59 protein-coding genes and 1 tRNA gene (2 of these 60 cut by a window edge) are annotated in these 54711 nt (G+C 64.6%); 34 read left to right on the top strand and 26 right to left on the bottom strand.

Annotation, left to right across the window (positions count from 1 at the left end; translation table 11 throughout):
- Together PSV26_RS06055 and PSV26_RS06050 are read left to right on the top strand one after the other, a co-directional pair.
- Nucleotides 1–525, top strand: partial view of a DMT family transporter gene (locus PSV26_RS06055; RefSeq protein WP_300568826.1) — the 3' portion only. Its footprint begins 357 nt before the window's first position; 525 of the gene's 882 nt are visible here — the last part of the coding sequence; its start codon lies off the left edge, out of view; its stop codon occupies nt 523–525.
- 212 nt (nt 526–737) lie between these two features.
- Nucleotides 738–813: transfer RNA gene (locus PSV26_RS06050), tRNA-Arg, on the top strand.
- Between the two features lie 19 nt (nt 814–832).
- Here the strand turns inward: PSV26_RS06050 and PSV26_RS06045 are convergent.
- From PSV26_RS06045 to PSV26_RS06020, 6 genes are read right to left on the bottom strand one after another with little or no spacing between them, the layout of a single operon-like run.
- Nucleotides 833–4804, bottom strand: a complete 3972-nt coding sequence (locus PSV26_RS06045) for a translocation/assembly module TamB domain-containing protein (protein ID WP_300568823.1) — start codon at nt 4802–4804, stop codon at nt 833–835.
- Between the two features lie 5 nt (nt 4805–4809).
- Nucleotides 4810–6792 (bottom strand): BamA/TamA family outer membrane protein, encoded by a 1983-nt coding sequence (locus PSV26_RS06040; RefSeq protein WP_300568820.1) that lies wholly within the window; start codon nt 6790–6792, stop codon nt 4810–4812.
- Between the two features lie 9 nt (nt 6793–6801).
- Nucleotides 6802–8019, bottom strand: coding sequence for a VWA domain-containing protein (locus PSV26_RS06035; RefSeq protein ID WP_300514208.1), 1218 nt, complete (start codon nt 8017–8019; stop codon nt 6802–6804).
- Nucleotides 8020–8032: 13 nt separating this feature from the next.
- Nucleotides 8033–8638, bottom strand: coding sequence for a GNAT family N-acetyltransferase (locus PSV26_RS06030; protein WP_300568817.1), 606 nt, complete (start codon nt 8636–8638; stop codon nt 8033–8035).
- A complete protein-coding gene (locus PSV26_RS06025) occupies nt 8635–8874 on the bottom strand; it encodes a hypothetical protein (RefSeq protein WP_300514202.1) in 240 nt (79 codons plus the stop codon). Before PSV26_RS06025 ends, PSV26_RS06030 begins: the two co-directional genes overlap by 4 nt.
- Before the next feature lie 8 nt (nt 8875–8882).
- Entirely contained in the window at nt 8883–9725 is an 843-nt protein-coding gene (locus PSV26_RS06020) for a MoxR family ATPase (RefSeq protein WP_077593805.1), read from the bottom strand.
- A gap of 135 nt (nt 9726–9860) precedes the next feature.
- On the opposite strand from PSV26_RS06020, the gene PSV26_RS06015 reads away from it, so the two are divergent.
- Nucleotides 9861–10526 (top strand): c-type cytochrome, encoded by a 666-nt coding sequence (locus tag PSV26_RS06015; protein WP_300568814.1) that lies wholly within the window; start codon nt 9861–9863, stop codon nt 10524–10526.
- Between the two features lie 159 nt (nt 10527–10685).
- Here the strand turns inward: PSV26_RS06015 and PSV26_RS06010 are convergent, their stop codons facing one another.
- The gene (locus PSV26_RS06010) at nt 10686–11120 is read right to left on the bottom strand and encodes a DUF1841 family protein (protein ID WP_300514196.1); all 435 of its coding nucleotides are present in this window, start codon (nt 11118–11120) and stop codon (nt 10686–10688) included.
- Between the two features lie 178 nt (nt 11121–11298).
- Here PSV26_RS06010 and PSV26_RS06005 point away from each other — a divergent pair, with 178 nt between their 5' ends.
- Nucleotides 11299–11520, top strand: a complete 222-nt coding sequence (locus PSV26_RS06005) for a hypothetical protein (RefSeq protein ID WP_300514193.1) — start codon at nt 11299–11301, stop codon at nt 11518–11520.
- Nucleotides 11521–11545: 25 nt separating this feature from the next.
- Here PSV26_RS06005 and PSV26_RS06000 read toward each other — a convergent pair whose 3' ends face one another.
- Nucleotides 11546–12361: an IclR family transcriptional regulator gene (locus PSV26_RS06000; protein WP_300568810.1), complete on the bottom strand. Its 816-nt coding sequence runs from the start codon at nt 12359–12361 to the stop codon at nt 11546–11548.
- A 93-nt stretch (nt 12362–12454) separates the two neighbouring features.
- Here PSV26_RS06000 and PSV26_RS05995 point away from each other — a divergent pair, with 93 nt between their 5' ends.
- The 4 genes from PSV26_RS05995 to PSV26_RS05980 all read left to right on the top strand — a co-directional run bounded on the left by PSV26_RS05995 (nt 12455) and on the right by PSV26_RS05980 (nt 15837).
- Nucleotides 12455–13171: a 3-oxoacid CoA-transferase subunit A gene (locus PSV26_RS05995; RefSeq protein ID WP_300568807.1), complete on the top strand. Its 717-nt coding sequence runs from the start codon at nt 12455–12457 to the stop codon at nt 13169–13171.
- A 1-nt stretch (nt 13172) separates the two neighbouring features.
- Nucleotides 13173–13814 (top strand): 3-oxoacid CoA-transferase subunit B, encoded by a 642-nt coding sequence (locus PSV26_RS05990; RefSeq protein ID WP_300568804.1) that lies wholly within the window; start codon nt 13173–13175, stop codon nt 13812–13814.
- Nucleotides 13815–13882: 68 nt separating this feature from the next.
- Complete coding sequence (gene pcaF, locus PSV26_RS05985; RefSeq protein WP_300568801.1) at nt 13883–15088, top strand: 3-oxoadipyl-CoA thiolase; 1206 nt, start codon at nt 13883–13885, stop codon at nt 15086–15088.
- 140 nt (nt 15089–15228) lie between these two features.
- Nucleotides 15229–15837, top strand: a complete 609-nt coding sequence (locus tag PSV26_RS05980; protein ID WP_300568798.1) for a hypothetical protein — start codon at nt 15229–15231, stop codon at nt 15835–15837.
- A gap of 93 nt (nt 15838–15930) precedes the next feature.
- Here PSV26_RS05980 and PSV26_RS05975 read toward each other — a convergent pair whose 3' ends face one another.
- Together PSV26_RS05975 and PSV26_RS05970 are read right to left on the bottom strand one after the other, a co-directional pair.
- Nucleotides 15931–17601 (bottom strand): FAD-dependent oxidoreductase, encoded by a 1671-nt coding sequence (locus PSV26_RS05975; protein ID WP_300568795.1) that lies wholly within the window; start codon nt 17599–17601, stop codon nt 15931–15933.
- Nucleotides 17602–17604: 3 nt separating this feature from the next.
- Nucleotides 17605–17805, bottom strand: coding sequence for a hypothetical protein (locus PSV26_RS05970; RefSeq protein ID WP_300568793.1), 201 nt, complete (start codon nt 17803–17805; stop codon nt 17605–17607).
- A gap of 242 nt (nt 17806–18047) precedes the next feature.
- On the opposite strand from PSV26_RS05970, the gene PSV26_RS05965 reads away from it, so the two are divergent.
- Nucleotides 18048–18923, top strand: a complete 876-nt coding sequence (locus tag PSV26_RS05965; RefSeq protein WP_300568791.1) for an intradiol ring-cleavage dioxygenase — start codon at nt 18048–18050, stop codon at nt 18921–18923.
- 361 nt (nt 18924–19284) lie between these two features.
- On the opposite strand, the gene PSV26_RS05960 is transcribed toward PSV26_RS05965, so the two are convergent.
- Together PSV26_RS05960 and yghU are read right to left on the bottom strand one after the other, a co-directional pair.
- Nucleotides 19285–19917, bottom strand: a complete 633-nt coding sequence (locus PSV26_RS05960; RefSeq protein WP_300568788.1) for a glutathione S-transferase — start codon at nt 19915–19917, stop codon at nt 19285–19287.
- Complete coding sequence (yghU, locus tag PSV26_RS05955; RefSeq protein ID WP_300568785.1) at nt 19914–20783, bottom strand: glutathione-dependent disulfide-bond oxidoreductase; 870 nt, start codon at nt 20781–20783, stop codon at nt 19914–19916. Before yghU ends, PSV26_RS05960 begins: the two co-directional genes overlap by 4 nt.
- A 264-nt stretch (nt 20784–21047) precedes the next feature.
- Between yghU and PSV26_RS05950 the strand changes: the two genes are divergently transcribed.
- From PSV26_RS05950 to PSV26_RS05930, 5 genes are all read left to right on the top strand, one after another.
- On the top strand, nt 21048–21803 hold the full coding sequence (locus tag PSV26_RS05950) for a sulfite exporter TauE/SafE family protein (RefSeq protein ID WP_300514168.1): 756 nt from the start codon (nt 21048–21050) through the stop codon (nt 21801–21803).
- 147 nt (nt 21804–21950) lie between these two features.
- Entirely contained in the window at nt 21951–22838 is an 888-nt protein-coding gene (locus PSV26_RS05945) for an adenylate/guanylate cyclase domain-containing protein (RefSeq protein WP_300514165.1), read from the top strand.
- 76 nt (nt 22839–22914) lie between these two features.
- Nucleotides 22915–24828 (top strand): serine/threonine-protein kinase, encoded by a 1914-nt coding sequence (locus tag PSV26_RS05940; protein WP_300568782.1) that lies wholly within the window; start codon nt 22915–22917, stop codon nt 24826–24828.
- Nucleotides 24829–25078: 250 nt separating this feature from the next.
- Nucleotides 25079–25696, top strand: a complete 618-nt coding sequence (locus tag PSV26_RS05935) for a ParA family protein (protein ID WP_293595462.1) — start codon at nt 25079–25081, stop codon at nt 25694–25696.
- 76 nt (nt 25697–25772) lie between these two features.
- Nucleotides 25773–26228 carry a MaoC family dehydratase gene (locus tag PSV26_RS05930; protein ID WP_300568780.1) on the top strand — a complete coding sequence of 152 codons (456 nt, stop codon included), beginning with the start codon at nt 25773–25775 and terminating at the stop codon, nt 26226–26228.
- Nucleotides 26229–26329: 101 nt separating this feature from the next.
- On the opposite strand, the gene PSV26_RS05925 is transcribed toward PSV26_RS05930, so the two are convergent.
- A complete protein-coding gene (locus tag PSV26_RS05925; protein ID WP_300514157.1) occupies nt 26330–26614 on the bottom strand; it encodes a DUF4148 domain-containing protein in 285 nt (94 codons plus the stop codon).
- Between the two features lie 203 nt (nt 26615–26817).
- Here PSV26_RS05925 and PSV26_RS05920 point away from each other — a divergent pair, with 203 nt between their 5' ends.
- The gene (locus PSV26_RS05920) at nt 26818–27747 is read left to right on the top strand and encodes a LysR family transcriptional regulator (protein ID WP_300568777.1); all 930 of its coding nucleotides are present in this window, start codon (nt 26818–26820) and stop codon (nt 27745–27747) included.
- Here PSV26_RS05920 and PSV26_RS05915 read toward each other — a convergent pair.
- Entirely contained in the window at nt 27734–28045 is a 312-nt protein-coding gene (locus PSV26_RS05915; RefSeq protein WP_300514155.1) for a hypothetical protein, read from the bottom strand. The genes PSV26_RS05920 and PSV26_RS05915 overlap by 14 nt on opposite strands.
- A 280-nt stretch (nt 28046–28325) precedes the next feature.
- A complete protein-coding gene (locus PSV26_RS05910) occupies nt 28326–28619 on the bottom strand; it encodes a DUF4148 domain-containing protein (protein ID WP_300568774.1) in 294 nt (97 codons plus the stop codon).
- A gap of 213 nt (nt 28620–28832) precedes the next feature.
- On the opposite strand from PSV26_RS05910, the gene PSV26_RS05905 reads away from it, so the two are divergent.
- Entirely contained in the window at nt 28833–29795 is a 963-nt protein-coding gene (locus PSV26_RS05905) for a LysR family transcriptional regulator (protein WP_300514152.1), read from the top strand.
- Here the strand turns inward: PSV26_RS05905 and trmL are convergent.
- A complete protein-coding gene (gene trmL / locus PSV26_RS05900) occupies nt 29792–30271 on the bottom strand; it encodes a tRNA (uridine(34)/cytosine(34)/5-carboxymethylaminomethyluridine(34)-2'-O)-methyltransferase TrmL (RefSeq protein ID WP_300514150.1) in 480 nt (159 codons plus the stop codon). The genes PSV26_RS05905 and trmL overlap by 4 nt on opposite strands.
- Nucleotides 30272–30426: 155 nt before the next feature.
- Nucleotides 30427–31155, bottom strand: coding sequence for a ComF family protein (locus tag PSV26_RS05895; RefSeq protein WP_300568771.1), 729 nt, complete (start codon nt 31153–31155; stop codon nt 30427–30429).
- 52 nt (nt 31156–31207) lie between these two features.
- Between PSV26_RS05895 and PSV26_RS05890 the strand changes: the two genes are divergently transcribed.
- The 8 genes from PSV26_RS05890 (at nt 31208) to PSV26_RS05855 (ending at nt 37748) form a co-directional block, all read left to right on the top strand.
- Nucleotides 31208–32104, top strand: a complete 897-nt coding sequence (locus PSV26_RS05890; RefSeq protein WP_300568768.1) for a methyltransferase domain-containing protein — start codon at nt 31208–31210, stop codon at nt 32102–32104.
- 149 nt (nt 32105–32253) lie between these two features.
- Entirely contained in the window at nt 32254–32751 is a 498-nt protein-coding gene (locus PSV26_RS05885) for a DUF2244 domain-containing protein (RefSeq protein ID WP_300569088.1), read from the top strand.
- Between the two features lie 149 nt (nt 32752–32900).
- Nucleotides 32901–34085 (top strand): cytochrome c oxidase subunit II, encoded by a 1185-nt coding sequence (gene coxB, locus PSV26_RS05880; RefSeq protein ID WP_300569085.1) that lies wholly within the window; start codon nt 32901–32903, stop codon nt 34083–34085.
- Between the two features lie 110 nt (nt 34086–34195).
- A complete protein-coding gene (gene ctaD / locus PSV26_RS05875; protein ID WP_300514144.1) occupies nt 34196–35830 on the top strand; it encodes a cytochrome c oxidase subunit I in 1635 nt (544 codons plus the stop codon).
- A gap of 27 nt (nt 35831–35857) precedes the next feature.
- A complete protein-coding gene (locus PSV26_RS05870) occupies nt 35858–35971 on the top strand; it encodes a cytochrome oxidase small assembly protein (protein ID WP_217992604.1) in 114 nt (37 codons plus the stop codon).
- 3 nt (nt 35972–35974) lie between these two features.
- Nucleotides 35975–36589, top strand: coding sequence for a cytochrome c oxidase assembly protein (locus PSV26_RS05865; protein ID WP_300514139.1), 615 nt, complete (start codon nt 35975–35977; stop codon nt 36587–36589).
- On the top strand, nt 36586–36795 hold the full coding sequence (locus PSV26_RS05860; RefSeq protein WP_300568765.1) for a DUF2970 domain-containing protein: 210 nt from the start codon (nt 36586–36588) through the stop codon (nt 36793–36795). Before PSV26_RS05865 ends, PSV26_RS05860 begins: the two co-directional genes overlap by 4 nt.
- A gap of 71 nt (nt 36796–36866) precedes the next feature.
- Nucleotides 36867–37748, top strand: a complete 882-nt coding sequence (locus PSV26_RS05855) for a cytochrome c oxidase subunit 3 (protein ID WP_300514135.1) — start codon at nt 36867–36869, stop codon at nt 37746–37748.
- Nucleotides 37749–37851: 103 nt separating this feature from the next.
- Here PSV26_RS05855 and PSV26_RS05850 read toward each other — a convergent pair whose 3' ends face one another.
- Nucleotides 37852–38073, bottom strand: a complete 222-nt coding sequence (locus PSV26_RS05850) for a twin transmembrane helix small protein (protein WP_300514133.1) — start codon at nt 38071–38073, stop codon at nt 37852–37854.
- Between the two features lie 18 nt (nt 38074–38091).
- Here PSV26_RS05850 and PSV26_RS05845 point away from each other — a divergent pair, with 18 nt between their 5' ends.
- The 5 genes from PSV26_RS05845 (at nt 38092) to PSV26_RS05825 (ending at nt 42424) form a co-directional block, all read left to right on the top strand.
- Complete coding sequence (locus PSV26_RS05845; protein ID WP_300568763.1) at nt 38092–38838, top strand: SURF1 family protein; 747 nt, start codon at nt 38092–38094, stop codon at nt 38836–38838.
- Nucleotides 38839–38945: 107 nt separating this feature from the next.
- A complete protein-coding gene (locus PSV26_RS05840) occupies nt 38946–39575 on the top strand; it encodes a hypothetical protein (protein ID WP_300569082.1) in 630 nt (209 codons plus the stop codon).
- Nucleotides 39576–39714: 139 nt separating this feature from the next.
- The gene (locus PSV26_RS05835) at nt 39715–40875 is read left to right on the top strand and encodes a heme A synthase (protein ID WP_300568760.1); all 1161 of its coding nucleotides are present in this window, start codon (nt 39715–39717) and stop codon (nt 40873–40875) included.
- Nucleotides 40872–41795 (top strand): heme o synthase, encoded by a 924-nt coding sequence (gene cyoE, locus PSV26_RS05830; RefSeq protein ID WP_300514125.1) that lies wholly within the window; start codon nt 40872–40874, stop codon nt 41793–41795. The genes PSV26_RS05835 and cyoE overlap by 4 nt, the downstream gene beginning before the upstream one ends.
- Nucleotides 41796–41797: 2 nt before the next feature.
- Nucleotides 41798–42424: an SCO family protein gene (locus PSV26_RS05825; protein WP_300569079.1), complete on the top strand. Its 627-nt coding sequence runs from the start codon at nt 41798–41800 to the stop codon at nt 42422–42424.
- A gap of 114 nt (nt 42425–42538) precedes the next feature.
- Here PSV26_RS05825 and rpoH read toward each other — a convergent pair whose 3' ends face one another.
- The 5 genes from rpoH to ftsY all read right to left on the bottom strand — a co-directional run bounded on the left by rpoH (nt 42539) and on the right by ftsY (nt 47060).
- Nucleotides 42539–43483 (bottom strand): RNA polymerase sigma factor RpoH, encoded by a 945-nt coding sequence (gene rpoH, locus PSV26_RS05820; protein ID WP_300514123.1) that lies wholly within the window; start codon nt 43481–43483, stop codon nt 42539–42541.
- A gap of 429 nt (nt 43484–43912) precedes the next feature.
- Entirely contained in the window at nt 43913–44209 is a 297-nt protein-coding gene (locus PSV26_RS05815; RefSeq protein ID WP_300514121.1) for a hypothetical protein, read from the bottom strand.
- An 80-nt stretch (nt 44210–44289) separates the two neighbouring features.
- The gene (locus PSV26_RS05810; RefSeq protein WP_300568757.1) at nt 44290–44760 is read right to left on the bottom strand and encodes an Mpo1-like protein; all 471 of its coding nucleotides are present in this window, start codon (nt 44758–44760) and stop codon (nt 44290–44292) included.
- Nucleotides 44761–44842: 82 nt separating this feature from the next.
- Nucleotides 44843–45859 carry an Ldh family oxidoreductase gene (locus PSV26_RS05805; RefSeq protein WP_300568754.1) on the bottom strand — a complete coding sequence of 339 codons (1017 nt, stop codon included), beginning with the start codon at nt 45857–45859 and terminating at the stop codon, nt 44843–44845.
- A 70-nt stretch (nt 45860–45929) separates the two neighbouring features.
- Entirely contained in the window at nt 45930–47060 is a 1131-nt protein-coding gene (ftsY, locus tag PSV26_RS05800; protein ID WP_300514115.1) for a signal recognition particle-docking protein FtsY, read from the bottom strand.
- Between the two features lie 28 nt (nt 47061–47088).
- Between ftsY and PSV26_RS05795 the strand changes: the two genes are divergently transcribed.
- The 5 genes from PSV26_RS05795 (at nt 47089) to PSV26_RS05775 (ending at nt 51465) form a co-directional block, all read left to right on the top strand.
- Entirely contained in the window at nt 47089–48555 is a 1467-nt protein-coding gene (locus tag PSV26_RS05795) for a pitrilysin family protein (protein WP_300568751.1), read from the top strand.
- A gap of 125 nt (nt 48556–48680) precedes the next feature.
- Nucleotides 48681–49964 carry a pitrilysin family protein gene (locus PSV26_RS05790; RefSeq protein ID WP_300569076.1) on the top strand — a complete coding sequence of 428 codons (1284 nt, stop codon included), beginning with the start codon at nt 48681–48683 and terminating at the stop codon, nt 49962–49964.
- Entirely contained in the window at nt 49961–50623 is a 663-nt protein-coding gene (gene rsmD / locus PSV26_RS05785; RefSeq protein WP_300568748.1) for a 16S rRNA (guanine(966)-N(2))-methyltransferase RsmD, read from the top strand. Before PSV26_RS05790 ends, rsmD begins: the two co-directional genes overlap by 4 nt.
- A 54-nt stretch (nt 50624–50677) precedes the next feature.
- Entirely contained in the window at nt 50678–51181 is a 504-nt protein-coding gene (coaD, locus tag PSV26_RS05780) for a pantetheine-phosphate adenylyltransferase (protein WP_300568745.1), read from the top strand.
- Between the two features lie 2 nt (nt 51182–51183).
- Nucleotides 51184–51465 (top strand): YfhL family 4Fe-4S dicluster ferredoxin, encoded by a 282-nt coding sequence (locus tag PSV26_RS05775; protein ID WP_300514105.1) that lies wholly within the window; start codon nt 51184–51186, stop codon nt 51463–51465.
- Between the two features lie 594 nt (nt 51466–52059).
- Here the strand turns inward: PSV26_RS05775 and pth are convergent.
- The 3 genes from pth to PSV26_RS05760 all read right to left on the bottom strand — a co-directional run.
- Complete coding sequence (gene pth / locus PSV26_RS05770; RefSeq protein WP_300514103.1) at nt 52060–52686, bottom strand: aminoacyl-tRNA hydrolase; 627 nt, start codon at nt 52684–52686, stop codon at nt 52060–52062.
- Nucleotides 52687–52832: 146 nt separating this feature from the next.
- Nucleotides 52833–53531 (bottom strand): 50S ribosomal protein L25/general stress protein Ctc, encoded by a 699-nt coding sequence (locus PSV26_RS05765; RefSeq protein WP_300514101.1) that lies wholly within the window; start codon nt 53529–53531, stop codon nt 52833–52835.
- Nucleotides 53532–53768: 237 nt separating this feature from the next.
- A protein-coding gene (locus PSV26_RS05760) for a ribose-phosphate pyrophosphokinase (protein ID WP_300514099.1) crosses the window boundary here: on the bottom strand, nt 53769–54711 show its 3' portion. It continues 32 nt past the right edge of the window; only the last 943 of its 975 coding nucleotides appear in the window; its start codon lies off the right edge, out of view; it ends in the stop codon at nt 53769–53771.

The following is a 54711-nucleotide window of genomic DNA, read 5'->3' as shown; positions in this document are numbered from 1 at the left end:
TTTGTCTGGGTGGCGCTGGCTTTGCTGGGCCTGGGCATGTTGCTGCCCTTGGGCATCAACAGCAGCCCGCTGGACCCGGGGGGTGTGCTGTACGCACTGGCGGCGGCCGTGTTGTGGGCGATGTACATCATCTTTGGCAAGCGCATCGGTCACCTGCATGCGGGGCATTCTGTCTCGCTGGGGCTGACGGTGGCGGCGCTGGTGGTGGTGCCGGTCGGGGTGGTGTATGCGGGTGCGGCGCTGCTGTCGCCACAGGTGCTGCTGATTGGCGTGGGTGTAGCCGCCATCTCCAGCGCCATCCCGATTTCCCTGGAGATGATGGCGCTCAAGCGCCTGCCCAAAGAGGCTTTCGGCATCATGATCAGCATGGAGCCAGCGGTGGCGGCCGTGCTGGCCATCGGCCTGCTGGACGAACACCTTAGCCATGGTCAGTGGCTGGCGATTGGCTGCATTGTGGCGGCGTCCATGGGCAGCGCATTGACGGCGCGGCAGGGCGCTCAAGCGCCGGAATCGGTCGCCACCTGAGTCCCGGGCCGCCCGCCGGTTGTTTTGACGCTTCGCGCCTGATATATGCATCAAATTGGTATTTGGCCCAATAATTACGCACGTAGACAGCTATCAAAACAATAGCGGTTTGGGGTCGTTTATTAACTTGATGGGTACGTCAGTGCGGCCTGGCCGCGGGTTCGGGGCTCTGGGCGTCCAGGCGCCCGCCCGCCTTGTTAAACTACACGCTTGCCTTTGTAGCTCAGTGGATAGAGCGATCCCCTCCTAAGGGATAGGTCGCAGGTCCGATTCCTGCCAAGGGCACCATCTTCCCGTCATCACGGTCCTAGTCAAACGGCACCGTGTAGATCAGGTCCACCGCGCTTTGCTGACCGGCTTCGGCCCGGATGGTGAAGCGCTGCGACAAATCGTAAAACAGGTACAAGGTGCCGAGTGCGCCTGACAGGCTGCGTTCGTAGGCCGCATAGAAGTTGCGCGAAAAGCGTTTGCCCAAGGTGACTGCGCCTTCGGCAGCGCTGCCGTCGGTGTTGCTCGATGCGCCGCGAAACGACAGCTCGTCCAGCCCCAGCGAGGCCGCCAGCCCGCCGGACATGCCGCCGGTCTTGCTGCCCAGCAGCGCAATCGCCGCCTGCTGCAGCAGCGCGGCTTCGGCGCCGCCGCTGGCCGAGGCACGGCCCACCACCAGCCAGGACAGCTTCTCCGCGTCGGACAGCTCGGGCTGCGCGTACAGGCGCACGCGCGGCAGCAGCGCCGTGCCGGTGATCTGTACCCCCACGCGCTGCGTGAGGTTGGGGCGTATCGCCAGGATGTCCAGCGTCGGGTTGTCGATGGCGCCGGTAAACCGCAGTTGCCCCTGCTCGACATCCAGGCGCTGGCCGTAGGCGCGGTATTGCCCGCCCACGGTGCGCACCGTGCCGTTCAGGCGCGCGCTGCCCAGGGATTCACCGCTGAGCGCGAGTGCGCCCTGCACGCGGGTGTCCAGCCCCTTGCCGCGGATGCGGAAGTCCTGGCCCAGGTCGATCTGCACCGCCAGGCTCAGGCTGCGGCCGTCCTGGCCGGCCGGTGCGGCTGCGGGCGCATGGGCCTCGGCCGGCGCTTTTTTGCCGGCGGCCGCGCCGCTGCTGCTGCGCACCACCACGTCGTCGCCGAGCTGCGGCGTGCTTTCATCGGGCAACAGGATGCGCGCCTGGTCGATCAGCAATTTGCCGGTCAGCGTCGCCGCCTTGCCGACCAGGCTGGCCCGCAGGTCGCCCGACACGGTGAGCTCCCGGTCGGTGCGCAGGCTGGCGCGCAGGCGTTCCAGTTTGGCGTCCAGCCGCACCTCGGGCTTGCCATTGATCCAGCCGGCTTCGCCCTGCGCGCGCAGCAGACCGCCCGTGCCCTGGCCGCCGGCGCCCTGCAGGGTGAACTCGCTGATGCGCATGCGGGTGCCGTCCAGCGTGGCGCGCAGCGTGCCCTTGCCGAACTCGATGCCGTCCACCACCGAGCGCAGTGCGAGGTCGTCGGCCTGCAAGGTGCCGGCCAGTTGCGGCGCGGCGCGGTTGCCGCTGAGGGCCACATTGGCGGCCAGCGAGCCGCGCAGCCGCCAGCCCGGTGGCGCCAGAACCGACCACACGCCGATGCGCGGCAGTTGCGCGCGCAGACGGCCGTTCAGCGGCGCGTCGGCCGGCCAGCCCCAACCGGAACCGCTTTTAGCCAGCCGCGTGGTGAGCTGGCCGTCGGCGTTGCCGGCGCGCTCGCTGTCCCAGCGCAGGCCCAGGGTGAGGGCGTCGCCGTTGCTTTCCAGTGTCAGGCGCGCCTCCTTCACTCCGGCGGCGACCCGTGTGGCGCTGCCTTGCGCGGTTTCGGCCTGCACCATGATGTCGCCGCGGCTGCGCGCCAGGCTGGCCTTCAGGCGCAGGGTGTTACCCAGCGCCGCGTCCCACTGGCCGTCGAACACCAGGTCACCGGCCAGGCCAGCGCCCGCCAGTTGCGGGCCGGCGACAAGCTCCAGCCAGGCCAGCGGCAAACCGGTGAGTGTGCCGGCGGTAAGCAACTCGCCGGCGCGCCAGCGCACCGGCTGCCAGGCCAGGGTGGCTTGTGGAGGGGGGCCGGCTGCAGCCGACCGTGCGGGGGCGCTCAGCAGGGCCTGGCCGGCGCCGGCTTCCAGCGCGCTGCCGGCCGATGTTGGCGTCCACTTCAGCGGCACCGCCTTTTGGGTGGCCAGGCGCCAGGCGCCGGCGCCCAGGGCCGGGTCTTCGACCGACAGCTGCAGTTGCTGCACCAGGGCCTGCCACGGCGCGGTGGTCCATGCGGCAAAGCTGGCCGGGGCCGGGCCGCTGCGGCTACCGCTGGCGGCCAGTTGCAGGGCGTAGCGGCGCTGCTGTTGTTCCAGCCGGCCCTGGAGCTTGAGCTCGGCCTGGCTCAGGCGGCCGGACAGCGTGGCCTGGACAGCGCGGAACTGCAGCACGCCGGCAGGGGCTGCGGCGCTTGTGGTGGTGGAGGTGTTGGCAGGGGTAGCGCTGCTGCGCCAGTCCAGCGCGGGCAGGCTCAGACTGGCCTGCAGCGCCGGGTCGCGCCAGCCGCCTTGCCAGCCGAGCTGGAGTTCGGCGCTGCCGCTGGCCGAGGCCTGTTGCAGGGCGGCCGGTGCGCCGGGCAGGCGCTGCAGCCAGCGCAGGGCCTGGGCCGCGTCGCGGCCGCGCAGGCTGAGCTTGCCGGCGCCGCGCGTGGCCTGCAGTTCACCCTGTACCTGGGCGGCCAGGCCGGGCGCGGTCAGCTCCAGCCGGCCCTTGCCGCTGCGGGCGGCGGGCTGCACTTGCAGCGCGCCGGCCAGTTCGGCGTCGTCGGTGCGCAGCCGCAGTTTGGACAGCGTCAGTGTGTCGCCCGCCCAGCGGCCGGTGGCGCTTGCATCGCGCAGGCGCAAGGCGGCCCATGGGCTGTTGGCGGAACGGGCAGAACGGACGGAACGGGCGGGCGGGGCGGCGGTTTTGCCGCTGGCTGCAACGGCGGCATCAAATTCGATGGCGCCCGCCTGCCCCTTGACGTCGGCGCGCCCGTCCACCGGCAGTGCCGCCAGTTGGGTGTGCAGCGCGGCGGGGTTGATGTTTTTCAGCGTGGCCTGCACCTGCCAGTCCTGCGCGCCGGCAGCAGCAGGCGCCGAGGGTGTTGTGGGGGAGGCGGTGGCAGGCGCCGCCTGCGACCACTGGCCGCTGGCCGTGATCTCGCCGCCGGCCAGCCGGGCCTGCAGGCTGCGCACCATGGCCACGCCGCCGCGCCACTCGCCCTCGGCCTGCAGCTTGTCCAGAGGCAGGCGCTGCTGGTCCCAGGGGCCGGGCAGGCTGTTCTTGACGTCGGTCTGCAGCTGCCAGGCGTCGCTGCGGCGGCTGTCGGGCCGCACGCTGAGGCTGCCGCTGAGCCCGGTCTGCGGTGCGCCCGGCCAGAGGCTGGCGAGGTCGAGTGCGACAAAGCTGGCATCGGCCTGCGGCAGGGGCTGCGCGGCCCAGGGCGTGATGCGCGCGGTGGCGCTGGCCTGCGGCGTGGTGCCGGGGCGGGCGGGTGTACCGACCTGCTGGAGTGCGCCGCTGGCCTGCAAGTCAGCCAGCGGGCCTTGGGCGGTGGCCTGAAACGCCAGTGGCACGTGGGCCGCGCTGCCGGGCACGGCGACTTCCAGCACGCCCGACATGGCAGCGTCCAGCGTCAGTGCGCCGGTGGCCAGCAGACTGGCGCGGCCGCTGTAACGCCCGTCGGCGATGAGTGCATTCGCCAGCTCGACCCGGTGGTGCACGCCATCAAAGGCATAACGCGCGCGAATGGCTTTGGCTTCCAGCGCGGGCGGGCCCAGCCACACCAGTTGGTCGATGGCCAGTTCCTCCAGCGTGAGGCGAAAGGGCAGCGCCACCGAGGCCGGCGGAGCGGCGGCGGCTTCAGCCGGCGGGCGCTGGTCGTCCACCGTCAGGCTGGCTGCGGCGAGGCGCTCGAGCCGGAGGGTGCCGGTCAGCAGCGACAGCGGGTGCCAGCGCAGCTGGACATCGCTGGCGACGAGTTGCAGGCGCTCTTGCTGCCAGCGCAATGTCTGCACTTGGCCGCCGGCGCGCAGCGAGCCGCTCACGCCTTCGGCGCTGAGCGGCTGCGAGACGGCGGCCCAGCGCATTGCGCTGGCCAGCGAGCCTTCGGTGCCCGACCACACCCAGAGGCCCGCCAGGGCCAGCAGCAGCGCCAGCACCAGGGCGCCGCATGTCGCGGCCAGCGCCTTACGCCAGCGGCGCCGTGGCGGTGGTGCCGCGCTTGCGGGGGCGTTGCGGGGAGCGGTGTCGGGCATGAGCATCAGAAAACAAAACCCACACTCATGTGCAGCCGCAGTTTTTTGGGGGTCAGGCCATAGGCCAGGTCAATCTGCAGCGGACCGATCGGGCTGCGCCAGCGCACGCCGGTGCCGACACCGACCCTGGCCTTCAGCTCTTTCGGCGTTTCGGCGACCGAGCCGGCGTCGACAAACAGCGTGTGTTCCCATTCGGTGGGCAGGCCGTTGCGCCGTATCGGCCGTTGCCACTCCACGCTGCCGACGGCCAGGTAGCGGCCCGGCGCGGTCACGCCGCTGGCGCGCTCGACACCGATGTCGCGGTAGCCGTAACCGCGTACGGTGTTGTCGCCGCCCGTGCGAAAAAGCTGTGTGGCGGGAATGCGTGCCGAATTCGCAGCCACCACCGCGCCGGCTTCGGCGCGCAGGGCGAGCCGGCCACTGGTCAGCGACTTCACGCCCAGCCAGCGCCCGGTGGTTCGCAGGAAAGGCTTGCGTTCATTGCCCAGCGTCACGCCGCCGCCGAGCTCAAAGCCCACCCCGTAACCCTTGCTGGGAAAAGGCAGGCTGTCGAAATAGCGGCCGGTCCAGACGTAGTTGGCGCTCAGGGCCGAGCCGTCGCCGACGTCGCTGTCGGTCAGGGCGGTCGCCCGTTTGGTCTGCACGCTGGCGCGGTCGTACTGCAGGTAGAGGTTGCGGTCGATGCGGTCGCCGGCCTGCGAGCGGCCAAAACGCAGGCGCTGCGCGCGGGTGACCAGCTCGTCGTCGTCCAGGCGTTCGACCCGGCCGAGCGCGCCCCAGCGCCAGCCGCCGTCATCGGGGATGGCGGTCCATTCGGTCTGCGCAAACGGTGACTTGCGTTCGAGCTGCAGCTTGGTGACCGCACGCCAGCCGATGCCGGGCACGCGGTGGTGGGTGTGTTCCACCGACGCGCGCGGCCCGCTGTCGGTGGTGATGCCCACGCCCAGCACCACTTTCTGCAGTGCGGCCTCGCGCACCTGCACCTGCACCGGCGCGGCCGCCGGGTCGCTGTCGGGGTCGACAAAAATGGCGGCCGAATCAAAGTAACCGCTGGCAGCCAGGCGCTGCTGGGCTTCGACCAGCCGGTTCTGGTCGTACACCGCGCCGGGCGGCAGGCGCGCCAGCCGCGGCACCAGCAGCGGGTCGTAGCGCTGCATGCCGCTGACCTGCATGGGACCCAGCCGGTACAGCGGTCCGGAATCCAGCCGCAGCGACAGGTTTGCGCTCTGGGTGGCGGGGTCGATGTCGGCCAGGCTGTCGGCCAGCCGGCCTGCCGGGTAGCGCCTGGCCACCAAGCCGCGCAGGGCCTGGGTTTTGGCGCTGTCCCAGTTGTCCTGGGTGAAGCGCTGGCCGGCGGGCAGCCGCCAGTCGCTGCGGATTTCCTCGCGCTGCGCCACTGCGTCGGTGTCGGGCGAGGTGGCGATGTCGCCGGTGAAATCGATGGCCACGTCCTGGACGCGGGTGAGTTCGCCGGGCGTCACGGCAATCGCAATGATGGGGTGCTGCGCGGCGGCCCCTTCCTGCGTGATGCGGATCTCGGGGCTGAAGTAACCGAGCGTGCCCACCAGGTTGCGCACATTGCGCTCGGCCAGCACGATCAGACGGGCCAGCTCGGCATCGTCGAGGTCGGTCACTGCGCGGTAGCGCTGCAGTTCGAGGTGGCGCTCGAGCAGCTCACGCACGCCGTCGGGCGCGCGTACCTGGATGTCGAAGGCGGTGACCTCGGTCTGCGCCTGCGTCGGCCCGACCGAGCCTGCCGGGGTGGGCGGCGGGGCCACGCTGGCAGGCGGGGCGGCGGGGGCGGGTGCGGTTTGCGTCACGCCCGACGCGGGCGAGGTGTTGACTTCCATCGGCGGTGCCGATGGCACGGCCGCAGCCGGCTGCGCTGCGGCGGCCGTGGCCAGGACAAGGAGAAGCGAGGCGAGAGGCGCGGCGATCAGGAACCGGGCTGGCGCCCGGTACGTGCGGCAGAAACTGGGGTGGGGCACATGCCCAGTTTACTTGGACAGCAGGCGCATGGCCTCTTCAAGGCCTTTGATGGTGAGGGGGTACATGCGCTGGTTTACCAACTGCTGGATCACGCTGATGCTCTGGCGGTACTGCCAGACGCCTTGCGGCTCGGGGTTGATCCAGACGAATTTCGGGAAGGCGTTGGTCAGCCGCTGCATCCACTCGGCACCGGCTTCCTCGTTGTTGTATTCGACACTGCCACCCGGTTGTAATATTTCGTAAGGGCTCATGGTCGCGTCGCCCACAAAGATCAGCTTGTAGTCCTTGTTGTACTTGCGGATGATGTCCCAGGTGGCGAACTTCTCGCTGAAGCGGCGCCGGTTGTTCTTCCACATGAAGTCGTAGACGCAGTTGTGGAAGTAGTAGAACTCGATGTGCTTGAACTCGGTCTTGGTGGCCGAGAACAGCTCCTCGACGCGGCTGATGTGTTCGTCCATGGTGCCGCCCACGTCCATCAGCAGCAGCACCTTCACGTTGTTGTGGCGCTCGGGCACCATCTTGATGTCCAGCCAGCCGGCGTTGGCGGCGGTGGAGCGGATGGTGTCGTCGAGGTCGAGTTCCTCGACATGGCCCTCGCGCGCGAACTTGCGCAGGCGGCGCAGCGCGACCTTGATGTTGCGGGTGCCCAGTTCCTGCGTGTCGTCGTAGTCCTTGTAGGCGCGCTGGTCCCACACCTTCACCGCACTCTTGTTGCGGCTTTTCTCCTGGCCGATGCGTATGCCCTGCGGGTTGAAGCCGTTGGCGCCAAACGGCGAGGTGCCGCCCGTGCCTATCCACTTGCTGCCGCCTTCGTGGCGTTCCTTCTGTTCCTCGAAACGCTTTTTCAGCGTTTCCATGAGTTCGTCCCAGCCCATCTTCTCGATGGCGGCCTTTTCTTCAGGGCTCAGGTTGAGTTCGAGGTTTTTGCGCAACCACTCCAGCGGAATGTCTTTCGTGAAGTCGGCAATCATCTCCACACCCTTGAAGTAGGCCGCAAAAGCGCGGTCGAACTTGTCGTAGTGTTTTTCGTCCTTGACCAGCACGGTGCGGGCGAGGTAATAGAAGTCGTCGATTTTGTACGCGCCTTCCCCGATCTCGCCGTCCTCCCCCTGGCCGCTGTTGGGCCCGACCACGCCGGCCTGCAGGGCTTCCAGCAGCATCAGGTATTCCTTGACCGAAACCGGCAGCTTGGCCGAACGCAGGGTGTAGAAGAAGTCGATCAACATGGCAGGACTCCTTTCAGCCTTGAGGCGCGCGTGGTTTATCCAGCAGGTACATCAGCTGCGCCTTGACTTCCGGCCACTCGCCGGAGCGGAGGCTGTACATCACCGTGTCGCGAATCGTGCCGTCGCGCCGCAAGGCGTGGCCGCGGATCACGCCGTCTTTTTTGGCGCCCAGGCGTTCGATGGCGCGCTGCGAGGCGAAGTTGAAATTGTCGGTGCGCCAGCCGACAACGTTGCAACCCAGGGTTTCAAACGCGTGCGTGAGCATCAGCAGCTTGCAGGTGGTGTTGACGTGGGTGCGCTGGCAGCGCGCAGCGTACCAGGTGTAGCCGATCTCCACGCGTTTCACGGCCGGCAGGATGTCGTGGTAGCTGCTGCTGCCCAGCACCGTGCCGCTGGCGGCTTCGCGCACGGCGAAGGCGAAGCGATGGCCGGCCTCGCGGCCCTTGAGGGCGTCTTCGATGTAGGTGGTGGTCTGCTCCGGCTCCGGCACCGAGGTGACACGCAGCTTCCACAGTTCACCGTCGGCGGCCGCGGCGCGCAGGCCGGCTTCATGGTCGAGAGCCAGCGGCACCAGCTCCACACCACGCCCGGAAAGAATGACGGCTTGCACAAAACTCATGTGTCTTTGCCCTGTTTTTTTGCCTGCGCACGGCGCCAGCGCCGCGCGATCTGCAGGCCCAGACCGCCGCCCAGGCCGACCAGCACGATGCCGCCGATGGCGCTGTTGCCGTAACCCGCTGCAAAAATGTCCAGGCCGAAGAGCCGGCCCAGCCAGAAGCCGAGCAGGGCGCCGCCGACAAAACCGACGGCGTCGGACAGACCTTCGATCAGGAGATTGCGGTTGTCGCTTGCCATGGCCGGACCTAGCGGTTGTGGCGTTGCATGAACACCAGCTTTTCAAACAGGGTGACGTCCTGCTCGTTCTTGAGCAGCGCGCCCACCAGCGGCGGCACGGCGACCTTGTCTTCCTTGCTTTGCAGCGCTTCCAGCGGAATGTCTTCGGCCACCAGCAGCTTGAGCCAGTCCAGCAGTTCGCTGGTGGACGGCTTTTTCTTCAGGCCGGGCAGGTTGCGCACGTCGTAAAAGGTTTTCATGGCCGCGGCCAGCAGCTCCTTCTTGAGGCCGGGGAAGTGCACGTCGACGATGAGTTTCATCGTGTCGGCATCGGGGAACTTGATGTAGTGGAAGAAGCAGCGGCGCAAGAAGGCGTCGGGCAGTTCCTTTTCGTTGTTCGAGGTGATGAAGACCAGCGGCCGGTGTTTGGCCTTGATCAGCTCGCGCGTCTCGTAGCAGTAGAACTCCATGCGGTCGATCTCGCGCAGCAGGTCGTTCGGGAACTCAATGTCGGCCTTGTCGATCTCGTCGATCAGCAGCGCCACCGGTTCGTCGGCCGTGAAGGCCTGCCAGAGCACACCCTTGATGATGTAGTTGTGGATGTCCTTGACTTTCTCGTCGCCGAGCTGCGAGTCGCGCAGGCGCGACACCGCGTCGTATTCATACAGGCCCTGCTGCGCCTTGGTGGTGGACTTGATGTGCCACTGCAACAGCGGCAACTTCAGGGCTTCGGCCACTTCCTCGGCCAGCATGGTCTTGCCGGTGCCGGGCTCGCCCTTGACCAGCAGCGGCTTTTTCAGGGTGGCGGAGGCATTGACGGCGAGCATCAGGTCCTGGGTGGCGACGTAGTTTTTGGAGCCTTGGAATTTCATGGTGGGCAGGAGGTGTAAACAGGAAGAGGGGTGAATCTGCGGTGATCAAGCCGGGGCAGAACCGGGCCGCGGCGGTCGCAGATATAATCAGCGGTTGTTTTTTATAACAAATTCTCACCTGATTGTGCGCGCAAAATGACCAAGCTGTTCACCACCTTATTCGCCCTGGCTGTCTCGTTTGTGACGGTTTCCGCCCATTCCCAGGACATCAAGGGCGATGTCAAGGCCGGCGAAACCAAAAATGCCATGTGTATCGGCTGCCATGGCATCAAGGGTTACCAGGCCAGCTTTCCCGAGGTCTACAAGGTTCCCATGATTTCCGGACAGAGCGCCAAATACATCGATTCGGCCCTGCACGCCTACAAGAAGGGTGAGCGCAAACACCCCACGATGCGCGGCATCGCCGAGTCGCTGAACGACCAGGACATCGCCGACCTGGCAGCTTATTACTCCCAGCATGGCGTGACCGAAGGTGCAGCCGCCGCAGCGCGCACCGCCAAAACGCCAAGCCCCGCCGTTGCTGCCCTGCTCGGCAAGGCCAATTGCGCATCCTGCCACGGCGCCGACTTCAGCAAGCCGATCGACCCGTCTTATCCCAAGCTCGGCGGCCAGCATGCCGACTACCTGTTTGTGGCGCTCAAGGCCTACAAGGTCGAGAACAATCCCAAGGTCGGCCGCGGCAACGCCATCATGGCTGGCATGGCCAAGCAGTACACCAATGCAGAGCTCAAGCAGCTGGCCAACTACCTGGCATCGGTGGAAGGGGATCTGAAAACCATTCCGCAGAGCAAGTTCCGATAAACCGCTCCGCTCCACAAAAAAAGCCGCTGACCCAGCGGCTTTTTTTTGTGGGGTCGGTTACTCTTTTCAAGCAGGGGCCGCGGGTCCGGCTTCGCCGGCCCGCAGGCGCAGCGGCCCCCTCGGGGGGCAGCGCAGTACGCGAAGCGACAAGCGTGGGGGCTAATCTTTCGTGGCCTGGCGCTGCACACAGGCAAGGTAGGCGTCGCCGTCGGGCGGGCGCCCGGCGCGTTGGCTTTCCCAGACCATCTGGCCCAGGCAGTCCATGGCCTCGTGGTGGGCGTCGTGCAACGAATTGCGGCGCGCCGTCAGCAGCTCAACCGCCTGCCGGATGCCGCGCGGCTGATCAATCGAACACTGTTCGCTGATCGACAGGTGCATGGACAGGTGCAGGAAGGGGTTGGTCCTGCCGCCTTCCACGTCGTACATCTTCTCCATCGCTGCATCGGCGTCGGCAAAGTCGGCGTGGTACTCGGGGTGCTCATCCAGCCACTGACTTGCTATGATTTCAATAGCTTCCAGCGCTTGCCCGGAGCGGGCTTTGGCATAAACAGAGCAGAAAAAACGACGGACGTCGGCTTGCGAAGGCGTGAACATACGGCAAGCGTAGCATGGGCTCTGTTGCCGCTGGCGTTGTGGTGTTTTCCGGACGCCGGAATCGTCCATCGGCAATGTCCTACGGCCCCACAGGCCCTTATCGGCTAGATTAGCTTCATGGCAGCGTGATTCCGGCAAGCGCGCGCCGACATACCCATCATCCGGCGAGGAGAACTTCATGAATGCAGTCAGAATCACAGGCATTGTCCTGATCGTGCTGGGCCTGGCCGGCTTTTTCACCGGCGGTTTCAGCTTTACCAAGGACACCACCAAAGCCAACATTGGCCCGCTGGAACTGGTCGTCAAGGAAAAAGAGTCGATCAATGTGCCCCAGTGGCTCAGCATTGGCGCAATTGTCCTGGGCGCCGTGGTGCTGGTCATGGGTTCGCGCAAGTCCTGAGCGCCCCCGCGTTCGCTACATCCGCTCAGCTGCGTTGAACGCTGAGCGGACGTGAAATCGTTTGTGCAGCGGCCAGCAGGGCCGGCAACATGCTGTCCTGCATGGCCCGGGCACTGGTCCGGTTGGCCTGGCCGCTGATGTTCAGGGCTGCCACCGTCTTGCCCTGCCGGTCCTGAATCGGCGCAGCCATGGACACCAGGCCTTCTTCCAGTTCCTGATTCACCAGGCACCAGCCCTGCCTGCGCGTCTGCGCTATTTTCTGGCGCAGGGCGTCGAGGTCGGTCACCGTGTGGCGGGTGAGCGGCGCCAACTCCGAGGCTTCCAGGCAGGCCAGGGCTTCGCCTTCCGGCAAGCCGGCCAGCAGCACGCGGCCCATGGACGTGCAGTAAGCCGGCAGGCGCGAGCCGACGCCCAGCGTGATGCTCATGATCTTGTGGGTGGCCACCCGCATCACATACACAATGTCCGTGCCTTCCAGCACCGCGGCAGAACACGACTCCCCGACTTCCTCGGCCAAACCTTCCATCACCGGTTCGGCCAGGTTCCAGATCGGCATGGACGACAGGTAGGCAAAGCCCAGGTCCAGGATGCGCGGGGTCAGCGAAAAATGTTTGCCATCGCTGTTCACATAACCCAGGGTCTGCAGGGTCAGCAGGATGCGCCGCGCGCCGGCGCGCGTCAATCCGCTGCGCGCGGCCACTTCGCTCAGAGTCTGTCGGGGCGATTGGGCGCTGAAAGAACGGATGACCTCCAGCCCGCGCGCAAAGGACTGGACATAACTGTCGCCCGGCGCGGGGCCGGGCCGGCCATAGGGACCTGAAGGGGAGGCAGCAATTGCCATGGGTGCCAAAATCTCCTAAAATTCATTATACGAACATTTGTTCTATATAAGAACAAATATCAGACGGGTCTTTTTTCCGACGGAGACAGCTTCATGATCAACAAGACAGCCCGCTCGGTGGCTGAAGCGCTGGCCGGGGTCAGGGATGGTTCGACCGTGCTGATTGGCGGCTTCGGCACGGCCGGCATCCCCAACGAACTGATCGACGGGCTGATAGAGCAAGGCGCCAAAGACCTGACGGTCGTCAACAACAACGCCGGCAATGGTGAATCGGGACTGGCGGCCTTGCTCAGGATGGGCAGGGTACGCAAGATCATCTGCAGCTTTCCGCGCCAGACCGACAGTTACGTTTTTGACGAGTTGTACCGCGCCGGCAAACTCGAGCTGGAACTGGTGCCGCAGGGCAACCTGGCCGAGCGCCTGCGCGCGGCGGGCGCCGGCATAGGCGCGTTCTTTTCTCCCACCGGCTTCGGCACCGAGCTGGCAAAACATGCCGATGGTTCGCCCAAGGAAACCCGGGAAATCAACGGCCGGCACTACGTGCTGGAAATGCCGATTCACGGCGACGTGGCGCTGATCAAGGCCGAGCGCGGCGACCGCTGGGGCAACCTGGTGTATCGCAAGGCGGCGCGCAACTTCGGCCCGGTCATGGCGACGGCGGCCAGACACACGGTGGCGACCGTGCACCAGATCGTGGAGCTCGGCGCGCTCGACCCCGAGCACATCGTGACCCCCGGCATCTTTGTGCACAAGATCGTGAAAATTGACCGTGTCGCCACGCAGGCCGGCGGCTTCAAACAGGTGGCCTGACATGACTTACCAGAAACGCAGCAAAGAGCAGCTCGCCGCCCGCGTGGCGCGCGACATCCATGACGGTGCCTACGTGAACCTGGGCATAGGCATGCCGACGCAGGTGGCCAACCATCTGCCCGAAGGCATCGAGGTTTTCCTGCAGAGCGAGAACGGCATTCTGGGCATGGGCCCAGCGCCGGCCGAGGGTGAAGAGGACTTCGACCTGATCAATGCCGGCAAGCAGCCGGTAACCCTGCTCAAGGGCGGCGCGTATTTCCACCATGCCGACAGCTTCGCGATGATGCGCGGCGGCCACCTGGACATCTGCGTGCTCGGCGCCTTTCAGGTGTCAAGCACCGGCGACCTGGCCAACTGGAGCACCGGCGAGCCCGGCGCCATTCCGGCGGTGGGTGGCGCCATGGACCTGGCCATCGGTGCCAGGCAGACCTGGGTCATGATGGACCTGCTGACCAAACAAGGCGAGAGCAAGGTCGTCAAGACCTGCAGCTACCCGCTGACCGGCATAGCCTGCGTCAAGCGCATCTACTCTGACCTCGCCACTCTGGAATGCACGCCGCAAGGCCTGCGGCTGGTGGATAAAGTCGAGGGGTTGGCGCACGACGAACTGGAGAAGCTGGTCGGCCTTCCCATCGCGGTGTAAGGTCGCGAAAATTTCCGTTCGGGCCGCGCCTGTCCAGGCCCTTTGACAACCCATCCGAGAGAACCACCATGACCCCCCAAGCCTTCATCTGCGACGCCATCCGTACCCCCTTCGGCCGTTATGGCGGCGCGCTCAGCAGTGTGCGCACCGACGACCTGGCCGCCGTGCCGCTCAAGGCGCTGATGGCGCGCAACCCGAATGTCGACTGGCTGGCCGTGACCGACGTGATCTACGGTTGCGTCAACCAGGCCGGTGAAGACAACCGCAATGTGGCCCACATGGCCACGCTGCTGGCCGGTCTGCCGCTGGAGCTGCCCGGCGCCACCATCAACCGCCTCTGCGGTTCGGGCATGGACGCGGTCGGCACGGCGGCCCGGGCGATCAAGGCCGGCGAGGCCCGCATGATGATTGCCGGCGGCGTGGAAAGCATGAGCCGCGCGCCGTTTGTGATGGCCAAGGCCGAGACCGCCTTCAGCCGCGCCGCGCAGCTGTACGACACCACCATCGGCTGGCGCTTCGTCAACAAGCTGATGAAGGAAAAATACGGCACGGACGCCATGCCGGAAACCGCTGAAAACGTGGCGGCCGAGTACAAGATCAACCGCGAGGACCAGGACAAGATGGCGCTGGCTTCCCAGCTCAAGGCGGTGGCCGCGCAGAAGTCGGGTTTCTTTGATGCCGAGATCACGCCGGTCACCATTGCCCAGAAAAAAGGCGACCCGATCGTCGTCAGCAAGGACGAGCACCCGCGCGAAACCTCGCTCGAAGCGCTGGCCAAACTCAAGGGCGCGGTGCGGCCGGACGGCAGTGTGACGGCGGGCAACGCCTCGGGCGTCAACGACGGCGCCTGCGCGCTGCTGATCGCCAACGAAGAGGCCGCGAAGCAGAACGGCCTCACGCCACGCGCGCGCATCGTCGGCATGGCGACCGCCGGCGTGCCACCGCGCATCATGGGCATAGGCCCGGCACCTGCCACCGAAAAGGTGCTGGCACTGACCGGCCTGAGCCTGGCGCAGATGGACGTGATCGAACTCAACGAGGCCTTTGCTGCCCAGGGCCTGGCGGTGTTGCGCCTGCTGGGTCTGCAGGACGACGATGTGCGCGTCAACCCGAACGGCGGCGCGATTGCGCTGGGCCATCCGTTGGGCGCCTCGGGTGCGCGGCTGGTGACCACCGCGGTCAACCAGCTGCATCGCACCGGCGGTCGTTACGCCCTGTGCACCATGTGTATCGGCGTGGGGCAGGGCATTGCGGTGGTGCTGGAGCGGGTTTGAGCTGAACCGGACAAGGCCGGCGCCACTGTGCGCCCCGGCCGCAACGCTTCCTGGGTGAAGGGAAGGCGCGTTTCCAATGATTCGCCATTTTCGGACGGCGGTACTAGACTTGCGTTCTCTGAGGACAGAACCGTGTTGTCATGGAAATTCTTGTTCTGCTGCTGATGGTCACCGCCTTCGGCGCCTGGCAGCTCAAATCGGAAAACCGGACCAGGCGTGTTGCCTTGCTGGACGGCTTTCTCGGCCGCTACCAGCTGGACAAGCGTATGGAAAACCTGATCGAAGGCTACCTCAAGGCGCTGGAAGAGAAAGACCTGGAGGAGCAGACCCGGCTCTGGGCCACATTGGCCTTGTCCGAGCAGCAACTGTGTGAGCAGTTGCGGCGGTTTGCCGCCGATTTTTCGGCGGTGGACGAAGCCGAGGCCCGCGTCAGCAAGCTGCCGGCGTTTCTGCCCGAGACCGACCGGTTTTTCCCCGACAACACCTTCGACATGCGGCGCGCCCTGGTCGTTCATGCCGAGGGCATGGAGCGCGCTGCAAAAAATGCACAGCGGCGCTCGCCGAGTGACAAGGCCTACACCGTGTCAGCCGAACTGTTGTTGTTGCAGCACACCTGCCACTGGTACTGCCGCTCCAGGGCGGTCGCCTCGGCCCGCATGCTGGCCCGGCACCAGACGTCCTACCAGCAGCTGTTGGCGTCCGTGGACCCGGAGACACGCCAGGCCTACCTCGCGGTGATAGGCCGGTGAACCGGCGGTTCTGCCAGAATTTTCAATCGAATCGGGCTCGAGCCCTTGTTGGACGTGCGCAAGCAGCTATCAAATCAGGAGTAATCAGTGCTGTCAGAAGGTGCCGGCGTCATGTCCGGTGGCTTGCTTCAGCACCTGTAGGGCCTGCCGGCCATCGCTGCCGCGCCAGGCCACGATCTGGTCCGGGCGGATCAGGGCCAGCGGCGCTTCGTACAGCGCCAGCAGCGCCTCTGACGGTTGTTGCACCACCTTCAGGTCCAGGCCCAGCGCCGCCGCCGCATCCACAAAAGCGCGGGTGTCGGGTGCGTCCGGCCCCAAGGCCAGCAGCGTCCATTCGAAATTGAAACTGTCATACAGCGAGCGGCCGTCCTCCAGCCAGGCGTGCGGCGCGCGGCCGCCGGGGCTGGCGCTCGGCTGGTAGTTCCCGGCGTCGTCCGGCGGCGGTGTGCTGCCGTCCTTCACGATCAGGGGCGAGCCGTCGTAGCGCCCGCCGAAAGTCACGCCGGGGATGTTGAACTCCAGGCGCACGTGCTGGTTCAGGTAGCGGGCGGCGCGCTCGCGCTCGGCCTGGCCCTCGGCACCTTCCTGCTCCAGCAGGTCGGTGGCGCCGAAGCTGCCGACCGAATCGGCGAAACGCCGGGCATAAGCGGTGTTGCGTTCGGCCAGCGGCTGGCGCTCCGGTCCGTAACTGTCCAGCATCTGCGGCGGCGCCTGGCCGCGCACCACGGCGGCCAGTTTCCAGCCGAGGTTGACGGCGTCTTCGACCGCGGTGTTGTAGCCGAGGCCGCCGGTCGGCGTGAACAGGTGGGCCGCATCACCGCCAATGAAGACACGGCCGCGCTGGAAACTCTGCGCCACCAGCGAATGCCCGGCGGTCCAGGTGCCGACCGACATCACCTCGATGGCCAGATGCGCGCCCATGGCTTCGTCGACGATGCGCTGCGCATCATCGGCGGTCCAGGCGTCGGCGTCTTCGCCCTCATGCACGGCGGCGTGAAAGGCAAACTCCGACTGGCCGTCCACCGAGGCCATGAAGGCGCGGCGCTGGGGATTGACCGACACATACATCCAGGCGCGGGCGTGTGGGAAGACGGTGTAAAAATCCGGGGCGCGCAGGTAGACCGCAAACATCTTGCCGCCCATGAACTCGCGTCTGACACCGCTGGCGCCGTCCCAGGCGATGCCCAGCGTGCTGCGCACCAGGCTGCGGGGGCCGTCGGCGCCGACCAGGTACGCGGCCTGCACGTCCAGGGTTTCCCCGCCGACGGTGGTGCGCACCTGCGCCTGCACATGGCTGCCGCGGTCCTCGAAACTTTCAAGGCCCCAGCCGTAACGCACATCGACGCCGGGCAGAACTTCGGCGTGGCGGCGCAAGGTGGCTTCGACAAACTTCTGTGACACCCGGTGCGGCAACTCGGCCGCACTCCAGGAGCCGCCCATGGACTTGATGTTGTTCACCGCCTGCGCGGCGGTGGGCAGGTGCAGGCGGGCCAGCTCATGGCCGGTGTACCGCGTGAAGTAGGCAATGTCGGTCGGGTGGTCGGCCGGCAGGCCCTGGGCGCGGACCTCGCCCGCAAAACCGAGCCGGCGGAAATGCTCCATGGTGCGCGCCTGGGTCGCGTTGGCCTGCGGGTTGAAGGCGGTGCCGGGTTTCGGGTCCACCAGCAGGCAAGGTATGCCTCGGCGACCGAGCTCATTGGCCAGCATCAGGCCGCAGGGGCCGCCGCCGGCGATCAGGACATCGGTTTGAATCAATTTGTTCATGGATCAAGACACGCCAAAAAAACCAGTCCAGGTGCGCTCATCGTCCTGCATGGCGAAGTGTTCGGCGACGAAGTCGATGAAGCTACGCACCCTGGCGAACAGGGGTTTGCGGCTGGCGGCTTGGGGCAGGTCCAGCGCTCGGCGGCCCAGGCAGCCGGTTTCGGCCAGTTGCGAAAACAGTTCGATTTCCGTCCGGCGATGCAAGCCCAGTCTCCATTTGCCAGCCCTTGTGGTGGTCTGCATTGTGGGGCAGACTGCAGGGCGTTTCTTCCGCCGCGTGAAAAAGTCATTGTCGCCCACCGGCTTGTCCAAATTCTGCCCGCCTCCCAGATCTTTCGCTCCGAGAGCTCACCTGATGAAATACATGCAAGCCCACCTTCACCGTTGTTCGCCGACCCCCGATAGAACGCAGGCCCGCCCCAAGACGGCGTGGCGGAAAGCCTGACGTGCGAAACCTCAACCAGGACACGATCACCCAGGCGGTGCTTGCACGTTTGGCCGGCACGCCTGATGCGCGCTTGAAGGAACTGATGACCAGCCTGGTGCAGCATCTGCATGCCTTTGCCCGTGAAGTGAAGCTGACCGAGGAAGAGTGGCTGGCGGGCATTGAGTTTCTCACCGCCACTGGCCAGAAATGCGACGACAAGCGCCAGGAATTCATTTTGCTCAGTGACACGCTGGGTTTGTCGATGTTGACCGTGGCCATGAACAACGACAAGCCGCAGGGCTGCACCGAAGCCACGGTGTTTGGCCCTTTCCATGTTGAAGGCGCGCCGCATTACGAACACGGTGCCGATGTGGCCGACGGTGCAATGGGTGAGCCCTGTATCGTGCGGGGCAGGGTGTTGGGCCGGGACGGCGAGGCGGTGGCCGGCGCCGTGGTGGAGGTCTGGCAGGCCGACGCCCAGGGCAACTACGACGTGCAATACCCGGACCTGGACAGCCACCGGGCGCGCGGTGTGCTCACCTCCGGCACGGACGGCCACTTCCATTTCAAAACCATCGTGGCCGAGGCCTACCCCATTCCCGTCGACGGGCCGGTGGGTGAAATGCTGCGCGCCACCGGGCGCCACCCCTGGCGGCCGGCGCACCTGCATTTCATGATCACGGCGCCGGGGTATGAAAAGCTGGTCACGCACGTGTTCCGCAGCGGCGACCCGTACCTCGACTCGGACGCGGTGTTCGGCGTGCGCCAGTCGCTGGTGGCCGACTGGATCAAGCAACCCGACGGTGTTTACAGCCTCGACTTCGACTTTGTCCTCAACCCTGTTCAACCGCTTCAACCGCTTCAACCGCTTCAACCGCTTCCACCGGCCCCATAAAGCGCTCCACTTTTTCCTGATCGACAAGCCCGGCAGAAGCGGGCTGCGCCAGCGCATGCGGCCTCAAGACAAGGCTTGCCTGGCTGCCGTGGCAGACCGCACCGGCGGTCGCCATGCGTTATGCACCATGGGTATCGGCGTTGGGCAGGGCACGGCGCGGGTTCTGGAACGGGTAGGAAGAAGCCCAGGCCGCTCTGATTTTGATAGCTGGTGGCGCAATATCCACGGGCGCAGCAGCCACATTTCTATCAATACCCGGGCTTCAGCCCCCGTAAGTCGCCGGACGGGGGCGGGCACGAGACTTGGCCCATTCCCATCATCGGGTGGCCGGCCTGTCCTGGTTGGCAGGGGACGAGCACCCCTAGAGCGCCATGGACGGCCGCTGCGCCATGGCCGCACGCCAGCGCACGAGTTCCGGGTGCTGCTCGCCGGGCTTGACCTTGACGATGCGGGCAAAGTCCACCGCCACCACGGCGGTGATGTCGGCCACGCTGAACCGGTCTGCCGCAATGAACTCGCGCCCCTGTAGCCGTTCATTGAGCATGGCAAAGAACTGCTGGACCCGGAGCAGTCCGCGCTGCGCCAGTTCGGGAATCTGCGGGTAGTCCACCGGCCCGGGCAGGGCGCGGTTGGCCATGGCCGGAGAACTGTTGCGCAGGCACTCGGCGATGGCCGTCAGGCCTTCGAACTCGACGCGCCACTGCCAGCTGGCGATGTCGGCTTTTTCCAGCGCGGTGCTGCCCAGTAAAGGGGGCTGGGGGCAGTACGCTTCCAGCCAGGCGGCAATCGCGGCGTTGTCGGTGAGCACCGTTCTGTCGTCGATACGCAGCGCCGGCACGGTGCACTGTGGATTGATTTGGCGGTAGACCTCACCCATCTGCTCGTTGGTGCGCAGATCAATCTGCACCGTGTCGTGGGCCACGTTTTTTTCAGCCAGCAGGATGCGGGCGCGCCGCGGACTCGGAGCGGTGGCGCAGTCGTACAGGGTGATCATGGCGCCAGCTTGTCCTGGGTGCGGGTGTCAAAGTCGCTCGCGTCATGGCGCTCATGCAACTGGCTGGAGGGCTCACCCCACGTGCGGTTGACCATGCGGCCTCGCCTGGCTGCGGGGCGCCTGGCGATTTCGTCCGTCCAGCGCAGTACATGGGCATAGGTCTGCACCTGCAGGAACTCGCCCGCTTCGTACAGCTGGCCTTTGACCAGGGCGCCGTACCAGGGCCACACCGCCATGTCGGCAATGGTGTAGTCGTCGCCCGCCAGATAAGGCACCTCGGCCAGACGGCGGTCCAGCACGTCCAGCTGGCGCTTGACCTCCATCGCATATCGGTCGATGGCATATTCGATCTTGCTGGGCGCATAGGCATAGAAGTGGCCGAAGCCGCCGCCCAGAAAGGGCGCGCTGCCCATCAACCAGTTGAGCCACGACAGGCATTCGGCGCGCGGCGCTCCGCTGGCGGGTAAAAACGCGCCAAACTTCTCGGCCAGATACTGCAAAATCGCGCCCGACTCGAACACCCGCTGGGGGACAGAGCCGCTGTGGTCCACCAACACGGGAATCTTGGAGTTGGGGTTGGCCGCCACAAAGCCGCTGCCGAACTGCTCGCCCTCGTGGATGCGGATCAGCCAGGCGTCGTATTCCGCGCCGCCGTGGCCCAGGGCCAGCAACTCTTCCAGCATCACCGTGACCTTGATGCCATTGGGCGTGCCCAGCGAATACAGCTGCAAGGGGTGGCGGCCCACCGGCAGCTTCTTGTCGTGGGTGGGGCCGGCCACGGGCCGGTTGATGTTGGCGAAGCGGCCGCCGCTGGAGGGGGGCGGCGACCAGATTTTTGGGGGGGTGTAGGAGGCAGAGTCGTTCATGCGGGCCATATTGCCTGAGTTTGGATTTGTCTGCACAGCACCGCACCATGTAAAAACAATCGATCTTGCAAGGCGTCATTTTGTCAGCGCCGCCATGCCGCAAGCTGCTCCTGAAACAATAGCTGTTCTCGCTCGCCCGGCAAGGGCTGGGGCCTGATTTTGTGCATCAACACCAATGCCGCGCCAGTCTGTCAGATGGACAGCCCGGCGCCGCCCCCGTCCTTGCAGGCGTGATAATCATCAGCCTCCACCCCCTGCCAGCCCGTGCCCTTTCCATTCATCACCGACCCCTTTTTCTACGCTGTGGCGGTACCCGCCGTGCTGTTGCTGGGGGTCAGCAAAAGCGGATTCGGGGCGGGGTTCGGCTCGCTGGCCGTGCCCTTGATGGCGCTGGCGGTGACCGTGCCGCAGGCGGCGGCCATCCTGATGCCGGTGCTGCTGCTGATGGACCTGCTCGGCATGGCGGCTTTCCGCAAGGACTTCGACCTCAAACTGCTGAAGTTTCTGGTGCCTTGCGGCCTGATCGGCACACTGATAGGCGCGCTGTTGTTCAGCCTGCTCGACGGCAAGATGGTGGCCGGCATCGTGGGTTTTTTCACCCTGCTGTTTCTGGCGCAGCGCCTGCTGTTTCCGCCCCGGCCCGACAGCCCGCCGCCGCCGAAGTGGCTGGGTGCGCTGTTGACCGCGACCTCGGGTTTCACCAGTTTTGTGGCCCATGCCGGTGGCCCGCCCATCAGTGCCTACGTCATCCCCCTGCGCCTGAGCCCGCTCAAATTTACCGCCACGCTGGCGTTTTTCTTCTTTGTGATCAACCTCTCCAAGTGGATTCCCTATGCCTGGCTGGGTCTGCTGGACCTGCGCAACATGGCCACCTCGCTGGTCCTGCTGCCGCTGGCGCCCGTGGGCGTGTGGGCCGGTGTACGCATGGCCAGGCGCATCAGCCAGCTGCTGTTTTACCGGGTGCTGTACGGCGGCATGTTCCTCACCGGCTGCAAGTTGCTGTGGGACGGTTTGCGCTGACCGCGGGGCGCCACGGTAAAACGTCACACGCAGGAGCGGGTGATTTTCTGTAAAAATCGCCTGCATGAGAACAAAAGGTTACGTGTTGCCGCCTGACACCCTGTGCGTGCCGGCTTGTTCAACCTTCTGGTTTTCCAGAGAGTTTTCATGACGACCGTCGTTTTTGCCGATCTTGTCGGCAGCACCAGCATGTTCGAGCGGCTGGGGGACGAAACCGCCTCGCGCTTTGTGACGCAGCTGGTGGGCGCGCTGAGCCAGGTTTTTCAGCAGCACGGCGGCCGTGTCGTCAAGCTGCTTGGCGACGGGCTGTTTGTCGTGTTTCCGCAGGAGGGCGACGCGCTGGCCGCCTGCGTTGCCATCCAGAAACGCCTTCTCGACAAACCCATCCGGCCCGGCGGCAGTGGGGCGCCGGTGCAGATGCAGATGGGCCTGGAGTCTGGTGAGGTCATCGAGATCGACGGCGACTGTTTCGGCGATACCGTCAATTCGGCGGCGCGCCTGGCCGACCTGGCCGGCGCCGCGCAGATTCTCACCACGCACAATGTCTGGTCGGCCCTTGGACCGGTGCAGCGCGCCTCTTTGCGCAGCCTGGGTCCCATGCATCTGCGCGGCAAGGCGGAAGCGGGTCTGGTGTACCGGGTGGAATGGCAGAGCGGCCGGGATGACGATGCGACCATGATGGGCCGTGCGATGGTCGCCGACGCCGGGCCCCTGGTTCTCGAGCTGGTGGCTGGCGCGCAGGCTGTGCAGGTCAACGCCGGCAGCGCCAGGATGTCCATCGGCCGCGGCGCCGGTGCGTCACTCGCCCTGAACGATCCCCGGGTGTCCCGCATGCACGCCACGCTGGAGTGGCGCGGCGGGCAGTTCGTGCTCAGTGATGCCTCCAGTTATGGCACCTGGGTCTACTTCGGCAACCAGAACGAAGCCGTGGTTTTGCGCCGCACCGAGTGTTACCTGGTCGGCAGCGGCCAGATCAGCGCAGGGTGCGAACGCAAGGAAGGCAGCCCCTTGATCAGTTTTTCTATCCGGAGCTGACGCTCCGACCCTAGAATTGCTGTTTCCAAACGTATCCAGTGCCCTTCCCCCTTTTTCCCTTTTCCCCCTTCACCTCATGAGCCTGAACAAGCTGGGACGCTACGACATCATTCGCGTGCTGGGCAAAGGCGCGATGGGGCTGGTCTACGAGGCGCGCGATCCCAACCTGGATCGCCGCGTGGCGATCAAGACCATCAAGGTGGAAAACCTCTCGGAAGAGGCCGCCGCCGAGTACGAGGCGCGTTTTCGCACCGAGGCACATTCAGCCGCCCGCCTGCAGCACCCCCATATTGTCAGTGTGTATGACTCGGACCGCCATGGCGACATGGCCTTTCTGGTCATGGAGTTCATCCAGGGCGAAGACCTCAAGCACCATCTGGACGCGGGCCGGCGTTACTCGCTGGAGGAAACGCTGCGCATGGTCCGGGACCTGTTGTCTGCGCTGGACTACGCGCACCGGCAGAACATCGTGCATCGCGATGTCAAGCCTGCCAATCTGCTGATCGAGGCCGATGGCCGGGTCAAGCTCACCGATTTCGGGGTGGCCCGCATCCAGGACTCCAGCGAAGCCACACGCACCCAGGGAACCATGGTGGGCACCCTCAAGTACATGTCGCCCGAGCAGGTGCAGGGCCTGCCGATCGATGCGCGGGCCGACCTGTTTGCGGTGGGGGTGGTGCTGTACCAGCTGCTCACGGGCAAGCGGCCCTTCGACGGCGATACCGACTTTGCGATCATCCAGCAGATCGTGAACCACACGCCGGCGGCGCCCAGCAGCTTCAGCACGCTGTTGCCGGCCGCGATTGATGCGGTGATGGTGCGGGCACTGGCCAAAAAACGCGACCAACGGTTTGCGACGGCGCAGGAGTTTGCCACTGCGCTGCAGGAGGCCAGCGGCCAGGCAACGGATCCGACCATCGTGCCGCCCGTGAGCGCGTCTGGCGGGCGGGCAGGCACGGCCACCGACACCGGCCGCTCCCGCACGGGTGGCTCCACGGTCAAGCTCAACACGACCGGCACAGACACCGGCTCGACCGTGACGCAGGAGCTCGAGCTGGTCTACTGGAAGGACATCAAGGACTCCGAGGACCTGGAAGACCTGGAAGTGTTTCTGGACAAATTCCCTTCCGGCATCTACGCCGATCTGGCGCGCCGGCGCCTGCGAAAACTGGGGCACATGGTGGAGGCCGATGGCTCTGGCACCGGCACCGGGGCTTTTTCTGAAGAAGTCAGTGAATGGACGCGGCTGCAAGGGCTCAACGCCGGAGCGGTCCCGCCGCTGGCGCCGGACACTCCGCCCGACCCCGCAGACACGACCGCGGCCAAGCCGGACGCCGAAGAGCCCGAGGGACGCCGGGATATCGCAGCGGTGCCGCTTTCGGCTCCGGCTTCGGGCGATGCTGCTGCCGGCATGAGCCGGCCGCCGATGAGCGCAGCACCGGCGCCGGAGGAGGCAGGCACACCCCCGCCGCCGGTACCCCGCTCCCGGAAACCCCTGTTCGCGCTGGCCGGCGTGGTGGCGCTGGTGCTGGCCGGCGTGCTGTTCAAGGTCTTGTCCAGCCCGCCGGTGCCGGTGGTGGCGGCGCCGGCCGATGCGACCCCGGCTGCGACCGCTGCCGGTGCGGACCCGGTCAACCCCGCCCCCGCCGCGCGGGCTCCGGGATTGCCGCCTCCAGCGAAGGTGGAAGCAGAGCCGGCCTCCGTCACGCCGTCGGCCAAACGCGTCAGCCCGGTGCGCACGGACAAGCTGGCGCCATCGCGGCCCGCCGCGGGCCCGGAAAGCGCGGGCGCTGCAGTGACGGCGCCTGCTGCTGCTGCCCCGGCGCAGCCTTCCAGTCCGGCGCAGGCCTGTGAAGGCCGTGTGTTGCTTGGTTATCAGATCTGCATGAACGAACAATGCGCCAAACCGGCTTACAGCAGGCATCCGGTCTGCGTCGAACGGCGCGCGATGGAAAAGATGCGCCGGGACGCGCAGGACCAGCGCAATTGAGGCGCTTTCAGGAGGCGACCCTTTTGCCGAATGGTTGCGCCTGTCACCGTCACTATAAAAACAGGAGCTGCATGCGCCCGCCTGTCAAGGGATACAGAGGTATTTGACTGACATGGCGGGGTGACAGGCCGGGCATGGCCGCAGCCCTGGGCCAAAGCGGGCCGGCCCGCGGCCAGCCGCCGGCACCTCCCGCGGTTTGGCCAATGTGTTGCCAGCCGTTACCATAGGGCCAAAATTCCGGGAGATTCGCATGCCTGTGGTTGTGATTGCCAATCCGAAGGGCGGCGTCGGTAAAACGACGCTGTCGACCAATATTGCCGGTTACTTCGCCAGCCAGGGCCATGCGGTCATGCTGGGCGATGCAGACCGCCAGCAGTCGTCCCGGCTCTGGCTGGGCTTGCGGCCCCCCGCGGCGCGGCCGATCTCGACCTGGGATGTCAACGCCGACCTGATCGTCAAACCGCCCAAGGGCACGACCCACGTGGTGCTCGACACCCCCGCCGGCCTGCATGGCTGGCGCTTTAACGACGTGCTCAAGCTGGCCGACAAGGTGATCGTGCCGCTGCAGCCCAGCGTGTTTGATATTTTTGCCACCCGCAGTTTTCTGGACCAGCTCGCCGAACACCGCCACGCCGGCAAGATGCAGGTCGGCATCGTCGGCATGCGCGTCGATGCCCGCACGATAGCGGCTGACAAGCTGCGTGCTTTTGTCGAAGGCCTGGGCCTGCCGGTGCTCGGTTATGTGCGCGATACCCAGAACTACATCCATCTGGCGGCCCGCGGCCTGACCGTGTTCGATGTCGCCCCCGGGCGGGTGGAAAAAGACCTGCAGCAGTGGCAAGGCATCTGTCGTTGGCTGGACCAGTGACAGCGAGAGGGTTGGCGGGGCCCGCCATGTCGCTGGCTGGACAGGCCACCGCCGGGGCGGGCGGTAAAGTCCGGGGATGAAAACCTTCCAGACCCTCTCTGAACTGGCGGCGTGTGTCGGCCAGGAAGTCGCGATCAGCGACTGGCTGACCATCACGCAGGAGCAGGTCAACCTGTTTGCCCAGGCCACCGGCGACCACCAGTGGATCCATGTGGACCCGGAAAAAGCCAGGGAAGGCCCGTTCGGCGGGCCGATTGCGCATGGTTTCCTGACCCTGTCGCTGTTGCCGGTATTTTTTGAATCGTCCCTGGAAATCGTGCAGTCCCGCATGGGTGTCAATTACGGGCTCAACCGGGTGCGTTTCACTGCGCCGGTCCCGGTGGGCAGTCGCTTGCGCGCTCGTCTGAAACTGCTGGCCTGCGCGCCGGTTGACAATGACGGGCAGCAGATGACCTGGGAAGTGACGGTCGAGCGGGAGGGATCTGCCAGGCCGGTGTGTGTGGCCGAATCCCTGGTACGACGTTACCCGTGACGAGCCATCAGGCCTGAGCCATCTGAGCCACGCAAAAAAGCCCGCTGCAGTCAAGCAGCGGGCTTTTTTTCCGGGAGCGGCAGGCCTCCCGGGCGGCAGGTTTACATGTAGCCGATTTCGCCCTGCGGGATTTCCCCGTTACGCAATGCTGCGATGGCTTTGGCGCGCACGGCGCTGCGCTCGAGGCCGGAGTTGGTCACACCGACAAAGCCGGTGCTGCCATTGCTGATTTTTACCGGGTTGAGCGCTTCAGCCCGGACCTCGGCGACCGAGCGGGTCGAATTGAACTGGACGGCAAATTGAGAGCCGTCAGCCTCGTCGGCATGGGCGCCGAAGGCGGCAAGGGTGGAAAAAGCGGCGACAGCAAACAGGTGGGTGGTTTTCATGATGAATCCTTTCAGGGTTGGTACAGAGTTCCGGCCAAGGTGGGCATCATCATTCCCGTCTTGTCCAGTCTCGGTGAGTCGGTTTGTGCTCATCGATGGGTTGAACTGTAAACCTGTATCGGTCAGATTAAAACTACATAGTCATCAATTAACCATTTCAGTAATTGAAATAATACGGAACCAGGAATACAATCCGTTGCACTATGGATCGTTTCAGTTCAATGAAGGTGTTCCAGCGCGTGATCGACGAGGGTGGTTTCGCCTCAGCGGCGCGCTCCCTCGACATGTCGCCCGCTGGCGTCACGCGCATGATCGCGGCCCTGGAAGAACACCTGGGCGTACGTCTGCTCCAGCGCACGACACGCAAGCTGGCGCTCACTGATGCCGGTGAGGCTTACCTGCTGCGGGTTCGCAGCATCCTGCACGAGGTGGAAGACGCCGAGTCGGCGGCGGCTGAACACACGCGCGAATTGCAGGGCACCCTTCATGTGCTGGCAACACCGGTGCTGGCCTCGTATTTCCTGTCACCGCGCATTGCCACCTGGCAAGCGCGTCACCCCGCGGTGGTGCTGGATCTGCAGATCGACCCCTTCCCCCAGCCGCGTATCGAAGAGTTTGACGTGACCTTCCTGGTGGTGGACGAGGGCTTTGACGGCGACATCGTGGCCCGGCCGCTGGCCACGACCGACTGGATCGCCTGCGCGTCGCCCGGGTATCTCCAGCGTGCCGGAACGCCGGATACGCCAGACCAGTTGCGTGGCCACACCTACCTGAAATTCCAGTGGCCGCAGAACTCTGGCCACTATGGCCGGCAGACGCGCCTGCAACCGGCAGCCGGCGGTGAAGCCGTGGACGTGGACCTCAGGCCTTCCCTGCAAACCACGAGCTTTGACGTATTGCTGCGGGCCGCACTGGATGGCGCCGGCATCACCTTCCTGTCACGCATGTTGGTGGCATCGCATCTGGAGCGCGGCTCGCTTGTGCACCTTTTGCCGGAGTGGGTGTTTGGCCGCTTCACGATTTACGCCGCGCTGCCCACGCGCAAGTTCATGCCGTCGCGGACCCGGGCCTTCCTTGATTTCCTGGCAGAGTTTGCTCCGCAGGACGGGACGGGTCGTCCTAAATCGGGGTGAGCTGGGCCGCAGGCAGCCAGCCGCTGAAAGTGTGCAGCAAGGCGTTGATGCGCCTGGCGGCTTCCGCCTGGTCGCGTGTGCGCGAGATGCATTGGTACAGATCGCAGCGCAACAGCCAGAGATCGGCCGGGGTATCGGCGGTGTTGATCCTGAAAATGATGCGTTGAGCGTCAATGCTCGTGCAGTCATGCAGGGTCTGGTGCAGTTGATGCCGGATCTGCTCAATCGGCATCCGGACCGGAGTGTCGGGCGCACCGGCAACTGGCCGCATCGCGGCAAAAATGGAGGAAAGAGCCATGGGGACCTGTGGATTCCTGAGGTCGGGTAGACCGCAGGGGAGGGCGAGGGAAACGTTGGGGAGCCGGATCGCGGCCATCAAACGTAAGCGTGCTAACCGATTTTAGGGTCTACCCTGTGACGGGGTAGGCAGGCCGCCCTAACGTGCTGTGACATTTGCCGCACCGGTGGCGCAAGGGGCCGCAGGTGTACCGGGCGCATCCGGGAGGCAGAACGAAAAACCGCCCGGAGCGAGCCGCGGGCGGTTTTGAAGGCGGCCGCGGATCGGCCGGTCAGCTCAATTACATGTAGCTGGCTTCGCCGCGCGGGATCTGGCCCAGGCGGACCGCGTCAGCGGCTTGTGCACGCACCGTGGCGCGGTCGGTTGAAGACTGCACCGTGGCTGCCACGCGGGAACCGGCAGGCTCCTGGCTGTGGGTGGTCACTTTGGCGGCGGCTTCGGCGCGCACTTCGGCCACGGAGCGGGTCGAGTTGAACTGGACGGCAAATTGCGAACCGTCGGCCTCATCGGCGTGGGCGCCAAAAGAGGCAACAGTGGCAAGAGCGGCAACAGCGAAGAATTTGGATGCGTTCATGATGAAATTTCCTTGAGAGAGAGTGAATAAACATTTCCGGGCATGGCGGGCTTGTTGATCCCCGTCTGTCCAGCCTCGGTGAGTCGTTTATTGGTTGCGGCTCATCGATGCATGAACTGTACTGTTGCCGATAGCAAAGAAAAATAGCAAATCGATCAATTGCTAATTGCTGTTTATGGAACAATAAGGGCTTGAACTCCTGGTACTAACCCTATGGACCGACTTTTATCCATGCGCGCCTTCCAGCAAGTTGTGGACGACGGCGGCTTTGCCGCCGCCGCCCGAACGCTGGACATGTCCCCTGCCGTGATGACCCGCCTGATCACCGATCTGGAGCAGCATCTGGGCGCCCGCCTGCTGCAGCGCACCACCCGCAAGCTGTCGCTGACCGAGGCCGGGCAGTCTTACCTGCAGCGGGTGCGGCACATCCTCAACGACGTGGACCAGGCCGAGGCTTCCACCCGCCAGCAAACCGATGAGCTGGCCGGTCTGCTGCGTATTCACACCCAGCCCGTGATGGCGGTGCACATCATTGCGCCGCTGGTGGCCGAATTTCGCCGCCGTTATCCCAAGGTGGTGCTGGACATCACGGTGGACTCGCCGCTGGTCCCACCGATTGAGGATTACGACCTGACGATTCTGGGTGCCGGTCGGCTGTATGACGCCAACGTAGTGGCGCGTCCGGTGATTGTTTCCGAGGGCCTGCTGTGCGCGTCGCCACGCTACCTGCGCAGCGCCGGCACGCCACGCCAGCCGGAAGACCTGCAGAACCACGCACTGCTCAGGCTCAGTCAGGCGGGTATCCGCCAGCGCGAGTGGCAGTTGATCAACCCCGAGGAGGGGGACCGGGAGGTGGCCGTGGAGGTCAAACCCGTGATGATGGCCAACCACAGCGACACCTTGCTGCGCGCCACGCTGGACGGCACCGGCATCAGTGCCCAGCCGCTGGACCTGGTGGCCAACTACCTGCGCGACGGCCAGCTGCGGCGCGTGCTGGCGCCCTGGATCACCGGCCGCTTCACCCTGTACGCCGCCTTGCCCAGCCGCAAATACGTGCCGGCGCGGGCCCGTGTTTTCATGGAGTTCCTGATCGAACAGACCCGGCTGAAAGCCGCCGAAGCCGAACGCACCTGGCCTTCCCGGGGCGACAGCGAGGCGGGTGAGCCCGCCGCCTAGACAGGCGTGCCGGGCGTGGCGAAATGGTTTTGCCGCCAGGCTTCAAACACCGTGACGGCCACCGCGTTGGACAGGTTCAGGCTGCGCTGGCCTTCCTGCATCGGCAATTTGAGTTGCTGCGCCGGCGCAAACAGCTCGCGCAACTCGGGGGCCAGGCCGCGGGTTTCCGAGCCGAACACCAGCCAGTCGCCCGGCGTAAAAAGGGCATCGTGTACCCGTCTTGTGCCGCGCGTCGTGAGGGCAAACATTCTTTGCGGGTCGGGCTGCTCGGCGGCCAGAAAAGCGGGCCAGCCTGCATGCCGTTTGAGTTCAGCGTACTCGTGGTAGTCCAGCCCGGCGCGGCGCATGTGTTTGTCGTCCATCGAAAAACCCAGCGGCTCCACAAGATGCAGGCGGCAGCCGGTGTTGGCCGCCAGCCGGATCACATTGCCGGTGTTGGGGGGAATTTCGGGCTCGACCAGAACGATATTGAACATCGCCTGATTGTCGCTCTGGAGGGAGCGTGGGTCGCACTCTCCGAGGTGCTCTTCCTTCAAGCAATGGCTGCGGAACCGGTTTCGCCGGGCCGCAGGCGCAGCGGGCCCATCGGGCGGGCAGGGCGCTACACGCAGTGAGCAACCGTGGGCGCGCATCATTCCGTGCGCGCGACCACCAGCCCACTGACGCCGGCGGCGCCCGCGTCGCGCAGGGCCTGTGCGGCTGCAAACAGGGTTGCACCGCTGGTCATGACGTCATCGACCAGCAGCACCTGGCGGCCCCGCAGTTCAGCTGCCCGCAGCGGGTCGACCACAAAGGCGCCCCTGACGTTTTGCAGTCTCGCTTCGCGTTTGAGCTGGGACTGGGGCGGTGTGTTCCTGATACGCAGCAGCAGCCGTGCGTCGGGGCGGGCGCAGGTTCCACTTTGGCCTGCCAGTGCCTTCCCCAGTTCCCAGGACTGGTTGAAGCCGCGTGCCTGCAGCCGTTCGGGCGACAGGGGCATCGGAAGCAGCCAGTCGCCGGACTGCAGGACGGCCAGCAACGCGGCAAGGCCTGGTGTCCGCAGAAGTAGACCGGCAAAAACCTCAGCCCAGGCCGGGTCCTGGCCGAATTTGTACACAGCCATCAGGGTCGACCACGGATAGGCATAGGTCACGGCGGCAAAACACGCGTCCAGCGGTGGCGGCTTGCCTACGCAGGCGGCACATTGGGCCTGACCGCTGGCAAGGCGGATTGCACAGGTGCTGCAGCGCATCGCCGGCTGGCCAAAGCGCGCGACGCAGGCCGCGCAGATGCGGCGCGCCGGCCAGCTGTGGCACACCGCGCACTGGCTGGCCAGGTTCTGCAGGGTCAGGAAAGCCGGGGTGGGCAGGCGCAGCGACATCGTGTCAATATACTCGTCGCTCTGCCTTGTTGATCCCCTCCCTGTCCCTTTGATGCCCAACGACCGCCCACCCACCCTGGATCCCATCGCTGTTGCCCGCTGGCAGCGCGTGGCACCGGCGGCATCGCCCTGGCTGCATGAGGAGGTGGCGCAACGCATGCGGGACCGGCTGCAGTGGATCAAGCTCAAGCCGCAAGCCTGGGCACATTGGGGCGCGATGCGCGGGGGCATGCAGGCGCACCGGCAACTCGCCGACAGTTATCCGGATGCTGAGTGTTTTGTGGTCGAAGCCCAGACCCTGCAAGCGCAGGAAGCTATTAAAAATATAGCAAAACCATGGTGGAACCCGAAGCGCTGGGCAGCGCCGACGGTGCATTTTGAGGTCCCGCCGCCGGCCGGGGTGGATATGCTCTGGGCCAACATGGCGCTGCATGAGGCCGCCGATCCGCAGGACCTGCTGGCGCAATGGCATCGGGCGCTGAAGGTCGGGGGCTTTCTGATGTTTTCTTGCCTCGGGCCGGACAGCGCTCGCGAGCTGCGCGAGGTCTACCAGGCGATGGGTTGGCCGCCGGCGGGTCACGACCTGACCGACATGCACGACTGGGGCGACATGCTGGTGCAAACCGGTTTTGCCGAACCCGTCATGGACATGGAGCGCATCACGCTGACCTACGAGACACCGCAGCGCCTGTTGCAGGAATTGCGCGAGCTGGGTCGCAACTTTCATCCTCGGCGTTTTGCGGGCCTGCGCGGACGCGCCTGGAAGGCGCGCCTGCTGGATGCCCTCGAGCGTTTACCACGCCAGAGCGACGGCCGGCTGATGCTGACCTTCGAGGTCATTTATGGTCATGCGCTCAAGGCGCAGCCCAAAGTCAGGGTCAGCCCCATGAGTGCGGTATCGGTGCAGGACATGCGCGCCATGCTGCACGGCTCACGTGGTGTTTCCTGAGCTCTGCGGGACGGCCTGCAGAACACTCGGGATTGGCCTTTGTGGCGGCTTTTCGCAAAACAAACCCGGCTACAATCCATTCTCGGATTTTGGCTATCCTACAGAGCTGGCAGCCGGAAGTGTTTGATCAGCGTCAAAGTTGTTTCGTGTTGCACACCACCCCATCGTTTCGATTTGCCAGAGCACCCGGCCCTAGCGGTCAGGGGCAGCAGGCAGTCCAGTGGCTGCTCAAACGTAACTGCTCGGTGACGCCGGCGCAGTTGGTAGGGCTGTATGTCTCGCTGTGTGTCGTCTCGCTGGGCATTGCCGGATTTTTCTGGTCGCAGGGTGCCACCTTGGTCATGCCTTTCGCCTGGCTGGAGCTGGTGGTGGTGGGAGCGGCCTTTCGGGTTTATGCCCGCCACGCGACCGATGGTGAACGTATCGTCCTGCAGGGCGGTCAGCTGGTGGTGGAGCTCGAGAGTGCGGGGCGACTGGAGCGGGCGGAGTTCAACCGTGAGTGGGTTCGTGTCGAGCCCAAAAACGGAGATGGCTCGCTGATCGAAGTGTCGGGCCAGGGGCGTTCGGTCAGGGTGGGACGACATGTGCGTCCGGAGCTGCGGCCGGCATTGGCCCGGGAGATCCGTCACGCATTGCGTGGGTGTTGAGTCAAGCCGGGCGGCGACGCGGCAGGCCCGTGCTGTCCGGTGGGTGTCAGGGCTGTCTTTATAATCAGTCGGTAATTGAGGCATTAAAAGTGATCACGATGAACGTACGCACAACAACAGGGTCAGGCATGAAGCACGCAGTCGAAGTTTTGAAGTCCCTGTCCCTGCAAGCCGGCCGCAAGCTGGCTGCTGTCACGGCCCTGTCGGCTGCATGGATGAGCACAGCGGCCTACGCAGTCAACGACCTCCCCGGCGGGCCGGCCGTCAACCAGCTCAACCTGCACCCCGCTGTGACCAAAATCGCGGAAGAGCAGCACTGGCTGCACTGGTTCATGATGATCATCTGCCTGGTCATTTTCCTGGCCGTGTTCGGCGTGATGTTTTATTCGATCTGGAAGCATCGCAAGTCGGTCGGCCACAAGGCTGCCAACTTCCACGAGTCCGCCACGGTCGAGATCATCTGGACCATTGTTCCTTTCGTCATCGTGATCCTCATGGCGCTTCCGGCGACCAAGGTCCTGGTGGCGTCCAAGGACACGACGGGCGCCGACCTGACCATCAAGGCCACCGGCATGCAGTGGAAATGGGGCTACGACTACATCAAGGGCGAAGGCGAAGGCATCGGTTTCGTCTCGTCGCTGGACAGCACGCAGCGCGAAATGTCCAATAATGGCGGCCCGAAAAAAGGCGAAGCACCGGACGACTATCTGTTCAAGGTGGACAACCCGCTCGTGGTGCCTGTTGACCGGAAAATCCGCATCATCACGACGGCCAACGACGTGATCCACGCCTTCATGGTGCCAGCCTTTGGCATCAAGCAGGACGCCATTCCGGGCTTTGTGCGCGACACTTGGTTCCGTGCCGAAAAGACAGGCGATTTCTACGGCCAGTGCGCCGAGTTGTGCGGCAAGGAGCACGCTTACATGCCCATCCATGTGAAGGTTCTTTCTGCCGAGGACTACAGCAAATGGGTTGGCGTCAAGGTCAAGGAAGCTGCTGCCAAGGCCGATGATCCTGCGAAGGTCTGGGCGCTCCCCGAACTCAAGGCCCGTGGTGAAAAAGTCTATGCGGCCAATTGTGCGGCCTGCCATCAGGCCAACGGCAAGGGTGCGGGCCCGATCAAGCCGCTGGACGGCTCAGCCATCGTGCTCGATGCCGATCACGGTAAACAGATCCAGATTCTGCTCAATGGTGCTGTCGCCGGCGCGATGCCTTCCTGGAAAGCCCTGAGCGATACCGATCTGGCCGCCGTGGCCACCTACACCAAGAACAACTGGTCCAACCAGACCGGCCAGCTGGTGCAGCCTTCTGAAGTCCTGGCTGCGCGCAAGTAAGCTGCGCGGCATTTTGCAGAACCCATTTCCCAGCCGCCAGACCATCCCGTCGGCCGCAATGACAAAGTTATCAGGCCCACTGCCTGAATGAGCCACCAAAGGAAGCCAAGATGAGTGCAGTTCTAGACCATCACGATCACGCGCATGACGACCACGACCATGCCCCGACGGGCTGGCGTCGCTGGGTATTCGCGACCAATCACAAAGACATCGGAACGCTCTACCTGCTGTTCAGCTTCACGATGCTGATGTTTGGGGGGGTGCTGGCACTGGGCATACGTGCCGAGTTGTTCCAACCCGGCCTGCAACTGGTCAACCCCGAGCTGTTCAACCAGCTCACGACCATGCACGGGCTGATCATGGTGTTCGGCGCGATCATGCCGGCCTTTGTCGGTTTTGCGAACTGGATGATTCCTCTGCAGATCGGCGCAGCCGACATGGCGTTTGCCCGCATGAACAACTTCAGCTTCTGGCTGCTGATTCCTGCCGGCCTCATGATCGTGGGCTCCTTCTTCATGCCCGGTGGTGCTCCGGCGGGCGGCTGGACGTTGTATGCACCGCTGTCGCTTCAAATGGGCCCGTCCATGGATGCAGGTATTTTTGCGCTGCACATCCTGGGCGCTTCGTCCATCATGGGTTCGATCAACATCATCGTGACCATCCTGAACATGCGCGCTCCCGGCATGACGCTGATGAAGATGCCGATGTTCTGCTGGACCTGGTTGATCACCGCCTACCTGCTGATCGCCGTGATGCCCGTGCTGGCCGGGGCCATCACCATGACGCTGACTGATCGCCACTTTGGCACCAGCTTCTTCAACCCCGCCGGCGGTGGCGATCCGGTGATGTTCCAGCACATCTTCTGGTTCTTCGGCCACCCCGAGGTGTACATCATGATCCTGCCGGCTTTCGGCATCATCAGCCAGATCATTCCGGCATTTGCCCGCAAGCGCCTGTTCGGTTACGCCTCCATGGTGTACGCGACGGGCTCCATCGCCATCCTGAGCTTTGTCGTCTGGGCGCACCACATGTTCACCACCGGCATGCCGGTGACCGGCCAGCTCTTCTTCATGTATTCGACCATGCTGATTGCCGTGCCGACCGGCGTGAAGATCTTCAACTGGATCGCGACGATGTGGAAGGGCTCCATGACCTTCGAGACGCCCATGCTGTTTGCCGTTGGTTTCATCTTCGTGTTCACCATGGGCGGCTTCACCGGTCTGATCCTGGCGGTCGCGCCGATTGACATCCAGGTGCAGGACACCTACTACGTGGTGGCCCACTTTCACTACGTTCTCGTGGCTGGCTCGCTGTATGCGCTGTTTGCCGGTTACTACTATTGGTCGCCCAAGTGGACCGGTGTGATGTACAACGAGAAGCGCGGAAAGATCCATTTCTGGTGGTCGCTGATTTCCTTCAACGTGACTTTCTTCCCGATGCACTTCCTGGGTCTGGCCGGCATGCCGCGCCGTTATGCCGACTACCCGATGCAGTTCGCAGACTTCAACGCGATTGCCAGCGTGGGTGCCTTCTTCTTTGGCTTTGCCCAGGTTTATTTCTTCCTCTTTGTGGTTCTGCCCACGATGCGCGGCAAGGGTGAAAAAGCGCCCCAGCGCCCATGGAACGATCCGGACGGCGCTGGCGCCGAAGGCCTGGAGTGGGAAGTGGCTTCGCCTGCGCCCTTCCATACCTTTGAGACACCGCCCCGCCTGGATGCCACGGCGACCAAGGTGATCGGCTACTGAGTCGTTTGAAGAAACAATCCGCACCTCATGACACCTGAACAGAAAAAAAACAACCTGCGGCTGGGGCTGATTCTTGCCTCGATCGCGGTGGTGTTTTTCCTCGGCTTCATGGCCAAGCTGGTTTTTTTCGGCAAAGGCTGACGTATGGGGCTGAAGCGCGAAAATTTCAGGATGGTGGGCAAGCTGGGCGTGATTGTGCTGGCCATGTTTGCCTTCGGTTATGCGCTGGTGCCGATTTACAAGGCCATCTGCGAGATGACAGGCATCAATATCCTGGCGCTGGGCGACCGGCAGATTCCCGGCGCGACGCCAAAGATGTCCGCCAACACGCAGGTCGATACCAGCCGCAGCATCACGGTCGAGTTCGACGCGAACTCACGCGGCCCGTGGATGTTCAAGCCGGCACAGCGTTCGCTGCAGGTGCATCCCGGTGAATTGATGACGGTGATGTACGAGTTCCAGAATGTGCAGAACCGCACGATGTCGGCACAGGCGATCCCGAGCTACGCGCCGGTGCAGGCCGGTGCCCACTTCAACAAGCTTGAATGCTTCTGCTTCAGCCAGTACACGCTGGCGCCAGGTGAAAAAAAGCAGTGGCCAGTGGTGTTTGTGATTGACCCGAAGTTGTCCAAAGACGTGACCACCATCACGCTGTCGTACACATTTTTCGAAGTGGGCGGAAAAACGCCGGCCGCTCCGACAGGCGGCCCTGTTGCTGCCGTGGATCTGGCGCGACCTGCGCGTGAGCCCGGCGTATGACCACACCGCCCACACAGCGCAAAGGTTCCATCTTGCGCACCATCAAGGCGGTGAGCTGGTCGTTTGTCGGCCTGCGCAGCCGGGGTGATTACGAGAAGGATGTGCAGCAGCTCAACCCTGTCCACATTGTGGTGGTGGGCCTTGTCGCGGTACTGGTTTTTGTCGGTGGCCTGATTCTTCTGGCCACCTGGGTGGTGGGCAAGTAGCAGGTAGCGTGCAGGGCGCCCGCCAGGCCGTGATTATTGAATTTGAGAATTTAGCGAAACAGGAGTTGGAAATGTCTTCAGCAGCACATGCAGGAACCCCGTATTACTTCGTCCCGGCGCCTTCGGCTTACCCGGTGATGGCGTCCATCGGCCTGTTTTTCCTCTTTTTAGGTGCGGGGCAGTGGATCAACGGCTCGGGCTGGGGCGCGTACTCGCTCGCGTTTGGACTGGCCTGGTGGCTGGGCGTGCTGTTTTTCTGGTTTCGTGCCGCGGTGAGCGAAAGCGAAGGCGGGCTTTACGGACACAAGATTGATCTGTCCTACCGCTGGAGCATGAGCTGGTTCATCTTCTCTGAAGTGATGTTTTTCGGGGCTTTCTTCACGGCCCTGTGGTGGGCGCGTGTGCACTCTGTGCCGGCGCTGGGCAGTCTGGAAAATGCCTTGCTCTGGCCCGATTTCAAGGCGGTCTGGCCCAGCGTTGCTGCCGGCGTGACCGGTTCACCGGCCGGCATCATCGAGCCGTTCACGACCATGGGCCCCTTCTGGCTGCCCACCATCAACACGGCCTTGCTGCTGAGCTCCGGTGTGACGCTGACCATTGCCCACCATGCGCTGCGTGAAAACCATCGCGGCAAAACCATTGCGTTCATGTGGATGACCGTGCTGCTCGGCGTCATCTTCCTCTGTGTTCAGGGTTACGAGTACTTTCACGCTTACTCCGAACTGAACCTGAAACTTTCTTCCGGTGTGTACGGCTCGACATTTTTCATGTTGACCGGTTTTCACGGCTTTCACGTGTTTGTCGGCATGTTGATGCTGCTGTTCATCACGCTGCGCCTGCAGAAAGGGCATTTCACGGCAGACCGTCATTTCGGTTTTGAAGGTGCGGCCTGGTACTGGCACTTTGTCGACGTGGTTTGGCTGGGCCTGTACGTCCTCGTCTACTGGCTCTAGAACGCAGGAGCTGCCGCAGGCGTGTTGCGGGGCAGTTTTCGCTCGCCGCGTGTTCCCGGCGGCGCACACAGAAAAGGCCGCACACGCGGCCTTTGTTTTTTTCCTATTTGCCCGCCGCAATGCCGGTGGGCTGGATGTAGCCCATTTTCCAGGCGATCAGGATGCAGACAAAAAGCACAATTGAAAAGCCGACGCGAAAGGCCAGCGCGCGTGCCATGTTGCCGCTTTTGGCTTTGCTGCCGCTGCCACCCTTCAACATGAAAAACAGAGCGGATCCGAGGCTGGCGATGATGGCCAAAAATGCGATGGCGACAAGGTAATTCATGAACAGGATTATCCGCGCATGAGTTCCCCCTTGCCGAGCGTGCGCTTTTGGGTTGTGACCGTGGCTGCCTTGCTGATGGCGGGCCTGACCTTTTCACTGGGCCAGTGGCAACTGCGCCGCGCCGCCGAGAAGGTCGCGCTGCAGGCTGCAATCAGTGCCCAGGCCAGGCTCCCCGCCCTCGACAACCGCGCGTTGTTGGGGACGCGGGACATCGCAACGGTGGTGCACCGGCAGGCCCTGCTGCAGGGCGTCTGGCAGGAGGCGCACACGGTGTATCTGGACAACCGTCCGATGGGCGGCAAATCCGGCTTCTGGGTTGTGACACCGCTGGCACTGGAAGGCGGGCGACCATGGATCCTGGTGCAGCGCGGCTGGGTACCGCGCGATTTCAATGACCGCACCCGCCTGCCAGTTGTGCCAACTCCGCCCGGGCTGGTCAGTGTGGCTGGTCGCATGGCCCCGCCGCCGTCCAAGCTATATGAGTTCGCCGGGGAGCCCGGCGGGCGCATCCGGCAAAATCTCGACCTTGCAGCCTTTGGCGCGGAAATCGGTGAACCCCTGATGGCCGTGTCACTGCTGCAGACCGGCGCTGCCAGTGAAGGCTTGCTGCGCGACTGGCCTGCTCCCACCGTCGGCGTCGACAAGCATTACGGATATGCCTTCCAGTGGTTTGGCTTGTGCGCCCTGGTGGTGGGCCTGTATCTCTGGTTCCAGCTGATTTCCCCGCGCCGCAAACAGCGGCATTTACCGCGTCCCCAACCCTGAACGGCGATTTTCAAGTGCAAGCTCCGCAGCCCGATCCTTCCCTGGCCCCAAATGGCCGCGCCGATCCGCACGATCAGGACCAACCCCTGGGCCTGACCGTTCATGGCATGCCGCAACTTGACGCTGCCACGGCCGCACGCGCGCCCGATACCCGGGCGGGGCGCTGGAAAATGCTGGCCGTTCTGCTGATCTGTGCCGCGCCCGTGATCGCGTCTTACTTCACCTACTACGTGATCCGTCCGGAAGGCCGGCGCAACTATGGCGAGCTGATTGATCCGCAGCGCCCGTTGCCGGCTCTGGCCGCCGTGGCACCCGACGGCAGCCGACTCGAGTTGCCCGCGCTCAAGGGCCAGTGGCTTCTGCTGAGCGTGGCCGGCGGCGCCTGCGACGCGATCTGCCAGCAACATCTGTATTTCCAGCGCCAGCTGCGCGAATCCCTTGGCCGGGAGAAGGCCAGGCTGGACCGTGTCTGGCTGGTCAGCGACGCTGCGGCCATTTCCGACACCCTGAAAACGGCGCTGACCGGTTCCACCGTGCTGCGTGTGTCTGGACTGGACCAGTGGCTGCAGGCGGCGCCCGGCCAGCGTTTGCAGGACCACCTGTACCTGGTGGACCCGCTCGGCAACTGGATGATGCGTTTTCCTGCGGCCATGGACGCCGCAGGGGCCGCCAAGGCCAAGCGCGACCTTGAACGCCTGATGCGCGCGTCGGCCTCGTGGGACAAGGAAGGCCGGTGAATATGGCCCCCACGCTCGTCACTGCGTGTACGTCGCTGCCCCCCGAGGGGTCCGCTGCGCCTGCGGGCCGGCGTAGCCGGACCCGCGGCCCCTGCTTGTCGAAGAGCCCAACGCCGCGTGTGTTTCGCGCTGTTTAAAAATGGACACCTCCGATCTCTACAACCTCAGTCCGGCGCTGCGCCTGATGGGCATGGGCCTGGCGCTGGCACTGGGACCGCTGGCCTGGGTCTGGCTGCGCAACAAGAACCAGCCCATGGCGCGGCGCCTGCGGGTGCTCACGCTGGTGACGCTGTTTCTGACCTTTGATCTTGTGCTTTTTGGCGCCTTCACCCGCCTGACCGACTCGGGCCTCGGCTGCCCCGATTGGCCGGGCTGTTACGGCCACGCCAGCCCGGTCGGTGCTCAGCACCCGATCAGCGTGGCGCAGGCTGCCATGCCCAGCGGGCCGGTGACGCATGGCAAGGCCTGGATAGAAATGATTCACCGTTACCTCGCCACCGGGGTGGGGGTACTGATCCTGACGCTCGCCGTTGCCACCTGGCTGAGCCGCCGGAAGGGGCAGGGCGCCGGAACCATCCTGTCTCCCTGGTGGCCGACGCTGACCCTGGTCTGGGTCTGCGTGCAGGGCGCTTTCGGCGCACTGACCGTCACCATGAAGCTGTTCCCGCTGATTGTCACGCTGCACCTGATGGGCGGGCTGGTGCTGTTGGCATTGCTGCGCGCTCAGGCCGTGCGTTATGCGCAGGCCCAGGGCGCCGCCCTGTCGGTGCCTCTGCCTGCGGCCACCTGGCTGCTGCTGGCGGCAACCTTTGCCCTGCTGTGGGTCCAGATCGCGCTGGGCGGCTGGGTCAGCACCAACTACGCGGTGCTGGCCTGCACCGACTTTCCCGCCTGCCAGGGCAGTTTCTGGCCGCAGATGGACTTCCAGGAGGGCTTCACGCTGTGGCGTGCGCTGGGGGCGGGACTGGAAGGCGACAACATCAGCTTCCAGGCACTGACGGCGATTCACTATGTGCACCGGCTGAGCGCCTATGTTGTTTTTGCGGCCTTGCTGTGGCTGGCCAGCCGCCTGCGGCACCTGCCTGCCATGCGCTCCCATGCTCTCTGGATCGCTGGATTGGCCTTGTGGCAATTTGCCACCGGCCTGAGCAACGTGGTGCTGGGCTGGCCGCTGGTGGCGGCGGTTTCCCACACGGGCGGTGCGGCCGCCCTGGTGGTGGTGCTGACGGGCGCCCTTTTTTCGAGCTATCGCAGCCCTGGGATGGCAAGTGAGTCAAAATCGGGGGTTTCCAGCCTATGAACCCCGCCGATTCGTCTGCCTCCGCCTCCGTTGCGGTCGCCCCTTTTGTGCCCTCTAAGTTTGCGCAGTTTTACGCGCTGACCAAGCCGCGCGTGGTGCAGCTGATTGTGTTTTGTGCACTGATTGGCATGGTGCTGGCCGTTCCCGGCGTGCCCAGCTGGGCTGATGTGAGGCTGGCGCTGGTGGCCAGTGCCGGCATCTGGCTGGTGGCCGGTGCTGCGGCAGCTTTCAATTGCCTGGTCGAGCAGCAGATTGACGCCAAAATGAAACGCACCGCCTGGCGTGCCACGGCGCAGGGTCAGATCAGCAATCCGCTGACCCTGGCGTTTTCAACCCTGCTGTGTGCGATCGGCTCCGTGATCCTGTACGTCTGGGTCAATCCGCTGACGATGTGGCTGACCTTTGCGACTTTTGTCGGGTACGCGGTGGTCTACACCGTGATTCTCAAACCGCTGACGCCGCAGAACATCGTGATCGGCGGGGCATCAGGTGCCATGCCGCCGGTGCTGGGCTGGGCTGCGATGACCGGCGCGGTGAGCCCGGAAGCGCTGATCCTGTTCCTGATCATCTTCCTCTGGACGCCGCCGCACTTCTGGGCGCTGGCGCTGTACCGGGTGGAGGACTACCGCAAGTCCGGCCTGCCCATGCTGCCGGTCACCCACGGCAATGAATTCACGCGCCTGCAGGTGTTTCTGTACACGCTGGTGCTGTTTGCGGCCTGCCTGATGCCCTTTGTCTTCCAGATGAGCGGCTGGCTTTACCTGGTGGTGGCAATTGGCCTGAGTTTTGGCTTCAGCTGGTACGGCTGGCGCCTGTGGCGCAATTACTCCGATGCCCTGGCCCGCAAGACCTTCCGTTTTTCGTTGATCCACCTGTCTGTTTTGTTCGCAGCCCTGCTGCTGGACCACTACCTCGTATGAGCATGTTCCCGACGTCTCCCCGCAAACGAAATACTATTAAATTGATAGCTGGAGGCGCTTTCCTGGCGGGCGCTGTCGGCCTTTTAGGCGGATGTTCTGGGGAAAAGAAGCCGCAGTTCACCAGCATCGACATCACCGGCGCCGACTACGCGCGCGACTTCTCCCTGACCGACCACAACGGCCAGACGCGCAGCATCAAGGACTTCCAGGGCAAGGTGGTGGTCATCTTTTTTGGCTTCACCCAGTGCCCGGACGTGTGTCCGACCTCCATGGCCGAGCTCGCCGAGATCAAGAAAATGCTGGGCGCCGACGGCGCGCGCCTGCAGGGACTGTTCGTCACGCTGGACCCCGAGCGCGACACGCAGGAGGTGCTCAAGGCCTACATGGGCAACTTTGACCCGAGCTTCCTGGCGCTGCGCCCCGACCTCGACAAGCTGCCGCAGCTGGCCAAGGACTTCAAGACTTTCTACAAGAAGGTCGACGGCAAGACGCCCGGCAGCTACACGCTGGACCACTCGGCCGGCAGCTACATCTTCGATCCGCAGGGCCGAGTGCGTCTGTACAGCCGTTACGGCACCGGCGCGGCGCCGCTGGCCGCCGACATTCGCCTGCTGTTGCCGGGCAACTGAGGCGCCGCCTGGCACCTGCCTGTCGAGGGCAAAAAAAAGCCTGCAGACGATGGTCGAATGCAGGCTTTGGCAATCGCCGCTTGCGCGGCGTTGCAGTCAAGGTATCAGGCACGGTCAGGCATAAGCGGCCAGGACCTTTTTCATTTTTTTCATCGCTGCCACTTCAATCTGGCGAATGCGTTCGGCGCTGACCTTGTACTCGGCCGCCAGATCATGCAGCGTCATGCCGCCCGAGCCGTCGTCGTTGACCTTGAGCCAGCGTTCCTCGACGATGCGGCGCGAACGGTCGTCCAGGCCTTCCAGCGCGGTGGCGATGCCGTCGCTGGCCAGATGGTCGCGCTGGCGCGACTCCATCAGCTGGGTCGGCTCCTGCGTGGCATCCGACAGGTAGGCAATCGGGCCGTACGCCTCTTCGCCGTCGTCGCTCGGGCTCGGGTCGAGCAGCACGTCGCCGCCGGACATGCGCTGCTCCATCTCGATGACTTCCTCGCGCTTGACGTTGAGCGTTTTGGCCATCGCATCAATCTGGCCCTCAGTCAGCGTGTCGCGGTGCGTTGCCACATCGGCGTCGTCCTTGAAGCCCTGTTTCATGGAACGCAGGTTGAAAAACAGCTTGCGCTGGGCCTTGGTCGTCGCGACCTTGACCATGCGCCAGTTCTTCAGGATGTATTCGTGCATCTCGGCCTTGATCCAGTGCAGCGCGTAGCTGACCAGACGCACGCCCTGGTCCGGATCGAAGCGTTTGACCGCCTTCATCAGGCCGATGTTGCCTTCCTGGATCAGGTCGGCGTGGGGCAGGCCGTAACCGAGGTACTTGCGCGATGTGGCCACTACCAGCCGCAGGTGGGACAGCACCAGCTTTCCGGCCGCGTCCAGATCGTTCTCGTCCTTCAGCTTCCGGGCAAATTCCTGCTCCTGCTCCAGCGTGAGCATGGGCAGACGGTTGACCGCCGAAATGTAGGCATCCAGATTGCCCAGCGGTGGCAGCAGCGACCACGGGTTGGCAGGCGCCAACTGGGTTGCCGCGGGGGCCACTTGAGGGGACAGAGCGTAGGACATAGGGTGAAACTCCTTTAGAGAAGTAATATTAGCACTCTGTTCGATAGAGTGCTAAGTGATAGATTCAATGGTTTTGATAGGGCAAGGCTAATAAGTAATAACCCTAGTTTGTGCCCATTCTTCCGCTTTAGTTCAACTGGAGCTGTAGGCCGAGGGGCAGTGATGCCGGCATCCAAAGGCCACGGTCCGAACCCGGCGCAGCCGTCCGTGGGTGAAAACAGGCCGGGCGAACAAGGGCCGGAACTGCCGGAAGTGCCGGAGTTCATGCATCAAATTGGCCCCAACCCCAATACAGTCAAGCGGCGACAGCTATTATTTAAATAGCAAACTGAAGTCGGAACATGCCTTCATGGCGGCAAGCGTGTCAGGCCCGGGCGCTCACCCGGACCCGGGGTCGCGGCCAGCCAGGTGTGCAGGCGCCGCCCGCGTTCAGGGCAGGCGCTTGTCGCCGCGAATTTCGCGTACTTCGACGTCTACCACGTCGGCTTCGCGCGCTGGGGCGGCGCCGGGCTTGTTGGCGCCCGGCCAGGCGGCTTGGGCGGAGAAGCGCTGGAAGCGGCCAAATACCATGGGTTTGGGCTTCTGGCCGGTGACCAACGAGCGCAGCAGGCCCAGCGCCAGCAGCACCAGGCCTGCCAGCATCAGGCTCACCGCGAAAATCGCGGCGAAGGTCCACAGGACCAGGCGCAGGAGAAAGGACAGGACGCGGCTGAGGATGCTGGGCACGTGGGGGTTTTCCGTAAGAGTCAGAACTGTTTACATGCGGGCAAATACCGCCGCTTCAAGCCGGATCTGCGATGGAGAAGCTACCAGCGGATGCCCAGCTTGCCGAACAGCTTGCTCAGCACGAACAGCGGGCCCACCCAGAGGTACTGGATGTCTTCGAAAAACGACGGCTTTTTGCCTTCGAGCTTGTGGCCGACAAACTGCAGAATCCAGGCGCCGACAAAAATTGCCAGCGACAGCGGCAGCACCCGCTCGCCCATGGCGTGTACCAGCGCCAGCAGGATGGCCGACCAGAGCGTCATGCTGACCAGAAAAACCAGCGACAGCCGCAGGTAATAAACCATGCTGGCGGCGACAAAAAGATAGGCCACCCAGGGATGCAGCGCAAACATCATGCCGAGCAGGCTCAGCATGATGAGCGGAATCGCCATGAAGTGAATCAACTCGTTTTTCGGGTTCTGGTGGCTTTCGCCATAATGGGCGAGCAGGCGGTCTACCTGGCGTGGACCGGCCGATGTACCGGATGTGTCGGGTGTGCTGATGGGGTTCATGGGGCCTCCTGTGCGGCGGTCGAAAAGCCGCTGGCGAGCAGGTCACTGTACGGGATCGCGGCGGTTTGCGAAAGCAGGGGAATTACTGCATTTTCGCCATCTGGCGCAGCTGTTCGTCCAGCGTATCGGGGATCGTCAGCCCCGACAGCATCGCCTGCTGCTCCAGGCCGAATCTGCGCGCGCCGGCCAGGCGCACACCGTCATCCATCAGCATTTCCGTGATCACCGTTTCCATGCGTTCGTAATAAACGTCCTGGCCGGCCAGCGCGCCCGGGTTGATCACGACAAAGGCCTGGCCGAGCCGTGGCGCATTGCCTTCATCGACAAAAAACGAGGACGCTTCAAAGCCGAACTGCGCACCGAGCAAGGCCGTGACCATGAGTTCGACGATCAGGGCCAGCATGGCGCCCTTGGGGCTGCTGGCGGCGCCCAGTGGCAGCATGGAGCCTGCCAGGCCGGCCCTCGGGTCGGTGGTGGGCTGCCCCTGGCTGTCCAGCGCCCAGCCCAGCGGAATGGCCTGGCCCTCGCGGGCTGCCACCATCAGCTTGCCGCGTGCGACTTCGCTGAGGGACAGGTCGATCATCAGCGGGTCGGCGCTGCGGCGCGGGAACGCCGCCGCCACCGGGTTGGTGCCGAAAATGGCGTGTTTGCCACCGGCCGCCGGCATGGCGGCCGGGGAGTTGGCAAAAGCCAGCCCGACCAGACCGGCGTCGGCCACCGCGCGCAGGTGGTCGACCAGCACGCCGCAGTGGTGGCTGTTGGTCACGCCGGCGAAACTCACGCCCAGCGTGCCGGCGGTGGCGATCGCGGTGGCAACGGCCAGGTCACAGGCCGGAAAAGCCAGCCCTTGGCCGGCATCGACGAGGATGGCTGCGCCTTGGTGGCGCGTCACCCGGGCCAAAGCGGCGCCGTCCGCGCGGCCGTTGCGCAGGTGGGTCGCATACTGCGCCACGCGGATCAGGCCATGCGAGGCCAGGCCTTGCGCCTCGGCACGCACCAGCGCTTTCGCGGTGCTGGCCGCCATGGCCGGCCCGGCGCCGGCATGCTGCAGCGCCTGCAAGGCCAGGCGGGTGGCTTCTTCGATGGACAGGTGGGCCATGATTTTCAGGTTCTTTCCGCTGACGGACAGCGATGAATGCCGGCGGCGCAACGCAGGCGGGATCAGCCTCTCAGGCCAGCAGGGCCTGCGAAAATTCCCGGGCGTTGAAGGTTTCGAGGTCTTCGAGTTTTTCGCCGACGCCGATGAAATAAACCGGCACTGGCCGCAGGCCCGGCGAGGCCTTGGCGCGCTCGCGCGACCACAGCGCAATGGCGGCCAGCACACCGCCCTTGGCCGTGCCGTCGAGCTTGGTGACGATCAGGCCGGTGAGCTGCAGGGTCTCGTCGAAGGCCTTGACCTGGCTCAGCGCGTTCTGCCCGGTGTTGCCGTCAATCACCAGCAGCACTTCATGCGGCGCTGTGGCATCCGCCTTGCTGACGACACGTTTGATCTTGCGCAGCTCTTCCATCAGGTGCAGCTGGGTCGGCAGGCGGCCGGCGGTGTCCACCAGCACCACGTCCTTGCCGCGTGCCTTGCCGGCGCTGACCGCGTCGAAGCTCACTGCGGCCGGATCGCCCCCCTCCTGGCTGACGATCTCCACCCGGTTGCGGTCCGCCCAGGCTTCGAGTTGCTCCCGGGCTGCGGCACGGAAGGTGTCGGCGGCGGCCAGCAGCACGGATGCGCCTTCGTTGGCCAGGTGATGCGTGAGTTTGCCGATCGAGGTCGTCTTGCCCGCACCGTTGACACCGGCCACCATGATGACGGTGGGTTTGTACTCGCCGATCACCAGCGGCTGCTCCAGCGGCTTGAGCAGTTGGGTGAGCGCCTCGGTCAGGATGTTCTTGACGGCCACCGGATGCGTGACGCCGCTGTCTTTCACGCGGCGTTTGACTTCATCGAGCAGGTAGGTGGTGGCGCCGGTGCCGGCGTCGGCCATCAGCAGGGCCGACTCCAGGTCTTCGTACAGCGCGTCGTCGATGCGGCTGCCGGTGAACACGCCGGAAATGCTGGCGCCGGTCTTGTGCAGGCCGGAGCGCAGCTTGCTGACCCAGTGCTCGCGGCTCGCTGGCACCGTGCCGGGCAGGGGGATGTCGAGGGGCGTGACCAGCGCACTGCCGATCAGGCTGCCGCCGGGCAGCGCCGGCGTGGTGACGGCTGGCGCAGCGGGTACCGCGCTGCCGGGCTGGGCAGGAGGTGATGCCGCTGCCGGCGCGGCATCAGGTGGGGCAGGCGGCTTTTTTTTCTTGAAGAAACTGAACATTGGTTGTGCTTTGGAGTCACACTATTCTATGAAACACACCACACAGGATTTCATGGGCATGTTTATCCGGCTTCCGGCACCCTCGCGCAACACGCTTCTTCCCCTTCTTCCCCTGCTCTTCAGCTTCTTTCTGGTCAGCCCCGCGGTGGCCCAGACTGCTACCCCCGTCACGCAGTTCCAGCTGGCCAATGGCCTCACGGTCATCGTCAAGACCGACCGGCGCGCGCCCACCGCGGCCCACATGCTGTGGGTGCGGGTCGGCTCCATGGACGAAGTCGACGGCACCACCGGCGTGGCCCATGTGCTGGAACACATGATGTTCAAGGGCACGCCCAGCCTGAAGCCGGGTGAGTTTTCACGCCGTGTCGCCGCGCTCGGCGGTCGCGAAAATGCATTCACTTCGCGCGACGCCACCGGTTTTTACCAGCAGATCCCTTCGGGCAAGCTTGAAGACGTGATGCGCCTGGAGGCCGACCGGTTTGCCCGCAACCAGTGGGCCGACGAGGAGTTCGCAAAAGAACTCGAGGTCGTCAAGGAAGAGCGCCGCCTGCGCACCGAAGACTCGCCGCGCGCGCTGATGTATGAAGCCGTCAACGCCATGACCTTTGTGGCCTCGCCGTACCGGCGACCGGTGGTCGGCTGGATGAGCGACCTCGAGGCCATGACGCCCGACGATGCTCGCGCGTTTTACCGGCGCTGGTATGTGCCGGCCAATGCGGCCGTGGTGATTGCCGGCGATGTGGACGTGGCGCAGGTGCGGCGGCTGGCAGAAAAATACTATGGCGCTGCGGTGGCCCGTCCGGTGCCGCCGCGCAAGCCTCGCCTCGAGCCGGTGCAGACCGGCCTGCGCAGGATGGACTTCAAGGCACCGGCCAGCCAGGCCTATGTGAGCCTGTCCTACAAGGTGCCGGGCCTGCAGTCGCCGGCGAACGCCGCGCCGGCCACGGCGGACGCCTTCAACCGCGATGCGCTGGCGCTGACGGTGCTGGCCGCAGTCCTTGACGGTTACAGCGGCGCGCGGCTGGAACGCGCCCTGGCGCAGGGGGACAACCGGCTCGCCGACAGTGCCGGTGCGTCCAATGGCCTGTTCGGCCGCGGCCCGCAGGTCTTTGTGCTCGACGGGGTGCCGGCTGCCGGAAAAACCGCTGACCAGGTGGCCGAGGCCCTGCGTCAGCAGGTGGCGCGGATTGCCCGCGAAGGCGTCAGCGAGGCCGAACTCCAACGTGTCAAGACCCAGTGGGTGGCCAGCGAAACCTACAAACTTGATGCATTGTTCAGTCAGGCCCGCGGGCTGGGCACCTACTGGGTCAACGGCCTGCCGCTGGACACGGACGAGCGCCTGGTCAGCCAGTTGCGCAGCATCAGCAGCGCCGAAGTGCAGGCGGTCGCGGCGCGTTATTTCAGTGACGACCAGCTGACCCTCGCCAACTTGCTGCCGCAGCCGCCCGATCCGTCCCGCGCCAAACGTGTGCCTGCTGCGGGACTGCGGCATTGAGCGCGGTCCGTCCGCGACTGGCCCTTTCTTCCACCCTGTTTTCTCCAGGAATTTCTGTGACAAGTGCTATTAAAAAAAGAGCTGTTGGCGCCCTGCTGGTGGGGGCTACAGCCATTTTTTATCCCATGTTTTCATGGGCCGCGATTCCCGTGCAGCAGTGGACGCAGCCCGGCGGCGCCCGGGTCTACCTGGTCGAAAGCCCGGCCATCGCCATGGTCGATGTGCAGCTGGACTTCGATGCCGGCAGCCGGCGCGTCGCGGCCGACCAGGCCGGTTTGGCCGGGATCACCGCCTCGCTGCTTTCCAAGGGTGTGGCTGCACGCGGCGGCGAGCCTGCGCTTGATGAAAATGCGCTGGGCGAAGCCTGGGCCGATCTCGGGGCGCAGTTCGGCGCATCGGCAGGCGCTGACCGTTTCAGCTTTTCACTGCGCAGCCTGACCGAGCCGGACCTGCTGAGCCGTGCCGTGCGGCTGGCGGCGCGCCAGATGGCCGAACCCTCCTTTCCGGACCCGGTGTGGCAGCGCGACCGCCAGCGCATGCTGGCCCAGCTCAAGGAGGCCTACACCCGGCCCGCCTACCGCGTGGCCCGCGCTTTCTCCGAAGCGGTGTACGGCAGCCATCCCTACGGCCATGAAACCAGCGAAGCCAGCCTGGGACGCATCAGCGTTGCCGACATGCAGGCCTTTCATGCGCGCTACTTCACGCCTTGCCAGGCCCGGGTCAGCATTGTGGGGGCGTTGACGCGCGCGCAGGCCGACACGCTGGTGACGGGGTTGCTCGCGCGCCTGCCCCAAGCCGACTGTGCGGCGGCGCCGCCGCTGCCGGCGGTGGCCGAGGTGGCGCCGCTGGAGCGTGCGCAGGTGCTCGCCATCCCGTTTGACTCGGCGCAGGCGCATGTGCTGATGGGCCAGCCCGGCTACAAGCGCAACGACCCCGATTTTTATGCCCTCACCGTGGGCAACTATGTGCTGGGTGGCGGCGGTTTTGTCTCGCGCCTGACCGAAGAGGTGCGCGAAAAACGCGGGCTCAGCTACAGCGTCTCCAGTTATTTTTCGCCAGGCCGCCATGCCGGCGCGTTCACGGTGGGCCTTCAGACCCGGCCGGACCAGGCCACGCAGGCCACGGCGGTCGCCCGTGAGGTGATTGCAAAGTTCGTCGCCCAGGGCCCGACGCAGGCCGAACTGCAGGCCGCCAGGGACAACCTCATCGGTGGCTTCCCGCTGCTGATTGACAGCAACCGCAAGCTGCTCGGCAACCTCGCCAACATCGCCTGGAACGATTTGCCGCTTGACTACCTGGACACCTGGACCGACCGGATTGCCAAAGTCAGCGCGGCGGATGTCAAGGCCGCGTTTGGGCGCAAGCTGCAGCCTGAAAAGATGGTGACTGTTATCCTTGGCGCGCCATGAAATACACCCCTGCCTCCGACAACAAATCTCCCAAAACCGCTGCGCCACGCCCGAAGTCGGGCAAGGTGGTGGGCCGCAAGTCCGTGCCGCCGGGCGAGATCCGCATCATCGGCGGGCAGTACAAACGCACCAAGCTGCCGGTGGCCAACAAGCCCGGCCTGCGCCCGACGCCTGACCGCGTGCGTGAGACCCTGTTCAACTGGCTGGGCCAGGACCTGAGCGGCTGGCGCTGCATCGACGTGTTTGCCGGCACCGGCGTGCTGGGCTTTGAAGCCGCCTCGCGCGGCGCTGCCGAGGTGCTGCTGTGCGAGCAGGATGCCGGCCTGGTGGACCAGCTCAAGGCCTTGCAGGCCAGGCTGCACGCGGACATGGTGCGGGTGGAGCGCGGCGACGGCGTCGCCGTGCTGAGGCGGGCAACACCCGCCAGCATGCAGCTGGTGTTGCTGGACCCGCCGTTTGACTCGCCGCTGTTCGAGCCCGCACTCAAGGCAGCGGCGCAGGTGGTGGCCGACCCCGGTTATGTCTACCTCGAGGCACCGCAGGCCTGGACCGACGAGGCCCTGGCGGACTACGGCCTGCAGCTGCATCGCAGCGGCAGGGCCGGCGCGGTGCACTTTCACTTGCTGGTTCGCAAGGGCGTTTCACTGGAAGGCGCGTAGCCCTGCAAGCGGCAGGGGCACGCGGCCCCGCGGGCAGGGGGGCATAATTGCCGCATGGCGACAAGCACCCAGAGTTCCCGTGTGGCGGTTTATTCCGGCACCTTCGACCCCTTCACGCTCGGGCACCAGGACATCGTCCGCCGCGCGGCCGGGCTGTTTGACCGGCTCATCATCGGGGTGGCCGTGGCGCACCACAAAAAAACGCTGTTCAGCCTGGACACGCGCCTGCAGCAGGTGCGGGGCGAAACGCAGGGCATGGCCAACGTCAGCGTCCTGCCTTTTGACGGCCTGATCATGGATTTCTGCGCCGCCCAGCAGGCCGTCGCCGTGGTGCGCGGCGTGCGCAACCTCACCGACTTTGACTACGAGGCGCAGATGGCCGCGATGAACCGCAAGCTGCGGCCCCAGGTGGAAACCGTGTTTCTGTTGCCCGACGCGCCGCTGCAATGCATCAGCAGCACCCTGGTGCGCGAGATCAGCAAACTCGGCGGCGATGTGGGCCAGATGGTCAGCGCCAACGTCGCCATCGCCCTGCAGCAGGCGCAGAAAGAGGGCTGACCATGGCCTTGCTGATCACCGACGAGTGCATCAACTGCGATGTGTGCGAACCCGAATGCCCGAACCAGGCGATTTACCTGGGCAAGGACATCTACGAGATCGATCCGAATCGCTGCACCGAGTGTGTGGGGCATTTCGACGAGCCGCAGTGTGTGCAGGTCTGTCCGGTGGCGTGTATTCCCGTCAACCCGGCTTTCATCGAAGACCGTGAAACGCTCTGGCAGAAGTACCAGCGGCTGCAGGCGGAGCAGCCTGCGGCGACGGTGGCAGCGCGTTCTTCATAGTCTTTTTGGCCTCCGGCCATTGTCTGGCGGGCGCAATCAGCTATCTAATTTATAGCATTCCGTGTTTGGGCTTGTCATCCCGGACTTGATCCAGGATCCATGTTTGCTCACTACCCATTTTCTTTGAAGCGCTGTAGCTTGCCCGCAAGCCGGGGGTTGCCCGGCGGCAACTTACTTTCTTTTTGCGTCGCCAAAAAGAAAGTAAGCAAAGAAAAAGGCGACCCGATGGTCTGGGTCCCTCCGCTTCGCTACGGGCAACCTGCGGTGCTCGCCGAAAGCGGGGCCGAGCTCGAACTCGCTTCGCTCAGACAATCGCTCGTCCTGATCCGCTTTCGGCTGCGCTCCTCGGCCCAGCCCAATGGGTGGGGGAAAAATGCGGGTTCGGGTTCGGGTTCGGGATCGGGATCGGGGAGACCTGACGCGCAAAGCGCGTCAGGTCGGGCCACGCGGCCGTCATGTTTGCACGTGGGCGCAGCACACGCGGCCAAATGAAGTCCCCCTCCATCGCCCAGCGGGGGGAGGGCAGGGGTTAGGGATGGGAGTGGGGAGTCTGTCCTACTGTCCAGAGCAGACCGCAGGCGCAGCGTGACGCCACTAATCGTTTTCGGAGTCTTCCGCTTCGACCTTGCGCGGCGGCTTGGGCCGCTGCGGCGCGCTGGTGTGGATCAGCATGGTGGCCTTTTCCATCTCGCCGGCCAGCAGGTCGGGCACGGCCCTGAGCGCGCGTGCGATGCTGTCCTCGATCGCCTGGCGGTGTTCCTGGGACGGCTTTTTCAGCACCCAGTTGATGACTTCCGACTTCACGCCCGGATGGCCGACGCCGATGCGCAGGCGCCAGTAGTCGCCGGTGCCGAGCTGGGCATGGATGTCGCGCAGTCCGTTGTGCCCGGCGTGGCTGCCGCCGAACTTGAGTTTGGCCTGGCCCGGCACGATGTCGAGCTCGTCGTGGGCCACCAGGATCTCTTCGGGGGCGATCTTGAAAAAACGCGCCAGCGCCGCCACCGATTTGCCCGACAGGTTCATGAAGGTCAGCGGCTCGAGCAGCCAGACAGTCTGGCCCTTGACCGTGGTGCGGGCGACGCGGCCGTGGTAGTTCTTGTCGAGTGCCAGGTTCAGCTTGAGTTCGCGCGCCAGCGCCTCGGTCCACCAGAAACCGGCGTTGTGGCGGGTCGCCTCGTATTCGGGGCCTGGGTTTCCCAAGCCTACAAAAAGTTTGATCATGCTGTGTGATGAGAGGGGAAAAACGGTCTGCAGGTGGGCCCGCCACCGGATTATGGGTGCAGCCAGACCTGGCCCCAAGAAAAACGGCCCTTGACCTCCGGGGAGGACAAGGGCCGCGGGCCTTTTCAGGCCGGTGCCGTCATGAATTACTTCTTGGCAGCAGGCTTGGCAGCGTCAGCCTTGGCGCCGGCTTTGGCTTCCTTGGCGGCGGCGGCCTTGGCAGCCTTGGGATCCACAGGCACGGCGGCGGCTGCAGCGGCAGCAGCATCGGCTTCGGCTTCTTCCGAGACGGCAGAGACCGACACCAGCACCGGGTTGTCCTGGCCGCCCTTGGCGACAAACTTCACGCCTTTGGGCAGCGTGATGTCCTTGACGTGCAACGAAGTGCCTTTTTTCAGGCCGCTCAGATCGACGGCGATGAATTCAGGCAGGTCTTTGGGCAGGCAGGAAATGCTCAGTTCGGTCAGCACGTGGTTGACCAGGCAGTTCTCGGCCTTGACCGCGGGGGACTCTTCCTGGCCGCTGTAGTGCAATGGCACTTTCATGGTCAGGCGGGTCTTCGCGTCGACGCGCTGGAAGTCGATGTGCAGGACCAGTTGCTTGAACGGGTGCATCTGCAGATCACGCAGCAAGACCTTTTGTGTCTTGCCGCCCAGTTCCATCTCGAGGACGGAAGCGTGGAATGCTTCTTTCTTGATGGCGTGCCACAGTGCGTTGTGATCGAGTTCGATCAGCGACGGTTCACCGGTGCCACCGTAAACGATACCGGGCGTGCGACCGGTGATGCGGAGACGGCGGCTCGCACCCGTACCCTGCTTGGCGCGCTCAAAAGCGACGAATTTCATAATTTTCTCCAAAAGAGGTAAGCCGCGACCAGCTCACCCCGACATGGAAAGTCCCATAAATCCCGTCTTTGGGCGCATGGCGGCGTTGCGCGGTGCTCGGAATCCTCATGCACTGAAGTGCATTCCGGTGTCCTGCGCTCCGGGCGCCTTGCCCTGCATCCCAATAACGGACTTTCTGAAACTTTCCTGAAAAAGCTGCAGCGGCGTTGTGCCGCGGCAGCCACCTTTCGCCTCGGATCAGAACAGGTTGTCCTGGTCCGAGAACAAACTCATGACCGACTCCCCGTTGGCGATGCGCTGGATGGTTTCGGCAATCAGCGGCGCCACGGAAAGCTGGCGAATTTTCTTGCAGTCCTGGGCGGCCTGGCTCAGGGGAATGGTGTTGGTGATCACCACTTCGTCGAGGGCCTCGCCCTGCGCAATGCGTTCAATCGCGGGGCCCGAAAAAATCGGGTGTGTGCAGTACGCGTAAACCTTCTTGGCGCCGCGCTCCTTGAGCACCTCGGCGGCCTTGACCAGCGTGCCGGCGGTGTCGATCATGTCGTCCATGATCACGCAGTTGCGCCCGTCGATGTCGCCGATCACATGCATCACTTCCGACACATTGGCCTTGGGCCGGCGCTTGTCGATGATGGCCATGTCGCAGCCCAGCTGTTTGGCCAGGGCGCGGGCACGCACCACGCCGCCGACGTCGGGCGACACCACCATCAGGTCGTTGTAGTTCTTCTGGCGCAAATCGCCGAGCAGCACGGGCGAGGCGTAGATGTTGTCGACCGGGATGTCGAAGAAGCCCTGGATCTGGTCGGCATGCAGGTCCATGGTCAACACGCGCGAGACGCCGACGGCCTGCAGCATGTTGGCCACCACCTTGGCGCTGATGGGCACGCGTGCCGAACGCGGACGCCGGTCTTGCCGGGCGTAACCGAAGTAGGGGATCACGGCGGAAATGCGCTCGGCCGAGGCACGCTTGAGCGCGTCGACCATGATCAGCAATTCCATCAGGTTTTCATTGGTGGGCGCGCAGGTGGACTGCACCACAAAGACGTCGCGCGCCCGCACGTTCTGCTGGATCTCGACCGTCACTTCGCCGTCGGAAAAACGTCCCACGTGCGCGGCTCCCAGCGAAATGCCCAGGTGCTGGGCGATCTCGGATGCCATGCCCGGATTGGCATTGCCGGTG

This window comes from Polaromonas sp. (genome assembly GCF_029945685.1).
In the GTDB taxonomy this organism is placed as follows: domain Bacteria; phylum Pseudomonadota; class Gammaproteobacteria; order Burkholderiales; family Burkholderiaceae_C; genus Polaromonas.
The sequence above is the reverse complement of the archived record's forward strand: the minus strand, read 5'-3'. Positions and strand labels throughout refer to the sequence as shown.

Bases quoted from the DNA above. Each gene is read 5' to 3' on its own strand.
- PSV26_RS06045 (WP_300568823.1), bottom strand. From the start codon at position 4,804: ATGCCCGACACCGCTCCCCGCAACGCCCCCGCAAGCGCGGCACCACCG.
- PSV26_RS06035 (WP_300514208.1), bottom strand. From the start codon at position 8,019: ATGTTGATCGACTTCTTCTACACCCTGCGTTCGGCCAAGCTGCCGGTT.
- PSV26_RS06030 (WP_300568817.1), bottom strand. From the start codon at position 8,638: ATGAGTTTTGTGCAAGCCGTCATTCTTTCCGGGCGTGGTGTGGAGCTG.
- PSV26_RS06025 (WP_300514202.1), bottom strand. From the start codon at position 8,874: ATGGCAAGCGACAACCGCAATCTCCTGATCGAAGGTCTGTCCGACGCC.
- PSV26_RS06020 (WP_077593805.1), bottom strand. From the start codon at position 9,725: ATGAAATTCCAAGGCTCCAAAAACTACGTCGCCACCCAGGACCTGATG.
- PSV26_RS06015 (WP_300568814.1), top strand. From the start codon at position 9,861: ATGACCAAGCTGTTCACCACCTTATTCGCCCTGGCTGTCTCGTTTGTG.
- PSV26_RS06010 (WP_300514196.1), bottom strand. From the start codon at position 11,120: ATGTTCACGCCTTCGCAAGCCGACGTCCGTCGTTTTTTCTGCTCTGTT.
- PSV26_RS06005 (WP_300514193.1), top strand. From the start codon at position 11,299: ATGAATGCAGTCAGAATCACAGGCATTGTCCTGATCGTGCTGGGCCTG.
- PSV26_RS06000 (WP_300568810.1), bottom strand. From the start codon at position 12,361: ATGGCAATTGCTGCCTCCCCTTCAGGTCCCTATGGCCGGCCCGGCCCC.
- PSV26_RS05995 (WP_300568807.1), top strand. From the start codon at position 12,455: ATGATCAACAAGACAGCCCGCTCGGTGGCTGAAGCGCTGGCCGGGGTC.
- PSV26_RS05990 (WP_300568804.1), top strand. From the start codon at position 13,173: ATGACTTACCAGAAACGCAGCAAAGAGCAGCTCGCCGCCCGCGTGGCG.
- pcaF (WP_300568801.1), top strand. From the start codon at position 13,883: ATGACCCCCCAAGCCTTCATCTGCGACGCCATCCGTACCCCCTTCGGC.
- PSV26_RS05980 (WP_300568798.1), top strand. From the start codon at position 15,229: ATGGAAATTCTTGTTCTGCTGCTGATGGTCACCGCCTTCGGCGCCTGG.
- PSV26_RS05975 (WP_300568795.1), bottom strand. From the start codon at position 17,601: ATGAACAAATTGATTCAAACCGATGTCCTGATCGCCGGCGGCGGCCCC.
- PSV26_RS05960 (WP_300568788.1), bottom strand. From the start codon at position 19,917: ATGATCACCCTGTACGACTGCGCCACCGCTCCGAGTCCGCGGCGCGCC.
- yghU (WP_300568785.1), bottom strand. From the start codon at position 20,783: ATGAACGACTCTGCCTCCTACACCCCCCCAAAAATCTGGTCGCCGCCC.
- PSV26_RS05945 (WP_300514165.1), top strand. From the start codon at position 21,951: ATGACGACCGTCGTTTTTGCCGATCTTGTCGGCAGCACCAGCATGTTC.
- PSV26_RS05940 (WP_300568782.1), top strand. From the start codon at position 22,915: ATGAGCCTGAACAAGCTGGGACGCTACGACATCATTCGCGTGCTGGGC.
- PSV26_RS05935 (WP_293595462.1), top strand. From the start codon at position 25,079: ATGCCTGTGGTTGTGATTGCCAATCCGAAGGGCGGCGTCGGTAAAACG.
- PSV26_RS05930 (WP_300568780.1), top strand. From the start codon at position 25,773: ATGAAAACCTTCCAGACCCTCTCTGAACTGGCGGCGTGTGTCGGCCAG.
- PSV26_RS05925 (WP_300514157.1), bottom strand. From the start codon at position 26,614: ATGAAAACCACCCACCTGTTTGCTGTCGCCGCTTTTTCCACCCTTGCC.
- PSV26_RS05920 (WP_300568777.1), top strand. From the start codon at position 26,818: ATGGATCGTTTCAGTTCAATGAAGGTGTTCCAGCGCGTGATCGACGAG.
- PSV26_RS05915 (WP_300514155.1), bottom strand. From the start codon at position 28,045: ATGGCTCTTTCCTCCATTTTTGCCGCGATGCGGCCAGTTGCCGGTGCG.
- PSV26_RS05910 (WP_300568774.1), bottom strand. From the start codon at position 28,619: ATGAACGCATCCAAATTCTTCGCTGTTGCCGCTCTTGCCACTGTTGCC.
- PSV26_RS05905 (WP_300514152.1), top strand. From the start codon at position 28,833: ATGGACCGACTTTTATCCATGCGCGCCTTCCAGCAAGTTGTGGACGAC.
- trmL (WP_300514150.1), bottom strand. From the start codon at position 30,271: ATGTTCAATATCGTTCTGGTCGAGCCCGAAATTCCCCCCAACACCGGC.
- PSV26_RS05895 (WP_300568771.1), bottom strand. From the start codon at position 31,155: ATGTCGCTGCGCCTGCCCACCCCGGCTTTCCTGACCCTGCAGAACCTG.
- PSV26_RS05890 (WP_300568768.1), top strand. From the start codon at position 31,208: ATGCCCAACGACCGCCCACCCACCCTGGATCCCATCGCTGTTGCCCGC.
- ctaD (WP_300514144.1), top strand. From the start codon at position 34,196: ATGAGTGCAGTTCTAGACCATCACGATCACGCGCATGACGACCACGAC.
- PSV26_RS05870 (WP_217992604.1), top strand. From the start codon at position 35,858: ATGACACCTGAACAGAAAAAAAACAACCTGCGGCTGGGGCTGATTCTT.
- PSV26_RS05865 (WP_300514139.1), top strand. From the start codon at position 35,975: ATGGGGCTGAAGCGCGAAAATTTCAGGATGGTGGGCAAGCTGGGCGTG.
- PSV26_RS05860 (WP_300568765.1), top strand. From the start codon at position 36,586: ATGACCACACCGCCCACACAGCGCAAAGGTTCCATCTTGCGCACCATC.
- PSV26_RS05855 (WP_300514135.1), top strand. From the start codon at position 36,867: ATGTCTTCAGCAGCACATGCAGGAACCCCGTATTACTTCGTCCCGGCG.
- PSV26_RS05850 (WP_300514133.1), bottom strand. From the start codon at position 38,073: ATGAATTACCTTGTCGCCATCGCATTTTTGGCCATCATCGCCAGCCTC.
- PSV26_RS05845 (WP_300568763.1), top strand. From the start codon at position 38,092: ATGAGTTCCCCCTTGCCGAGCGTGCGCTTTTGGGTTGTGACCGTGGCT.
- PSV26_RS05840 (WP_300569082.1), top strand. From the start codon at position 38,946: ATGCCGCAACTTGACGCTGCCACGGCCGCACGCGCGCCCGATACCCGG.
- PSV26_RS05835 (WP_300568760.1), top strand. From the start codon at position 39,715: ATGGACACCTCCGATCTCTACAACCTCAGTCCGGCGCTGCGCCTGATG.
- cyoE (WP_300514125.1), top strand. From the start codon at position 40,872: ATGAACCCCGCCGATTCGTCTGCCTCCGCCTCCGTTGCGGTCGCCCCT.
- PSV26_RS05825 (WP_300569079.1), top strand. From the start codon at position 41,798: ATGTTCCCGACGTCTCCCCGCAAACGAAATACTATTAAATTGATAGCT.
- rpoH (WP_300514123.1), bottom strand. From the start codon at position 43,483: ATGTCCTACGCTCTGTCCCCTCAAGTGGCCCCCGCGGCAACCCAGTTG.
- PSV26_RS05810 (WP_300568757.1), bottom strand. From the start codon at position 44,760: ATGAACCCCATCAGCACACCCGACACATCCGGTACATCGGCCGGTCCA.
- PSV26_RS05805 (WP_300568754.1), bottom strand. From the start codon at position 45,859: ATGGCCCACCTGTCCATCGAAGAAGCCACCCGCCTGGCCTTGCAGGCG.
- ftsY (WP_300514115.1), bottom strand. From the start codon at position 47,060: ATGTTCAGTTTCTTCAAGAAAAAAAAGCCGCCTGCCCCACCTGATGCC.
- PSV26_RS05795 (WP_300568751.1), top strand. From the start codon at position 47,089: ATGAAACACACCACACAGGATTTCATGGGCATGTTTATCCGGCTTCCG.
- PSV26_RS05790 (WP_300569076.1), top strand. From the start codon at position 48,681: ATGTTTTCATGGGCCGCGATTCCCGTGCAGCAGTGGACGCAGCCCGGC.
- rsmD (WP_300568748.1), top strand. From the start codon at position 49,961: ATGAAATACACCCCTGCCTCCGACAACAAATCTCCCAAAACCGCTGCG.
- coaD (WP_300568745.1), top strand. From the start codon at position 50,678: ATGGCGACAAGCACCCAGAGTTCCCGTGTGGCGGTTTATTCCGGCACC.
- PSV26_RS05775 (WP_300514105.1), top strand. From the start codon at position 51,184: ATGGCCTTGCTGATCACCGACGAGTGCATCAACTGCGATGTGTGCGAA.
- pth (WP_300514103.1), bottom strand. From the start codon at position 52,686: ATGATCAAACTTTTTGTAGGCTTGGGAAACCCAGGCCCCGAATACGAG.
- PSV26_RS05765 (WP_300514101.1), bottom strand. From the start codon at position 53,531: ATGAAATTCGTCGCTTTTGAGCGCGCCAAGCAGGGTACGGGTGCGAGC.